The 57,671-nt window shown below is 35.9% G+C and carries 47 protein-coding genes (2 of these 47 only partly in view); 31 read left to right on the top strand and 16 right to left on the bottom strand.

Annotated elements, in window-relative coordinates:
• The 8 genes from C1638_RS11845 to C1638_RS11810 form a co-directional block, all read left to right on the top strand.
• Positions 1-19, top strand: the end of a protein-coding gene (locus C1638_RS11845; RefSeq protein WP_109621195.1) for a leucine-rich repeat domain-containing protein. The gene continues 605 nt to the left of window position 1, outside the view; the window shows 19 of its 624 coding nt (coding positions 606-624); the start codon falls outside the window, past its left edge; it ends in the stop codon at positions 17-19.
• Between the two features lie 9 nt (positions 20-28).
• Complete coding sequence (locus tag C1638_RS11840; protein ID WP_109621193.1) at positions 29-1,753, top strand: autotransporter outer membrane beta-barrel domain-containing protein; 1,725 nt, start codon at positions 29-31, stop codon at positions 1,751-1,753.
• 46 nt (positions 1,754-1,799) lie between these two features.
• Positions 1,800-5,591 carry a hypothetical protein gene (locus tag C1638_RS11835; RefSeq protein WP_109621191.1) on the top strand — a complete coding sequence of 1,264 codons (3,792 nt, stop codon included), beginning with the start codon at positions 1,800-1,802 and terminating at the stop codon, positions 5,589-5,591.
• A gap of 19 nt (positions 5,592-5,610) precedes the next feature.
• Positions 5,611-6,045: a zincin-like metallopeptidase toxin domain-containing protein gene (locus C1638_RS11830; protein WP_109621189.1), complete on the top strand. Its 435-nt coding sequence runs from the start codon at positions 5,611-5,613 to the stop codon at positions 6,043-6,045.
• On the top strand, positions 6,045-6,335 hold the full coding sequence (locus C1638_RS11825) for a PepSY domain-containing protein (RefSeq protein ID WP_109621187.1): 291 nt from the start codon (positions 6,045-6,047) through the stop codon (positions 6,333-6,335). Before C1638_RS11830 ends, C1638_RS11825 begins: the two co-directional genes overlap by 1 nt.
• A gap of 186 nt (positions 6,336-6,521) precedes the next feature.
• Positions 6,522-7,442, top strand: coding sequence for a helix-turn-helix transcriptional regulator (locus C1638_RS11820; RefSeq protein WP_109621185.1), 921 nt, complete (start codon positions 6,522-6,524; stop codon positions 7,440-7,442).
• Positions 7,443-7,575: 133 nt separating this feature from the next.
• The gene (locus C1638_RS11815; RefSeq protein ID WP_228428135.1) at positions 7,576-8,124 is read left to right on the top strand and encodes a hypothetical protein; all 549 of its coding nucleotides are present in this window, start codon (positions 7,576-7,578) and stop codon (positions 8,122-8,124) included.
• A gap of 51 nt (positions 8,125-8,175) precedes the next feature.
• Positions 8,176-8,607 (top strand): nucleoside deaminase, encoded by a 432-nt coding sequence (locus tag C1638_RS11810; protein ID WP_109621183.1) that lies wholly within the window; start codon positions 8,176-8,178, stop codon positions 8,605-8,607.
• 88 nt (positions 8,608-8,695) lie between these two features.
• Here the strand turns inward: C1638_RS11810 and C1638_RS11805 are convergent, their stop codons facing one another.
• The 4 genes from C1638_RS11805 to C1638_RS11790 form a co-directional block, all read right to left on the bottom strand.
• Positions 8,696-9,232: a GNAT family N-acetyltransferase gene (locus C1638_RS11805; protein WP_109621181.1), complete on the bottom strand. Its 537-nt coding sequence runs from the start codon at positions 9,230-9,232 to the stop codon at positions 8,696-8,698.
• 41 nt (positions 9,233-9,273) lie between these two features.
• A complete protein-coding gene (locus C1638_RS11800; RefSeq protein WP_109621180.1) occupies positions 9,274-10,032 on the bottom strand; it encodes a type III pantothenate kinase in 759 nt (252 codons plus the stop codon).
• 102 nt (positions 10,033-10,134) lie between these two features.
• Complete coding sequence (locus C1638_RS11795; protein WP_109621178.1) at positions 10,135-11,973, bottom strand: M1 family metallopeptidase; 1,839 nt, start codon at positions 11,971-11,973, stop codon at positions 10,135-10,137.
• Between the two features lie 213 nt (positions 11,974-12,186).
• Complete coding sequence (locus tag C1638_RS11790) at positions 12,187-13,878, bottom strand: DUF6909 family protein (RefSeq protein WP_109621176.1); 1,692 nt, start codon at positions 13,876-13,878, stop codon at positions 12,187-12,189.
• A gap of 878 nt (positions 13,879-14,756) precedes the next feature.
• Here C1638_RS11790 and C1638_RS11780 point away from each other — a divergent pair.
• On the top strand, positions 14,757-16,952 hold the full coding sequence (locus tag C1638_RS11780) for a glutamine synthetase III family protein (protein ID WP_109621172.1): 2,196 nt from the start codon (positions 14,757-14,759) through the stop codon (positions 16,950-16,952).
• A gap of 337 nt (positions 16,953-17,289) precedes the next feature.
• Positions 17,290-18,000: a C40 family peptidase gene (locus C1638_RS11775; protein WP_109621170.1), complete on the top strand. Its 711-nt coding sequence runs from the start codon at positions 17,290-17,292 to the stop codon at positions 17,998-18,000.
• Between the two features lie 146 nt (positions 18,001-18,146).
• On the opposite strand, the gene C1638_RS11770 is transcribed toward C1638_RS11775, so the two are convergent.
• The 6 genes from C1638_RS11770 to C1638_RS11745 form a co-directional block, all read right to left on the bottom strand.
• Positions 18,147-18,722 carry a pentapeptide repeat-containing protein gene (locus C1638_RS11770; RefSeq protein WP_109621168.1) on the bottom strand — a complete coding sequence of 192 codons (576 nt, stop codon included), beginning with the start codon at positions 18,720-18,722 and terminating at the stop codon, positions 18,147-18,149.
• A 110-nt stretch (positions 18,723-18,832) separates the two neighbouring features.
• Positions 18,833-20,062: a rod shape-determining protein RodA gene (rodA, locus tag C1638_RS11765; RefSeq protein WP_109621167.1), complete on the bottom strand. Its 1,230-nt coding sequence runs from the start codon at positions 20,060-20,062 to the stop codon at positions 18,833-18,835.
• The gene (locus C1638_RS11760; protein WP_109621165.1) at positions 20,062-22,104 is read right to left on the bottom strand and encodes a peptidoglycan D,D-transpeptidase FtsI family protein; all 2,043 of its coding nucleotides are present in this window, start codon (positions 22,102-22,104) and stop codon (positions 20,062-20,064) included. Before C1638_RS11760 ends, rodA begins: the two co-directional genes overlap by 1 nt.
• Complete coding sequence (locus tag C1638_RS11755; RefSeq protein WP_065395698.1) at positions 22,101-22,607, bottom strand: rod shape-determining protein MreD; 507 nt, start codon at positions 22,605-22,607, stop codon at positions 22,101-22,103. The genes C1638_RS11760 and C1638_RS11755 overlap by 4 nt, the downstream gene beginning before the upstream one ends.
• A complete protein-coding gene (gene mreC, locus C1638_RS11750; protein ID WP_109621163.1) occupies positions 22,600-23,454 on the bottom strand; it encodes a rod shape-determining protein MreC in 855 nt (284 codons plus the stop codon). Before mreC ends, C1638_RS11755 begins: the two co-directional genes overlap by 8 nt.
• A 28-nt stretch (positions 23,455-23,482) precedes the next feature.
• Entirely contained in the window at positions 23,483-24,508 is a 1,026-nt protein-coding gene (locus C1638_RS11745; protein ID WP_045491741.1) for a rod shape-determining protein, read from the bottom strand.
• Positions 24,509-24,951: 443 nt separating this feature from the next.
• On the opposite strand from C1638_RS11745, the gene hemA reads away from it, so the two are divergent.
• Genes hemA through hemE form a run of 4 tightly spaced genes read left to right on the top strand, consistent with a single transcriptional unit; the run spans position 24,952 to position 28,934 of the window.
• On the top strand, positions 24,952-26,226 hold the full coding sequence (hemA, locus tag C1638_RS11740) for a glutamyl-tRNA reductase (protein WP_109621161.1): 1,275 nt from the start codon (positions 24,952-24,954) through the stop codon (positions 26,224-26,226).
• Positions 26,213-27,121: a hydroxymethylbilane synthase gene (hemC, locus tag C1638_RS11735; RefSeq protein WP_109621159.1), complete on the top strand. Its 909-nt coding sequence runs from the start codon at positions 26,213-26,215 to the stop codon at positions 27,119-27,121. Before hemA ends, hemC begins: the two co-directional genes overlap by 14 nt.
• Before the next feature lie 52 nt (positions 27,122-27,173).
• The gene (locus C1638_RS11730; protein WP_109621157.1) at positions 27,174-27,857 is read left to right on the top strand and encodes a uroporphyrinogen-III synthase; all 684 of its coding nucleotides are present in this window, start codon (positions 27,174-27,176) and stop codon (positions 27,855-27,857) included.
• Between the two features lie 45 nt (positions 27,858-27,902).
• The gene (hemE, locus tag C1638_RS11725; protein ID WP_109621154.1) at positions 27,903-28,934 is read left to right on the top strand and encodes a uroporphyrinogen decarboxylase; all 1,032 of its coding nucleotides are present in this window, start codon (positions 27,903-27,905) and stop codon (positions 28,932-28,934) included.
• A gap of 94 nt (positions 28,935-29,028) precedes the next feature.
• On the opposite strand, the gene C1638_RS11720 is transcribed toward hemE, so the two are convergent.
• The 5 genes from C1638_RS11720 to C1638_RS11700 all read right to left on the bottom strand — a co-directional run bounded on the left by C1638_RS11720 (position 29,029) and on the right by C1638_RS11700 (position 34,957).
• A complete protein-coding gene (locus C1638_RS11720) occupies positions 29,029-30,249 on the bottom strand; it encodes an aminotransferase class V-fold PLP-dependent enzyme (protein WP_109621152.1) in 1,221 nt (406 codons plus the stop codon).
• A 259-nt stretch (positions 30,250-30,508) separates the two neighbouring features.
• Entirely contained in the window at positions 30,509-31,162 is a 654-nt protein-coding gene (locus C1638_RS11715; RefSeq protein WP_109621150.1) for a 50S ribosomal protein L25/general stress protein Ctc, read from the bottom strand.
• A gap of 56 nt (positions 31,163-31,218) precedes the next feature.
• Positions 31,219-32,157 (bottom strand): ribose-phosphate pyrophosphokinase, encoded by a 939-nt coding sequence (locus C1638_RS11710; RefSeq protein ID WP_076353029.1) that lies wholly within the window; start codon positions 32,155-32,157, stop codon positions 31,219-31,221.
• An 85-nt stretch (positions 32,158-32,242) separates the two neighbouring features.
• Positions 32,243-33,706, bottom strand: coding sequence for an SGNH/GDSL hydrolase family protein (locus tag C1638_RS11705; RefSeq protein ID WP_109621148.1), 1,464 nt, complete (start codon positions 33,704-33,706; stop codon positions 32,243-32,245).
• A 12-nt stretch (positions 33,707-33,718) separates the two neighbouring features.
• Positions 33,719-34,957: an OmpP1/FadL family transporter gene (locus C1638_RS11700; protein WP_109621146.1), complete on the bottom strand. Its 1,239-nt coding sequence runs from the start codon at positions 34,955-34,957 to the stop codon at positions 33,719-33,721.
• A 491-nt stretch (positions 34,958-35,448) separates the two neighbouring features.
• Between C1638_RS11700 and C1638_RS11695 the strand changes: the two genes are divergently transcribed.
• The 5 genes from C1638_RS11695 to C1638_RS11675 all read left to right on the top strand — a co-directional run bounded on the left by C1638_RS11695 (position 35,449) and on the right by C1638_RS11675 (position 42,663).
• Positions 35,449-36,855: a PSP1 domain-containing protein gene (locus tag C1638_RS11695; RefSeq protein ID WP_109621145.1), complete on the top strand. Its 1,407-nt coding sequence runs from the start codon at positions 35,449-35,451 to the stop codon at positions 36,853-36,855.
• On the top strand, positions 36,848-37,312 hold the full coding sequence (locus C1638_RS11690; protein WP_109621143.1) for a gliding motility lipoprotein GldH: 465 nt from the start codon (positions 36,848-36,850) through the stop codon (positions 37,310-37,312). The genes C1638_RS11695 and C1638_RS11690 overlap by 8 nt, the downstream gene beginning before the upstream one ends.
• Positions 37,313-37,318: 6 nt before the next feature.
• Positions 37,319-39,697 (top strand): transglycosylase domain-containing protein, encoded by a 2,379-nt coding sequence (locus tag C1638_RS11685; RefSeq protein WP_109621141.1) that lies wholly within the window; start codon positions 37,319-37,321, stop codon positions 39,695-39,697.
• 75 nt (positions 39,698-39,772) lie between these two features.
• A complete protein-coding gene (locus C1638_RS11680; RefSeq protein ID WP_109621139.1) occupies positions 39,773-41,314 on the top strand; it encodes a protein adenylyltransferase SelO in 1,542 nt (513 codons plus the stop codon).
• A gap of 71 nt (positions 41,315-41,385) precedes the next feature.
• The gene (locus tag C1638_RS11675; RefSeq protein ID WP_228428133.1) at positions 41,386-42,663 is read left to right on the top strand and encodes a DUF6080 domain-containing protein; all 1,278 of its coding nucleotides are present in this window, start codon (positions 41,386-41,388) and stop codon (positions 42,661-42,663) included.
• A gap of 48 nt (positions 42,664-42,711) precedes the next feature.
• Here C1638_RS11675 and C1638_RS11670 read toward each other — a convergent pair whose 3' ends face one another.
• The gene (locus C1638_RS11670) at positions 42,712-43,269 is read right to left on the bottom strand and encodes an SPOR domain-containing protein (RefSeq protein ID WP_109621137.1); all 558 of its coding nucleotides are present in this window, start codon (positions 43,267-43,269) and stop codon (positions 42,712-42,714) included.
• Positions 43,270-43,450: 181 nt separating this feature from the next.
• Here C1638_RS11670 and C1638_RS11665 point away from each other — a divergent pair, with 181 nt between their 5' ends.
• From C1638_RS11665 to C1638_RS11610, 12 genes are all read left to right on the top strand, one after another.
• Positions 43,451-44,809 (top strand): c-type cytochrome, encoded by a 1,359-nt coding sequence (locus tag C1638_RS11665; RefSeq protein WP_109621135.1) that lies wholly within the window; start codon positions 43,451-43,453, stop codon positions 44,807-44,809.
• A gap of 23 nt (positions 44,810-44,832) precedes the next feature.
• On the top strand, positions 44,833-47,898 hold the full coding sequence (locus C1638_RS11660) for a TAT-variant-translocated molybdopterin oxidoreductase (RefSeq protein WP_109621133.1): 3,066 nt from the start codon (positions 44,833-44,835) through the stop codon (positions 47,896-47,898).
• A gap of 25 nt (positions 47,899-47,923) precedes the next feature.
• Positions 47,924-49,321, top strand: a complete 1,398-nt coding sequence (nrfD, locus tag C1638_RS11655) for an NrfD/PsrC family molybdoenzyme membrane anchor subunit (RefSeq protein WP_109621132.1) — start codon at positions 47,924-47,926, stop codon at positions 49,319-49,321.
• Entirely contained in the window at positions 49,308-49,829 is a 522-nt protein-coding gene (locus tag C1638_RS11650; protein WP_047376185.1) for a DUF3341 domain-containing protein, read from the top strand. The genes nrfD and C1638_RS11650 overlap by 14 nt, the downstream gene beginning before the upstream one ends.
• 1 nt (position 49,830) lies before the next feature.
• The gene (locus C1638_RS11645; protein WP_076353018.1) at positions 49,831-50,517 is read left to right on the top strand and encodes a c-type cytochrome; all 687 of its coding nucleotides are present in this window, start codon (positions 49,831-49,833) and stop codon (positions 50,515-50,517) included.
• Positions 50,518-50,525: 8 nt separating this feature from the next.
• Positions 50,526-51,857, top strand: a complete 1,332-nt coding sequence (locus C1638_RS11640; protein ID WP_109621130.1) for a quinol:cytochrome C oxidoreductase — start codon at positions 50,526-50,528, stop codon at positions 51,855-51,857.
• 152 nt (positions 51,858-52,009) lie between these two features.
• Complete coding sequence (locus tag C1638_RS11635; RefSeq protein ID WP_109621128.1) at positions 52,010-53,026, top strand: hypothetical protein; 1,017 nt, start codon at positions 52,010-52,012, stop codon at positions 53,024-53,026.
• Positions 53,027-53,076: 50 nt separating this feature from the next.
• Complete coding sequence (locus C1638_RS11630; RefSeq protein ID WP_109621126.1) at positions 53,077-54,282, top strand: hypothetical protein; 1,206 nt, start codon at positions 53,077-53,079, stop codon at positions 54,280-54,282.
• Complete coding sequence (locus C1638_RS11625) at positions 54,283-54,819, top strand: adenine phosphoribosyltransferase (RefSeq protein WP_109621124.1); 537 nt, start codon at positions 54,283-54,285, stop codon at positions 54,817-54,819.
• Positions 54,820-55,012: 193 nt separating this feature from the next.
• Positions 55,013-55,720 carry a YfgM family protein gene (locus C1638_RS11620; protein WP_109621121.1) on the top strand — a complete coding sequence of 236 codons (708 nt, stop codon included), beginning with the start codon at positions 55,013-55,015 and terminating at the stop codon, positions 55,718-55,720.
• Positions 55,721-55,723: 3 nt separating this feature from the next.
• Entirely contained in the window at positions 55,724-56,242 is a 519-nt protein-coding gene (ribH, locus tag C1638_RS11615; protein ID WP_034734563.1) for a 6,7-dimethyl-8-ribityllumazine synthase, read from the top strand.
• A gap of 211 nt (positions 56,243-56,453) precedes the next feature.
• A protein-coding gene (locus C1638_RS11610; RefSeq protein ID WP_109621118.1) for an LTA synthase family protein crosses the window boundary here: on the top strand, positions 56,454-57,671 show its 5' portion. It continues 861 nt past the right edge of the window; 1,218 of the gene's 2,079 nt are visible here — the first part of the coding sequence; it begins with the start codon at positions 56,454-56,456; its stop codon lies off the right edge, out of view.

Below are 57,671 nucleotides of genomic sequence, written 5' to 3'. Positions count from 1 at the left end.
AACCATCACATACAGATAAATATCAAAAATGAAAACAAAACAAGAATTAAAACTTTATTTCGAAAATGGAGACATTCCCAAACAGGAAGAATTTTGGGATTGGCAGGACTCGTACTGGCATAAAGAAGAAAAAATTCCATTAGACAAATTAGCATATGATTTTTCTCAAAAAGCAGACCTTGTAGGCGGACTAGTTCCCGCTTCACAACTTCCAAGCTATGTAGATGATGTCTTAGAATTTGATACCTTTTCTAATCTTCCTAAATCAGGGGAATCCGGAAAGATTTATGTCATCAAAGACAACAATAAACTTTACCGATGGACAGGAGCAAGATATATTGACATTACCCAGGGTGAACTTGGAACCTTGCAATCCGTAACTGATAGAGGAAACGAAACTACCAACTTAATTAAAGTACAGGGGATAGGATATGGTGGATCTGCCCAATTGAGTAACATTGTGATTGGTCAAGAATCAAATGATTTGAGCAACCAAGCAAATTATATAGTATCAGTTGGTAAAGGTTCTAATCCTCTTGGTAATGATCATGTTGTAGTTGGTCACAACTCTGCGTCTACAGATAATGGCACTCAAGGAAATACTGTCATTGGTAACTTCAGCATGGGAATTGGTCTTAATTCCAATGAAAATACAATTGTAGGATACTCATGTTTTAGCAATGGTAGTGGTGCACAAGGAAATACTATATTGGGAGCTTATGCTGGCAATGTAGGAGGAGATAGAAAGTTTCAAAATATTATTATCGGAACTAGTGCCGGGAACTACCTTGGGACAGACTCTAAAAACAACGTAATTATTGGAAGCAACTCTAATTTCAATAATGTTCAATTACAAGATAGCTTATATATTCACAATATTAACAGAGGAAATTCTGTAACATTATCTGATGCTTTAATCTCAGGAAACTTCGTAGATCGATATGTAAATCTGAATGGTAAATTATCAATTACACCCAATCAGATTCCAACAGCAGATGCAGGTTATACTAAAAATATCGTTGCAAGACCTGATGGAACATTCGGATGGGAAGACAAAGCCACTTCCGAGTCAGTTCCATTAGCCGGAACAATGTCTAATAAGCCGGTAACGGGAGATATTGTCATCAAGGACATGACTAACAATAGCTTTACCAGACTTTCTAAAGGTGCCGTTTTCTGTTCAGATAAAAATCAAAATGGAACTCTTATGGGCCATTCTACATTTACATTCCTTGAACAATTTGATGGTCCTGTAGCTGAAATTACAAAAAAGGGAATTACTACAATTGAGCCTACTTATGTGATTAGTTGTGGTGGAGCTGATGTAAGAGGACTTTCAGGAGCATCTGACTATACTCCCAACATAAAAGATCTTGATTATATCCAGAAGAAATACGCAGATAAACAACACTCCTACACAAGAGAGGAGGTCAGAACCGGCGGATTATGGATTGACAATAAACCCATCTATAGAAAAACTGTTTTTTTCTCTCAAATCCCAGATAACGGTATTATTCAGATAGATAACATCTTCGAAGGTATGGAAGTTATTGTTTCCAATCAGATGTTTACAGAGTGGTATGATATGAAAGCAGGTTTTGCAGGTAATCAATTAAGAGGTAAGGCTTTTATCTCATTGCAAAAAGAGTTTGTACAATTTCAGCTTACAGATAATCCTAATTATGATTATTCTGCAATTGACAACTTCACTCTAACCCTTGAATACACTAAAAAAGGAGACTTACCTGTGTAATAATGTTCTTTATTGAACCAAATACTACAATAACAAAATATAAAAAATGGCAACAAACGATACAACAAATAATGCATCACAAACACTTTTCAGATTTGTAAGCTTAAGAAACCCACAATTAACAGAAACAAAAACAGTCAACTTAGGATTTATCCACAAAGCTTCTGAATTGGCTAGTGCTTTTGACGCTGCTGTTAATCCAAAAGACACAGCCTTAAAAAAGTTTAAAGCTTTGGAAGACGCAGCTAAATCATTCAATACTGCAGGTTATCAAAGCGAAAAGGAAATTGAAACAGGCCCTCTTTCGGAAATTCTTAAAATCGGACGAAAAATTGCTAAAAAGGAAACAATCTCTGTTTCTGATGAAATTATAGCCAAAAGCCTTTATAATAGCAGCTCTATTCAGAGTAAAATGGGACAGGTATGGGATAATTTAATTTATCAGACTGTTACTCAAAATAATTTTTATGTTAAAGAAGCTTTAGTACATATTTTAAAGGCAATTCACTTCGGATATGTTTGTGACTTACCCATTACACCAGAGCTCATTAAAATTAATGGTGATAATTTAAAAGCCAAAGCCTTAGCGGCTAAAGTCGTCTTACCAATGAAATTTTTTGGAGACGGATATGAGGGTGAAAATATACCCCAAAATCCTACCGGGAATGCATTTCAGGTAAATGTTTCTAAAATTGGGGATGGAGTAATTAATGGGACTGATATTCCTTTATCTATTCAACATCAGCTGAAAGCCGAAGGGGATAAAATTTCAGAATTAACACAACTTAATTTTGAAGAGCAGGGCCTTACAAAGCTAAAATCTGACTTGGAAAAGATCCAGACTCTTTATGTAAAATCTAAGAATAAGACTTACGATACTGCATATGCAGCCTACAAAGAACAATACAAAAAAGAAACTGATGCCTACAATGCACAGCTCAAGGAAATCAAAAGTCAGATTAAAGAAGGAATGACGAAAGAGCAAATTGATGCATTGTATCAAGCACTTCTTCCATTGGAAATTCCTCCTTTTGAGTTTATCTACAAAGATCAGCTTAATTTTGAAGACTTTAAATCAAAACTTTCATTAGAATCTTTAAAGTTATTTATTAATATTTTCGCAGAACTTGAAAGTGGAGAACTTCCTGCAGATGGATTTGATTTCTCAAGTATTACCGTATTATCAGACAGAAAATTAAAATTAGGAGACGCTGTTGTTGAAATGATTGATTTCTATGACACCTATACTGAAGTGTTTGAAAAATTGAACGAAGAGCTAACTGAAAACACACAGCAATTATTCCAAAAATCGCCTCTTCAGGAACAAAAGTATCTCAATCTTGGAAATGTTCTAGTGCCTGTCAGTAATTCAAGAAGTAATCTTTCTCAAATTATTTCCAAAACCTATTATTTAAAAGCTAGCTATGATGCGATTGCTGCAAGAACTCCTGCATCACTTACTTTCTATTATCAGGCGGAAAGTAATTCTTGGGGATTAGGCTCAGCACAAGTGACCGCTATTACAGATTTAGGAACCTTTGAAGAAACTTATTCAAATATTGGAATTGTAGACAACAAGGTTACTTTCCCTCCTATTCTGGTTGATCAATTTGGAAAATTGATTAAATCATTAGATATTCAAATTTTCTTCAATAATGGAAAGCGGGCCACTGTAAAATATACAGACCTTCAGGTTGACCAACCTTATACAGGGATTTTATATTCCGAAGAATCCATAACAAAAGACTCTAAAAACTCTGAAGACGGAAATCAAACCCCTAAACCGGGAACATTTTCTCCTAAACATTTTGGGGTGAAAAGGTTAGGTATTGCAGATTATCTTAAAGTTGTACAAAGTACCCATGCGTATGTTCCAGGTGAAGTTACCCACATTGAAAATGTCATGGCAAAAGAGTTTAAACAAAAATCTACACGACGATTAAGAAGAAGTGAGGTTCAAACTACTCTCTCAAAATCTACCGAAAGAGAAACTCTAAGTGATACAACAAGCACTACAAGAAACGACATGCAATCTGAAGTTGCAAAGGAACTGGACAAGCAGCAAAGCATTGAAGCCCATACAAGATTCACGGCAGAAGGAGGAAGATGGACACTTGAAGTAGGTGGTAGCTATGCAAACAATACCGCACAGCACGACAGTACAAGACAAGCTGTAACAAAATCTCAGGAAATCACTGAAAAAGCTACAGAAAGGATTCTTACTAAAGTAGCAGAAGAAAGGATTGAAAAGATCATTGAAGAATTTGAAGAAAACAATGCTCACGGCTTTGATAACAGAAATGGAAATAAGCATGTAGTTGGCGTTTACAGATGGGTTGATAAAAAGATGAAAAATCAGATTTATAACTATGGAAAACGTACCATGTTTGAGTTTATGGTCCCTGAGCCGGCACAGCTTCACCGTTTGGCAATGGCAGCTACAGTTACAGAAAGCCTCACAGCTCCTATTGATCCAAGAATTGCACCTTCACCAAGAACAATGGCAGATTCAAAATCAGCAACGGTAGGTCAATTGCAAGAATGGGCAAGTTATTACAATGTAAAATTAACCGAACTGATTGAAAGTACAAAGAAGTTTACCACCGGAGTTAATTGGAACAAGTTAGATGGAAATAACCAATATCAACATATCACAATTGATATTCCGGTTAATTATCAGGCAAGCCATGTCAAAATGTGGTATGGATTTGAAAAAGATGTAAAAGGAATTGCAAGAATTTTTTCAAGTGATTTTGCGGGCGGAATGCCCCAGCTAATCGAAACGTATTCAAATAATGATGATCGTATTGCAGAATATACTCCTCAAAATGTTAAAGGGGCTTATGATTTTGTATATCAAGGTCACAATATAGACTCTATTAATTTCAATTTTGAAGTTACCTGCAAACTTTCTGATGAATACATGGACGTATGGAAACAGGAAAATTTTGATGCTATCATTAAAGCTTATCAATCTGCTTATGATGCCTTTTTAGAAAAGCAAAAAGAATTAGAAAAGAAAACCAAAGAAGAGCAAGAGAAGAATAAGGAAAATCTTAATTCTAATAACTTCTACCGTAGTATGGAATCTGTTATTTTGAAGCACAATTGTATTGCTTATCTGCTACAAGACTATGGAGCTTTAGGTAAAAACCTTACAAATAGTGCAAAAACAATGCAGGATTTCAGCATTATTTTGGATGATAATCTTGATCAATATACTGCTTTAGCCAAATTTATGGAACAGGCTTTTGAATGGAGTATTATGGATTATACTTTCTATCCTTATTATTGGGCAAACCGTGAAGAATGGCAAAAAATGTACTTATCAAACAGTACAGATCCATTATTCAGAAACTTTCTACAGGCAGGTATGGCAAGAGTAATTGTAACCGTAAATCCTGGATTTGAAGATGCTGTACAATTCTTTATGTCGACAGGAAGAATCTGGAACGGCGGTGAAGTTCCTGTAATCGGAGATCCATTATATCTGAGTATTGTGGATGAAATGCGTGAGCCTGTAGGTTTGAAACAAGGAAAAGCCTGGATCACAACTCTACCAACTTCATTAAACATTCTACAGGAAGATTCTGCTGGATTAAAAACACTTACAGCACTCCCTTTTACGAAAGAAAATCCTGAAGAATTTGAAGTTCCTTCAGATGTTGTTACAGAAACTGAATTCTCAATTATTGATGCTCAGCTCAACTCGGGAGATGATAAGTTTGTTGACAAGATTCAACTGAACAACGGATTCCTTGAACTAACTACAGATGATAATCCTAAAGAAGTTATTGCTTCACTTCCTTTATCTGATTTAAAGAAAGCACTTCAATAAATTCTGTGAATCACAATTCATGAGGCAGAGTTTTTTACTCTGCCTTTTTTATTCATCAAGAAATGTTGTTATATTGAAACCCAATGAAGCTGCCATGTTTATTACAGATGGGATAAGTATGAAATTTGTTATAAGGGAGAATGCCACAACATATGAAGTTTTACATGAATTAATGCACTTTAGAGACTGTATGAAAATTGGAAAAGAAGCCTTTTATAAAAAAGCTTTAGTAGAAAGAGAAAAATATGTATATGAGAAGATTATCGAATATAAACAATATGTAAATAGGAGAGAATTAAAGCACGCTGAGGATTATATTAACTTTCATCTCAAGGAAGCAAGAGTAACTGATAAAGTTGGTAATCCAATCGTAGAAGTCTTACCTTTCAATCTAAATGATATTCCTAAAAAAAGGCAAAGAGTAAATATAAATAAAATTATAAATCTAAAATAATGATAACAAAAGAAAAAGCATTAGAAATTGTCAAACAATACTTACAAGATCGAAAAAGAGAATATGTATCCATTGCAGAAATTGACAAAATATACATGGAAAATAAAGTTATCGGATATGGAAAATATGAGGATACTAAACGGAATGTTTTTGTTGTCAGTTATAAGATTGAAGGATACCCGGAACCCATTCCTCAATTTGTTATTGTAGATGCTGAAAAAGGAGAAGTCCTTTTTACTTCAACAAAACATGGCTATGCTGAGGAATGGGAAGATGATGATGAATTATAAAATACTTCAAATTGTAGAAGATACAATGATATTAATTTTCAATATTTCTTCTTCGAAAAAATAAAACACGACAAGTTTTGTCGCATTAAGAGCATATATTTGTTTTACAAAACTTTACCATGAAACATATGTGTTTCATACCCTATTAATAACTGTAAGTAACACTGTAAACATAAATATATCCGAATGAAAAAAGATTTTTATCTGACAAGATATGCCTTAATCATTAAAAGACTAGAAAGCTCTCCAGCTACTTATTCGCAGCTGGAGGACTATCTTTTAAACTCCTTTGAATTCCAGGATGCGGGGATCAAGAGCTACTCTATTCGAACCTTGCAGAGGGATATTCGTGAAATTTCGGATCTTTTTAACCTTTCTATTCACAACAAAAAAAAGGGGGACAACCGTTATTATATTGAGAGCCGCCCTATCATGGAAGTGGATGAATACAATCAAAAGCTATTGGAATCTTTTCAGGTAAGCAATGCCCTGAATCTTCATCCCAACTTTTCCGACTTTATTTTCTTTGAAAGTAGAAAACCAACCGGTGTAGAGCATTTTTATGATCTGTTCTTTGCTATTCGTAATAAAAGAGTAGTATCTTTTGAACACTACAATTACAAAAACAAACTAATGACTTCCAGAAAGGTACATCCGCTGGCTTTAAAAGAATCTAAAGACAGATGGTACCTCATCGCCATTGATACCAAGGATAAAACTTTAAAATCATTTGGACTGGATAGAATCAATTATCTGGATGTAGCAAAGAACCAATTCAGAGAAAAATACAAATATAATTTCAAGGAGCATTTTAAAAATGCTTTCGGAGTGATGAATCTGGCAGAACAAAAGCCTCAGAATATTGTATTAAAATGCAGCCGCCATCAGGGAGAATATATCAGAAGTTTTCCGCTTCACCAATCACAAAAAGAAACCAAAGAAACTCCGGAAGAAATCTATTTTGAATTCTTTCTCCACCCTACCTATGACTTTATGCAAGAAATTCTTTCTTATGGAAAGGAGGTAACGGTGCTGGAACCTAAATGTTTAGTTGATGACATTCGCAACCACCTTCAGGAATCATTAAACCGATATCTTGAGAGCTAACAGATCATAAATAATTCTCATATTTTTTGATTATATTTACATAAATATACCCTTATTGAGAACTTTATTCATTTGCATTTGCTGTATTATTTCTTCATTTTGCTTATCACAGCAGAAAGAAGAATTTCGGCTTGTGAAAAACTACTACAACCAGCACAGAGGCATGCTGAATAAGGAGTTCAAGAAAAAATTTGACGCAGAAAGCAATACTTTTAAAAAGGAAGCAATCAAAGGAGACTTTCTTTTTTTCATGAAAAAAATGGACAGTATTGAGAATACCGCTTTAATCGGGGCTTTGCTAAAGGTAAGAAATATAGAAGATCTTCAGACACTGAAAACAATAGGTGGAATCTCTCAAAATCTTACTGATAAACCAGCCAATGTAGAAAAGATTGCTGATTATCCAGGAGGGATGAATATTTTGAGGCAAGAAGTAGCCAACCTACTTTACGTTGATGGTGTTAATTCTGATGCTAAAACCGTAAAAACAGATGTTGTTTTTATTGTGGAAAAAGACGGAAGTGTCAGCAATGTTCACGCCCAAGGCGATAATTTCACGTTCAACAGACAGGCTGAAATTGCATTGTATTCTATTACTGAAAAATTTTCTCCTGCCCTTTTTAAAGGTGATCCGGAAAGATTTCGTTTCAGAATTCCTTTAACCTTAACTATTTCAGATTAATGAAGACGTATTCTTCTTTGTTTTTATTTTTTATTTTAAATTTCGATTACAATGTTTACTGACGAATATTACATGAAAATGGCTTTACAGGAAGCAGAAACGGCTTTGGAGAAAGATGAGGTTCCTATAGGATGTGTCGTAGTTTCCAATAACCGGATTATTGCAAGAGCTCACAATCTTACAGAAACATTAAATGATGTTACCGCTCACGCTGAAATGCAGGCAATAACCTCAGCCGCAAACTTCTTAGGAGGCAAATACTTAAAAGACTGTACCCTGTATGTAACAATGGAACCTTGTGTAATGTGCTCTGGTGCACTCTCCTGGTCACAGATCTCAAAAGTAGTTATTGGTGCCAGAGATGAACAGAGGGGCTTTATCAATAAACATCTTTCTCTACATCCCAAAACAGAAATTATTACAGGCATCATGGAAAACGAATGTTCATCCATTGTTAAGTCCTTTTTCAAAAGTAAAAGATAATTTTACTTTAATAAAAATACAAGCTATATGAAGCAAAAAAACAGCCTTAAAGGCTATTTTTATATTTTTAAGAGGTAATGAGAATCCTTTATTTTTTGAAAATAGAATACATCGCAATATCAAAATATTCACCATCTTTTTTCATATGTTGTTTCAAAAGAGCTTCTTTCTCCATTCCTATCTTTTCCATAATCTTGCCGGATGCCGGATTATGAAGAAAGTGAGTAGCAAATATTTTATTGAAATTCAGTTCCTTAAAACCAAAATTTACAATAGCTCTCGCAGCCTCGGTGACATATCCTTTATTCCAATAAGGAATTCCTATCCAATATCCCAACTCAGCTTTATCATCATCTCTGTCATGCAGTCCGATGGCTCCAATAAGCAGCTTTTCCTTGTTACGGATCCCAAAGGTATAACCGCTATTATTTTCAAGGGCATCCTTAGACATCTTTAACCAAAGCTTAGCATCATTTTCTGTATAGGGGTAAGGGATATTAGAAGTAAGATCTGAATAAATTCTATGCTGAAGAAGCTCTACAATAAAAGGGACATCTGCCTCTTCCAACTGTGAGAGAATAAGCCTTTCGGTTTCTATTATTGGAAATGTATTTAATTCTTTCATTTTACTCAAGATTAAAACTAAGGTTGGGCCTTAATATAAATTTACAGGTCTTTTCCTAGAAAATAAAGTCCTTTTAAGGTATGCAGTCTATCCATCACATGGATCTTATTCGTTAAAGGCTTATAAACATGAGAAACGCCTCCTGTTGCTACCACGAAACAGTCATCATTCACCTCTTCATTAATACGATCAATAAAACCCTCTACCATTCCCAAAAATCCATACACCATTCCACTTTGCATACAAGTTACGGTATCCAGTCCTAAAACAGTTTTTGGTTTTTTAAGTTCTATATCAGGAAGCTGGGCTGTTTGATTAATCAGAGAGTTTAAGGAAGTTACAATTCCCGGAGCGATAATCACTCCAAGTGTTTCTCCTGTTTCCGTTACACAGCTTGCGGTAAGAGCCGTTCCGAAGTCGATAACAATTTTTTTTCTGTCTGGGTACAAATTGTGAGCGGCGACAAGATTGGCATAAATATCCGTTCCCATCTGCTTTGATTTTGCTTGTACTCCTGATGGAGTTGCCCTGTCAACAATTACCGGAGTTACTCCATGAATCTTTTTAATCCCTGAACTCATCACTTTGGTAAGCTGAGGAACTACCGATCCTATGATCACTTTATTTATTTCTTTTGGATCAATTTTATAGGTCTGATAAAGCATCAGCATTTGTACATACAGCTCATCAGCTGTCCTGTAAGGTTTCGTATTGATCACCCAGGAAATATCACAATTATCACCATTAAAAAGGCCGAATCTGATATTGCTGTTCCCTACATTTATTACAATTGAATTCATTTATATTTTAACAGGCTATGATTTGAAAAAATTTGAGCTTCAAATTTATAAAAAATAAAAGGAGTATTTGCAAATACTCCTTTTATCTATATGTTTATCTTTTTATTTTACTTCTACAAAATTATCCGCCATGTTTACATCTGCAATTCTTTGGCTGAAATCAATTCCCAACACAGATAATTGAGATTTTGCATAAGGAATAGTAATGGTATATTCTTTCTGTGTCCAAGGCCAATATGGCATTGTTTTAAAATCACCATAAATGTCTTTCTCTTTCCATGTATGCGTCATGTTTAATGGAATCTGGTAAGTAACAATCTTTTTATCCGTTGTCATTACACTGAAATCAATTGGCATTGGAACCTGACCATTGTTAACAAGGGTAATTGTAGTAGATTTTTCATCATACTTTACATCCTTAATTCCATAATCAATTGTTTTGGTAGTATTGATCCAGTAATTGTGAAACCACTTCAGATCCATACCGGAAACCTTTTGGGCAATATGAAGAAAATCTCTATCTGAAGGATGCTTCATACTCCATTGATCATAATATTGCTTTAGGGTTTCTGCAAGGTTTTGCTCCCCCATAATGTATCCTAACTGTACCAGATACAATTCTCCTTTCACATAGGTAGAATAAGTATAAGCCGTTCCGTTGTCATGGTGGTCTCCTAACCAAACTGCAGGTTCTTCAATTCCTTTTTTAATGAAGTTTCTGTAGGCTTCTATGGTTTTAGCAAAAGGATTTGGAAGTTCTTCAGGAAATAGCTGGTGCATTGTATACCCCTCTGCGTAGCTTGTAAAGCCCTCATCCATCCATGGACGTACAGATTCATTGGTTGCAAGCATCTGCTGATACCATGAGTGCGCTCCTTCATGAGCCATAAGACCCATTAAATCTTTAATATTTTTAGCCTCTCCAAGAATCATCGTACACATTCCATACTCCATTCCACCATCACCTCCTTGAATAAACGCATAGGTAGGATATACATATTTTCCGAAATGAGAATTCATGATCTGGAAATACTTTGTGATATAAGAAGGCGCCTCACTCCACGCTTTAGTCTTATCATTTTTTTGATATACTAAATATACTTTCGGTCCCTCCGGAACGTTAAAGCTTTCTACAGAATAATCCCTGTCTGCACTCCATGCAAAGTCAAGAATGTTCTTTGCGGTCCATTTCCAGGTAACTTTTTTATCTTTCTCAGCCTTTATTTTTGCATTAGCCTCATATCCTTTTACATCAGCTGGGTTTTCAAGAATTCCTCCTGCTCCTACTACATAATCTTTATTGATCTTAATATTGACATCAAAATCTGAAAACGGTGCATGGAATTCTCTTCCCATATAATCAAAGGTTGCCCAGCCATCATAATCATATTCAGCAATTTTTGGGTACCATTGCGTCATGGTCATATCTACACCTTCTCTGTTATTTCTTCCGCTTCTTCTAATCTGCTCAGGAATTACAGCATCCCAATCCATTGTAAAAGTTGTTGTAGAATTTGGCTTGATAGGCTCTGCCAGATACACTTTCATGATGGTTTCCTGAACTTCAAACTTCAGATCCTTGCCATTTTGCTTGATCCAGTGAATATTTTGAGCGCCCTCCTGATCTTTTGGAATAGAAGACAATCTTGAGATCCCGTCCTTTTGCAATCTTGAGTCACCATTTTTCCCTTGGGAAGCCACCCTTTGATCCATCATCGAATTACGCTTAAAAGCATTCCAATATAAGTGGAAATAAACCACATTCAGCTCATCCGGAGAATTGTTGGTGTATTCTAAGGTTTGTTTTCCCTGATAGGTAAATTTTTCAGCGTTAACATCAATATCCATCTTGTATTTCGCAGCCTGCTGATAATAAGCTCCTTGCTGAGCATGAAATTGTGAAATGATAAACGCAAAAATGATTGCAGCCGATTTTCTCATTTAAAATTTTATTTTTTCTAAAGGTAGTTATTTTAAATAAAAACCTCAAACAGGAGTTATCCGGAGGTTTTATTCTGTTGAATATGGTTTTAGATTGATTTTTATTTCAATTGTTAAAAGAAATTTTTGAACATCAATAGAGTGAATTTCTTAAACACAAAAAACCTCAGATGCAGATACACCTGAGGCTGATTTTGTAATTTAAAACTACAATTATTTTTTAGCAGAAGCTTCTTTTTTTGCACTTCTAAGGATTTTTTCAAGGATTCTCAATGTGATCAGGTATGTTGGTTTCACTCCTGTAAGACCTAAACCTCCTGAAGATAATGTACTTCCTGTTTCCAGAGGATTATCCGAAGCATAGTAAGCATAGCAAACGAACAGATCCGGTGAAATGTGGTGTCTGATCTTGGATGCTACCTGAATAGCTTTCTGGTAATGCGCTCCTTCCATTTCAAGACCAATGGCTTTCCATGAAGTATTCATAAAGTAAGAAAGAATATCCTTATTCTGAAGGGATGTTCCTAAAACAGTGATCATCGGACCTTCAAAAGCCTTTAGTTCATCGTCATTGAAATCATCAAGCTTTAATGCATTCTCAAAAGGATAGTTGTCAGCAGTTCCTTCAAAAATATGAGAAGTCGGGATCATAATATCTCCTTTTGCACCGGTAAGAATTCCTGCTTTCCCCATAATAGAAACAGATTTCACATGCATCATGTGTATTTCTCCTTTATGTTCAAAAGGCTTCAATAGCTCATCCATTACCTCGAAAGCCTGCTCTCCGAATGCATAGTCGAATACCATCACCACATCATCTCCAGAGAACTTGCAGTCAGCAAATGGAGTGTTCTTCAGATTTGTCTTACTAAGATCAATGATTTGAACATCAATATTACTTCCGCTTTTATCAGCAATATGAATCATCCCCTCGTCCATGGCATATTTTAACACCTTGTCACGAAGTTCTTTCTTATTTGAAATTTCTTCATACAGCTTATAGTCTACCTCATTATTATGCTTCTTTTTAAGAGCTTCATTTGCATACAACATATTTTTTACTGAGTGCATATTGGCAGAAATAATATGTAACGGACGCATGTGAAGATTATTTTCAAATAAAACCTCTTTCACTTTGTTCGCCCATTTTTCACCAAAATAGTGATGTCCTACTCTTTCCTTTAATATAGCACTGAAATGAATTTCTCTTTCTCTTGCCCCTTTCGCATCTTCAAGACTTACCTTTCCTAGGTTGTAAATGATCTTAAATAAACGGTCAGGATTATCATCATCTCCAAAAGTATTGTAAGCTCTTAGTGTTTCATCAAAGGATCTTCCTATTAAAGAAGAAAGATGAATAAGTGCCACTTCTTTCTCTTTTCTGCTGAATTTTTTCTCTCCTTTCACCACCTCTTCAATAATTTTAAAGGCACGGATCGGCTTCCAGTTTTCATCCTGAATGAAAGCTAGATTACGGATTTTGTCCGCTTCTATAAATAAGAATGTAAGGTGGGTAAGAATGTCATAAATTTCGGAACGGCCCAAAAGAACCTCAATATTCATCTGGTGTTCGTCTATCCTATAGCAGTTTCTTCTTCTTTTCTTTGGAACAATAGGTTCGAAACTTCCTTTATCAAACCCCTCATCTGATGTAAGATGAATAAAAGCACATTCCTCAATCCCCTCAGGAAGCCTGTCTAAAACATACATCAACCCGTCCAGTTCCAATTTGTTTGGAATATTCATGGTACCATAAATTTCCGGATTGATCGTCTTCAACAAACTTCTGATACTTTCTCCTGAAACCCCTCCTGGCTTGAAAAATCCTCTATAAAATAAATGTCTCATAGAGATGTATAACCTTTCAATAGCCTCTGTAGTTTCTCTTGCTCTAGAATTTGTCATAAAATAAATTTCACACAAATATACAAAATCTCCGCTCAACTTATTTTAACTATCTTTTAATTAAGTTGTTTAAAACCCATAAATAGACAGTATTATTTTAAGATATAATGATCTTCTTCTTTATTTTAATATGAAATGAATATTACGGTTTTAATCTTATATTTATACAAGCATAAAGTTTTATGGCTGAGGTTAAAAAATAAATTCAATTCAGACAGCAATATGACAATATCAAAAGCATTTACCCTGATGAAAGGCAGATTAAATAATATTTCCCTTTTTTGGAAAGTATGGATATGTCATATCTTAATTTATTTTTTACTGCTGATTATATTTCTAATCATAAAAGAGGGCAAGGCTGATGATGGTATTTTTCATAACAACATCCTCTTATTGCTATTGAGGAGCACTATAATAGGATTATTTGGGATATTGGACGGAATCGGGGGATTAGTTATTATATCAATGATAACAATGTATCTGATCAATCTGTACTTTCAGAAGTTCTACATTAGTTATATTTTATCATTAGCTCTCACTTATCCTATTTTTATGCAGTTTTGTAATGAGGGGTATGGCTCAAATGCTATAACTATAATATGTCTAGTAATAACAATTATAATTAATATGGTTATTTTTAGAAAACATATCATAACTACATAGAAAACCTCCAACACTGTATTTCCTCCACTGTTCAATGCTATTTTCTATTTTAACTTTTCGTAACAATAAGTCTAAATCTCAAACCACCCCTCTCAAAAAAGTAAAACCATTGTTTAAATTTTAGTTAAAATTCAAAATACCCCTAAAAAAAACAGGGGTAAAATATTTTCGATTCATTTTTTTTGTAAATTTGCCCTGTAAAAAATCACCCAAATATGTCAACCTTAAGATTCAAAGCATTAGAAACCCTACCATTTAAGGATTTCAGAAAAGATAACTCTGTTGAAATCCCTGCAAAATTATCGGAACTATTCTGTAAAAATGTTTTCTCGGAAGAAACGATGAGAGAATATTTAACAAAAGAAGCGTTCGGTTCTATCATGGATGCCATTAAAAAAGGCACTAAGATCCAAAGACATATCGCAGACCAGGTAGCTGTGGCGATGAAAGACTGGGCTATGAGCAAAGGAGTAACTCACTACACTCACTGGTTTCAGCCTTTGACAGGGACAACTGCAGAAAAGCACGATTCTTTCTTTACACCTATTGAAGGAGGTAGAGCTATTGAAAGATTCAGTGGAAACATGCTAATCCAACAGGAGCCAGATGCATCATCTTTCCCTAACGGAGGAATCAGAAATACATTCGAAGCAAGAGGTTATACAGCTTGGGACCCTACATCCCCTGCTTTCATCATGGGAACTACATTATGTATTCCTTCCATCTTCATTTCTTATACTGGTGAAACTTTGGACTACAAGGCACCTTTATTAAGAGCTTTGAATGCTGTAGATGAAGCTGCAACCAGCGTAATGCAGTATTTTGATAAAAACGTAACAAAGGTAACCCCTACCCTAGGTTGGGAACAAGAATATTTTCTTGTTGATTCAGCATTATACCAATCACGTCCGGATCTTGTTTTAACAGGTAAAACATTATTAGGGCATTCTCCTGCAAAAGGACAGCAGCTAGACGACCACTACTTCGGATCTATCCCTACAAGAGTAATGAACTTTATGAAGGAGTTGGAAATCGAATGTATGAAATTGGGTATCCCTGCAACAACAAGACATAACGAGGTAGCACCTAACCAATTTGAGCTTGCCCCAATGTTTGAAGAAGTAAACGTTGCTGTAGACCACAACTCTTTATTGATGGACATCATGGCAAGAGTAGCTCACAAACACCACTTCCACATCCTATTCCACGAAAAGCCATTCGCAGGAGTAAACGGAAGCGGAAAGCACAATAACTGGTCTTTAGCTACAGATACAGGAGAAAACCTTTTAAGCCCAGGAAAGAATCCAAAGAAAAACTTACAGTTCTTAACATTCTTCGTGAATACAATTAAAGCTGTTCACGAATATGCTGACCTTTTAAGAGCAAGTATTGCTTCCGCGAGTAACGATCACAGACTAGGTGCCAACGAAGCTCCACCTGCAATTATCTCCGTATTCATCGGAACCCAGTTGTTCAGCGTTTTGGAAGAACTTGAAAAAGTAACTAACGGGAAATTATCTCCGGAAGAAAAAACAGAATTAAAACTAAATGTAGTTGGAAAAATCCCTGAAATCCTATTGGATAACACGGATAGAAACAGAACTTCTCCTTTTGCATTTACAGGAAATAAATTTGAAATCAGAGCGGTAGGATCTTCTGCAAACTGTGCAGAGTCTATGACCGTAATGAATACCATCGCCGCAAAACAATTAAATGATTTCAAAAAAGAAGTTGACGCTTTAATTGAAACCGGCCTTAAGAAAGATGAAGCGATCTTTAATATATTAAGAGAATACATCAAGCAGTGTAAAAACATCATGTTTGAAGGTGATGGATACTCTGATGACTGGGCAAAAGAAGCTGAGAAAAGAGGATTGAATAACCTTAAAACAACCCCTGAAGCTCTTAAACAGGAAATGGATAAGAAATTCTTAGATCTATATGAAGAGATGGGAATTTTCAACCACAGAGAAGTTGAAGCAAGAAACGAAATTAAATTAGAGAAATACTCTACTGTTATTGATATTGAGGCGAGAGTATTAAGTGATATCGCAAGAAACCACATCATTCCTTCTGCTTTAAATTATCAGAACAGATTAATTGAAAACGTAAAAGGTCTTAAAGAGATCTTCGGAGATAAAGAATTTAAACCATTGGCAAAAGAGCAAATGAGTTTAATCACAAGCATTTCTGAAAATGTTTCTAAAATCAAACTTGGCGTTGAAGATCTTCTTAAAGCTAGAGAAACAACAAAAAGCATATCAGACAGCCAAAAACAGGCAGAAAGCTATTGTAACAATGTAAAACCTTTATTCGACGGAATCAGAGAAGCTTCTGATGCACTTGAGATGATGGTAGACGATGAGCTTTGGCCGTTGACAAAATACAGAGAAATGTTGTTCACAAAATAACACCTGTAAAGTTCCATATTAGTTTAAATTCCTCGGTTTTCCGGGGAATTTTTTTGTTTTGTTAACAACCTGAAAAATTGGAGTTTTAAATCTCAAATGCCGATTTATAGAAGAAAATCGATATCGTTTGTTAAAGAATCTTAATAAAAAAAACCGCAAACTCACCAAAAATAGGCTGTTGCGGTTTATTTTTCTTTAACATAAGCAAATAATATGTTAAATAGTGTTAAAATAAGATCCTGACAATTATCATATCAGGGGTCTTTTGCTCGGAATCTCTACTTTTGTATTGCTTTTGGAAATAAATATTCCTTTTAACACGGTTAATCAAATATATATGAAGAAAAGAGTTTTGTCTTATTTAGTTGCTATAGTTACTACAGTATCATTGCAATCGTGTGCTACTAATTATGTAGTTTCAAAACCAGCAACTTACGCTAAAGAATACAAAACAGATGCCAAACTAGCTTCTATTGATAACAAAAAAATGGAGCTGGATAAGCAAAAACTTATCAATTCTTTTCTTGCAGAAAAGGCCGCATCTATAGCTAGCGCTAAAAAAGCCATTAAGAATTCTGAGATTGCAAAAGCAGTCAGATATAATAAAACCATTGACGGTATCCTTACTGAAGCTGAAACGTACCTTGGAACTCCTTACAGATATGGAGGAACTACAAGAAGAGGTATAGATTGTTCAGCTTTTGTTCTTTCTGTATTCGGAGCTGCAGCAGGTCTTAGCTTACCAAGAGTAGCAGCATCTCAGGCTCAGGAGGGAGAAAGAATTGAAAAGGAAAGCCTACAGAAAGGAGACTTAATTTTCTTTTCTCATGGAAGAAGAATTTCTCACGTAGGTATTGTAGAAAGTGTTACTGAAGAAGGGGAAGTAAAATTCATCCACGCAGCAACATCAAAGGGAGTAATGATCTCTTCACTGAATGACTCTTATTGGGGACCTAAATACAGATTCGCAAAAAGAGTAATCAACGAAGAAGGAGAAGCTTATAATAACCTAGCGTCTACTGCTCCAGCTACACCAGCAAATTTTTAATTTTATAAATAATTGATTTAAATAATGAAGCCATCAGATCCTGATGGCTTTTTTATGCAGTCTATCTAAATATCGGAGTAAATAAGCCCAAATTTTTTAAAGTATATCACTTCTAAAATCTAAGCTCTGACATCAGATTCTTTACTTTAGCTATTCCTATCTATTTCTATATCGAGCTTATATAATAGACCATACACTTCAGAGAGTGAAAATTTGGCCTTTTTAAGCCTGTTTATAGCCGGATCTATTGAATAGTTGAACGATGTCCTCAAATCTGCTTTTTCAAGGTTTGTGTTATCGAAAACAGCACCAGACAAATCGCAGTTACTAATGATTGCATTTGATACATCACATTCAGTGAAATCAACTTCAATCAATCTGGAGTTTTTGAAAATGGTTTTCTTAATTGAAGTTTGATAAAATATGGAATTGTTCAGGGAGCACCCATCAAATGTAAATGACATTCCAAATTCATTGCAATTACTGAACTCAAGCCCAAACATTTTACATTCTTTAAAAATCACACCCCGAAAGGCTGTGCCTACAAGTTTTGCCATACTAAGATTGCATTCTATAAACTCACAGTCGGTAAAACTAAATCCTGATAGATTAATGTATTCAAAACTACAATTTCTAAAAGCACAATTTTCGTATTCTCCTTTTTCTAATTGAGAACAGTCTACATTTTCAAAGTTTTGATCTAAAACATAGGCTTCTTTCATAAAAATATAATGATTTATGGGTATAACTTCACTGTCTGCACATTGAGCAGATTTAAAATAAGAATAGATCTTTCCTCTTTACAGCTTTATTATTTGCTTAAAGAGAATATCTATACTAAGCTATTTTTGTCTGAATAATTAAGTTTAAAGAAAATAAAGGTCATCATTGAGAATGCCAATAAGGAACTACCTCCATAACTGAAATACGGAAGAGGAATCCCTACTGTTGGGAAAAGCCCCATAACCATCCCTAAATTGATTGAAAAGTGCATCAGCAGGATCGAAGCAAAGCAATATCCAAATACACGATTAAAGGTGGACTTCTGTTTTTCTGCCAGATAATAGATTCGGCCAATATAGACCATGTAGCACAAAACAAGAATAGCACTTCCCATGAATCCCCATTCCTCTCCTACTGTACAGAATATATAATCGGTTTCCTGCTCAGGAACAAACTTCCCTTGGGTAACAGATCCTTCACGATATCCTTTTCCCCAAATCCCACCGGAACCAATTGCTGTCTTGGAATATAATAAGTTGTATCCTGAAGTATCTCTAAATGCTTTTTCTCCTTTATAAAGAACCTCAATTCTTTCTCTCTGGTGCTTAGGAAGTTTCTCCAAGATAAAAGGTGAACCAAATGCTAAACCACAAAGCAAAAGAATAGATCCCGTAATTCCTGAAATAGAAATCACATCCCATGACATTCTATGGTAGTTCATGGCAATCAAAACCCCGGCTATTACCAAAATGGCTACAGCCACATAAACCGGAGGAATCGCCAATGATATAAGGAAGACCCCAGCAAAGATAAAGCCTACACCAAACAACATTCCGCTAAGTCCTTCTCTGTATAAGGCAATGAAAAACGCTATGAATACAAGCATAGACCCAACATCAGGAATAGCCAATACAACTACTGCCGGAATACCAATAACCGCCAAAGCTGTTAATAAGGACTTCCTGTTTTTCAGATTAAAATCAGGTCCGGAAACATAATTGGCAAGCATCAAAGCCGTTCCTATTTTTGCAAATTCCACAGGCTGCATAGTAAAACTTCCAAACTTATACCAGTTTTTCTGTCCCAATATTTCCTTTCCAAAAGGAAAAAGACCTATCAATAAGAGGACACCACCAATGTAAATAATCCCTGACATATTCTCGAAGAACTTACTTCTTCCTAAAAATATGATAAGGCCTACAAATACAGATATACAGAAAAAAGCCAACTGCTTTTCACCTAGTTTCTGGTCAACACTGTAAATATTTGCAATAGCAAAAATGCAAAGCAGGAAATACAGTCCAAGGCCCAGTTTATCTATTCCTTCAGTCCATTTCATTACTTAGCAGGTTTTTTAGCAGCGTTATTATTTTTAGTTTCTTCTTCTATCTTCTTCTGAAGCTTGGCTTTTTGTTGCTTAATCAAATCCAGGCTATCCTTTATTCTTTTTTGTTTAATTGAATCAGGTTTAGGATCTTTATAAAGTCCTTTACGCTTCAAATCTGCAATCCATTGTCTTTTATATTCTGGCATGAAACTCGAAGTAATCATTTTTTTATACAGATTTTCTCTTTTCAAATCACCAGTAATATATTTTTCAGCAATCACTGTACAAGCTGGACCTGCCCATGTAGCTCCAAATCCGGCATGCTCCATTACTGCAACCACAACAATTTTTGGTTTATCAGCCGGAGCAATCAACACAAAGATAGAATTATCCTTTCCTTGTGGAACCTGTGCAGTACCTGTCTTGGCTAATTGTGTAAAGTCATTAGATTTTAACCCTCTTGCTGTTCCTCTCAAAACTACGGCTTCCATACCTTTTAAAACAGGTTCAAAATGTTTTGGATCAACCAAAGTTTTATGCTTAACCTTAAATCTTGGATCAGGATTTGCTTTTCCGTCAATTCCTTTTACGATATGAGGGGTATAATACCAACCTTTGTTAGCAATAGCAGCTACATAATTCGCAAGTTGAATAGGAGTTACCAAAACGTCTCCCTGCCCCATTCCATTATAAATAGCTCCGGTTGACATCTCATCCCAGTTTTTAAAATCAGTTCTCTGGGAACCACTTGCTTTCATGATCGCTTTAAACCTTTTCTCATAAAAATCTCCTGAAGGTATTCTTCCTTTTGCACCCACAGCAAAATCATTATTTAAAAACTCTCCAACTCCAAAACTGCTCATGATTTCTTTCCATTCATCAACACCTTTTGAAGGATTTCCTGGATATTTTTTGATTATTGCAATAAACGCATAGGTGAAAAAACAGTTACTGGATACCTGAATTGAAGGAATTAGTGGCTCAGCTCCCCCATGACCTTTAATTCTTTTGCCTTTATAGAAAAATCCACCACCACAAGGGAAAATAGTTTTTTCATCCATTACTCCCATCTGCATTGCAGCTAGAGCTGTCAACAATTTGAAAGTTGACCCAGGAGGATATCCAGCTTGTAAAGAACGGTCAAAAGTAGGTTTATTCTCGTAAAGCGTATCTTTTGACAGAGCATATAAATTTTTTGATTTATAAGGTCCGGTGAAAAGGTTCGGATCAATATCCGGTCCCGTAGCCGCTACTAATACTTCCCCGTTATTAGGGTCTAAAGCAACAATTGCACCGTGCTTATTTACCAGCATTTCTTCAGCCGTTCTCTGAAGGTCATAATCAATCGTTAAGGTAATGTCTTTACCTGTAATCACATCTTTATCTAAAGATCCGTTTTTATAAGAACCAATATTTCGGAGCCTGATATCTTTTTGGATGTATTTCACACCTTTTACTCCTCTAAGTTCTTTTTCGTAGGATTTTTCAACCCCCGTTTTTCCGATAAAATCTCCTGGTAAATAGTATATGGAATCTTTTTTAATATCTTTTTCGTTCACCTCACTTGTATACCCCAAAAGATTTCCGGAGGTGGAGACTTCATATTGACGCTGAGGTCTTGAAACAATATTAAAAGCAGGGTACTTAAAAATAATTTCCTGAACTCTTGCTATATCTTCTCTGCTAAGGTCCTTAATGAAAGTCATTGGAGTCAGCTTAGAATAATATTTTTCCTTTTTAATAAATTCAATTTTTTTGATAAAATCAGCTTTACTGATCTTCATTAAGCTACAAAAGCCTAATGTATCAAAATCCGGTTTCATTAAAGCCTGAGTAAAAGAAATTTCATAGGCAGGCTGATTCCCTACCATTATTTTACCGTTTCTGTCAAAAATGACTCCTCGTTGCGGAATAACATATTCAGTTTTAATAGAGGTATTGGCTGCATTCAATGCATAACGGTCTGTAAACAACTGCAAATAAGCAAGCCTCGCCACAAAAATAAGAGCGATTACAACAAGGATGGAAAAAATTTTTAAATAACGTGTGTTCAAACTTTTTGTTTGATTTTAAATATTAATGCGTAGATGACGATAAAGATAAATGAAATAACACTTGTTACCAACACATTAAATAATATTTCAAAAAATCTGCTAAACTTAAAGAACTCAATATACTGTACTAGAAGCTGATGCAGAAAAATACTTGAAAATAAAAACAGCAAAAACTGCGCCCATTGAAGGGACTGAAAAGAAAAAAAGTCTGTGGAAGTATCCGTGGAAGTCCTGAATATCAATGTTCTAAAATAAGCAATCAACGTTGTTGCAAAAGCATTGATCCCCCATGAATAAAGGAAACCATCAATAGCCAGCCCCATTAAAAAACTTAATGCCAGGAACTGAAATTTGTTTCTAAAGAAAGGATAGAACATGACAAATACAGGATACAATACCGGAGTATATTTCCCGAAAAGAGTAATCCTGTTCAATACAAATACCTGTAAAGCAACAAGAAAAATCATGATCAATATGTCGGTAAATAAAGTCCTGCTAATCATTTTCTTTCTTTATTACAGCTTGCATAGTATCTTGAATCTTTTGCACATCGGCTTTTTTAAGATTCTTTACTACATACACTTTATTCAACGCTCCCATTTTTTCACTCAGTTCAACTGAGATATCCCAGAATCCCGTTTTATTATCCACAGAATAACCGGCAATAGTACCAATAGTAACCCCTTTCGGGAAGATTGCTGACTTTCCGTCTGTAACAACGGTGTCTCCTATTTTTAATGCAACATATTTTGGAATATCTGCAAGATGCATCACCCTGGAATTATCTCCGTTCCATGTTAAAGTACCGAAGTATCCTGAATTTTTGAGTGCTGCATTAATTCTGATCTTATTGACACTCAATACAGATTGAACCAATGCATAACTATCTGTAGAATTAATCACAATCCCGGCAATTCCTCTAGGTCCCATTATTCCCATTTGAGGAAAGACACCATCTCTTTTACCACGATTGATTGTAAAGTAATTATTTCTTCTGTTGATACTGTTAAAAACAATTTCTCCATCAACAAAAGTATAAATCTGCCCACCACCAATGGTATCATGAACTTTTCTGAAGACAGGATTTTTTGCTCCGTCTTTTCCGTAAAGTTCGGTCATAAGGGCTTTATTCTGAACTACAAGATCTTCATTGATCTGTTTTAACTTCAGATAAGAAACTCCTTCATCAATATATCCGGAAACCCATGAATTAAAAGCAGCCGTTTGGCCCGCTATCCAGGATTTCTGCATGGCATTTCTAGTGAATATCAAAACCAGAGCAATAATTTGCAGGAATATAAAGAAGACAAAAAGTGTGTTCTTCGAAAATAGTCTCAGCAAAAATCCCATTCAGATATAAAGTCGTAAAAAGTTAAAATTATTTAATTAAGAAGTTGAATTTATCCATATTCTTAAGAGCAATACCTGTTCCACGAACTACAGCTCTCAACGGATCTTCAGCTACAAATACAGGAAGACCTGTCTTCTTGTGAATTCTGTCCGCAAGGCCTCTTAGCAACGCTCCTCCTCCAGCAAGATAAATTCCCGTTTTATAGATATCAGCTGCCAATTCCGGTGGAGTAAGAGAAAGAGTTTCCATTACAGCATCTTCAATTCTTATGATAGACTTGTCTAATGCACGTGCAATTTCTTTGTATCCTACCATAATTTCTTTAGGCTTACCTGTAATAAGGTCTCTACCTTGTACTGGGATATCTTCGATGTCTACATCAAGATCTTCCACTGCAGAACCTACTTCAATTTTGATTCTTTCAGCAGTTCTTTCCCCAATATAAAGGTTATGGTGAGTTCTTAAGTAATAAGCAATATCATTTGTAAATACATCTCCTGCAATTTTTACAGATTTATCACATACGATACCTCCTAAAGCTACTACAGCAATTTCCGTAGTACCTCCACCTATATCGATGATCATGTTACCTTCAGGTTTTTGTACATCAATCCCGACTCCTATAGCAGCTGCCATTGGTTCATAGATCAATCTCACTTCTTTTGCATTTACTTTCTGAGCAGAATCTCTTACCGCTCTTTTTTCAACTTCAGTGATACCGGAAGGAATACAGATTACAATTCTTAATGCAGGCTGTATAAATTTACCCTTAATTCCAGGAATTTTTTTGATAAATTCTTTAATCATGTGTTCAGAAGCGTGGAAATCTGCAATAACCCCATCTTTCAATGGACGAATTGTCTTAATATCCTCGTGAGTTTTACCTTGCATATGCTTAGCCTGTTCACCTACAGCAATGGGTTTACCCGTAGAACGTTCAATTGCGACAATTGACGGTTGATCTATAACAATTTTATTATTATGGATGATAAGGGTATTAGCTGTTCCTAGGTCTATCGCAATTTCTTGCGTAAACATATCAAATAAACTCATATTTTTCTTCTGATTTTAAGATTACAAAGATATAAATTTAACACTACTAAAGAAATTTCCCACCAACATTATTTGGTTAAAATTTTATTAAAATTTATAATTCTTTATTAACTTTCTGTCTAGATAATTACAGAGTTTGAGTTAAACTAAAATTAATGAGGGAAATTGAAAGCTAAAAAGGTTAAATGCTAAACTATTAAAATATCAAAAAGGATGCCTGAAAAATAAGCAAACAAAGGAATCAAAATTCTGTGTAAGGTTGGAAATCTGAGATTAACATGATAAAAAAGCCTATAACCGTGAAAAACTGCACATCCTATTTGCTTTTTACCATTCTATCCTATTGCCTTTTTTCTCTAAACCTCTTATAGTTTTTTACGATAATTATCATATACACTATCAGGGGCTAATTAATTAAAAAAATCGTAAATTTGCGACTGCTTATGTTACAGTATTCCAACATCCATCGAACATCGAATTTTGCCGTGCTTTCCATCAGCTATGAAAAGGCCGATGTAGAAACGAGAGGAAAGTTTGCATTCTTTGATGAAAACATCAAGAACTTCGTTTCCCGGGTCCATCAGGAAGATCTTGGGGATGCATTTGTGGTCTCCACATGTAACAGGACTGAAATTTACACTACTTCTCCCAATTATCTTTTAGTGGCAGAAGAATATTGCAAAACCATCGGAGTTAACATCACGGATTTTCTTCAGTTTGCTAATATTCTCACTAAAGAAGAGGCATTAATACACCTTTTCAGAGTAGCTGCTGGTCTTGAAAGCCAGATTATCGGAGATTTTGAAATTATCGGTCAGATAAAAAAAGCATACAGCCGTTTCAAAAAAGAGAGACAAAATTCTAATCCGTACCTGGAGAGAGCAATTAATGCAGCTATTCAGATTTCGAAAAGAATTAAAAATGAAACCGGCATTTCTAATGGTGCTGCTTCTGTTTCCTATGCAGCAGTACATTATATTTTAAATAGCCAAAAGAGAATTGCTGAAAAGAACATTCTTCTTTTAGGAGTAGGTGAAATTGGACAAAATACCGTTGAGAATCTGGTAAAACATGTCTTCCAACCTAAAATTAAAATAGCAAACAGAACTCAGGAGAAAGCTGAAAAGATTTCCCAGAAATATAATATTCCTCATGTTGATTATTCTGATTTTGACAAGGAATTAAAAAATACTGATATCCTCATCGTGGCAACCGGGGCCAAACACCCGATTATCAACCAATCTCATTTCCCTAATGGAAAGGAGACATTAGTTATTGACCTTTCCATTCCGCATAACGTTGAAAAAAATGTAACGGAAAATGAAAATGTAACCTTAATTGATGTTGATGAACTTTCAAAACAAATCCAAGAAACGATCCAACAGCGGGAAAAAGAAATTCCAAAAGCTGAAAAGATCATCAAGGAATTGATGAAAGACTTCATTGAGTGGGAAAAAAAGAGAAAACTGGCACCTAATATTCATCATTTCAAGGCTGTTTTAAAGAACATGGAACGCAATGAGATGCATAATTTCTATAAGAAGAATAAATATATAGACATTACGGATATGGAGCTTTCGGATAAAATGATCCAGAAGATCACCAACCGTTTTGCAAAATATATCATCGACAATCCTTTAAAAGCCGAAGAAATTAGTAAATTAATGCACGAAATATTAGTTGAACAACCAAACAACGAATTCCATGAAAAGCATTAGAATCGGAACAAGAAATTCCGCACTTGCACTTTGGCAGGCAAGAGAGGTTGCGAGGCACCTTCAGAACAATAATTTTTTAACGGAGATTGTTCCTATCGTTTCTTCTGGCGATAAGAACCTTAATCAGCCACTGTATTCACTGGGAATCACCGGTGTTTTCACAAGAGATCTTGATGTTGCATTACTCAACGACGAAATAGACATTGCCGTTCATTCTTTAAAAGACGTCCCTACTCAGTTACCTCAGAACATTGAGATGATTGCTTATCTGGAAAGAGATTTTCCTCAGGACATCCTAATCAGAAAGGAGTCTGCAAGAAATAAAGAGTTTCATGAGCTGAAACTGGCAACCAGCAGCTTGAGAAGAAGAGCATTCTGGTTAAGACATTACCCTACCACGGAGTTCTCAGACATTCGTGGAAATATTCAAACCCGTCTTCAAAAGCTTGAAGATGGAAATTTTGATGCTACCATTCTATCTTTGGCAGGAATCAAAAGGATGAAAATGGAAATTGATTACGAAATGCTTCCGATAATGATCCCAGCTCCATCGCAGGGTGTGATTGCTGTTGCAGGACATTCCGACAAGCCGGAGATCAATGAAATTCTAAGACAAATCAACCATGAGCCTACTCAAATCTGTGTAGAAATGGAAAGAAATTTTCTAAGTACATTAGAAGGAGGTTGTACAGCACCTATTGGGGCATTTGCAGAAATCATCGGGGATCAGATCCGTTTTACGGCAGCATTATGTTCTCTGGATGGTAAAAATTGCATCGCCATTGATGAGAATTTTGAATACAATTCATCAGAGAACTTTGGTGAAAAATTTGCAAAAGTTGTCCTGGAAAACGGTGGAAAAGAATTAATGGCAGAAATTAAAAGCCAGATCTAAAGATTATTTTAAACTTCCTTTAGCGTCCCATTCATCTTTACTTAGCAGAAATATGAAAATCTTATTTACCAAAAATATAGACCAATTGATTATATCCAAAGAATTAGGAGGGGATATTTCGGTTGATTGTGTTGAGGTAATCAAGACCAAACCTATTATAATTAGTCCTTTTGATCTTAAAAACTATTCCCTGATTTTTACCAGTGTGAATGGTGTGGCTGCGTTTTTCAAAAATCGCTTTAAGCCCAATGAAGATTTTACGGCAAAAAATTACAATAAGATTTACTGCGTTGGTGAAAAAACCAAGAGGGCTTTAAGGAAAAATGGATTTGGAACGTTCAAAGTATTGAAAAATGCTGAAATGTTATCCAGATTTATTATCGGGAACTGCCAGCATGAACAGTTTCTTCATTTCTGTGGCAATCTTGCCATTAATGTTTTAGACAACGATCTTCCTCTACAAAATATTAAGTATAAAAAAATTACGATCTACAACACGGAGGAAACCAATCCGTTAATACCTGAAAAATATCATGCTGCAGTATTTTTTAGTCCAAGCGGAGTTCGTAGTTTTGCAAAGCAAAATTCCCTAAAGGATATGAAACTGTTTTCGATTGGAGAAACTACATCCGGGGAATTGAGGAATTACACTCAAGAAAGAATTTTTACTTCCGAAGAAAATACACTGACCTCAATTTTTGAGTTGATCAGGAACGAAATGGGAGAGAAATTTTAAAATATTTGTTACCGAATTGGAAGGTAATATTAGTTTAAATAGATTATGATAAAAAACGACCTATATTTAAAAGCACTTCGCGGAGAAACCGTTGAAAGACCTCCTGTCTGGATGATGAGGCAGGCTGGAAGATATCTGCCGGAATTCATTGCCTTAAGAGATAAGTATGATTTCTTTACAAGATGTCAGACCCCTGAACTTGCTGCTGAGATTACTATGCAGCCTATCCGCAGATTTCCTTTGGATGCTGCGATTCTGTTTTCAGATATTTTGGTAGTTCCACAGGCAATGGGGATTGATTTCAAAATGAAAGAATCTGTTGGACCGTGGTTGGATACTCCAATCAGAACAATGGAACAGGTTCAAAATATTGAAACTCCGGATGTGAATGACACTTTAGGATACGTTTTTGATGCTATTGAACTCACTCTTCTTAAATTAGACAATGACATTCCATTGATCGGTTTCGCAGGTTCTCCTTGGACGATTCTGTGCTATTGTGTAGAAGGAAAAGGAAGCAAGGCTTTTGATATTGCAAAGTCATTCTGTTTCCAGCAGCCTGAAGCAGCTCATTTACTACTTCAAAAGATTACAGATACTACTATTGCTTATTTAAAGAGAAAAGTAGAAAAAGGAGTTTCTGCCGTACAGATATTTGATTCTTGGGGAGGAATGCTTTCTCCAACTGATTATCAGGAGTTCTCTTGGCAGTACATCAATCAGATCGTTGAAGCACTAAGCCCTCTTACTCATGTTGTAGTATTTGGAAAAGGATGTTGGTTTGCATTGGAAGAGATGACAATGTCTAAGGTTTCTGCTCTTGGTGTTGACTGGACTATTAAGCCAGAACTTGCCAGAACTTTGACTAACCACACCATGACTTTACAAGGTAACTTTGATCCTGCGAGATTACATTCAACACCTGAAACCATCAAAAAAATGGTAAATGAAATGATTAATCGTTTCGGAAAGGACAGGTATATTGCAAACCTTGGACACGGAATCCTACCAAATGTTCCTGTTGAAAATGCTGAAGCATTCATCAGAGCAGTTGTTGATTGGAAGCCCAATCTTTAAAAACAAAATTAACTTTCACCTTGAAAGTTTAAGATCATAATAAAGCCCTATCATTACTGACAGGGCTTTTTATATTTTATTTATTTGTTAATTACTAGCTCAGCATTCGTTGTGCTTTTTTAACTCCCTCAACTAAAATATCAATTTCTTCAAAGGTATTATATACTGCAAAACTCGCTCTTACCGTTCCTGCAATATTAAAAAAGTCCATGATTGGCTGTGTACAGTGGTGCCCTGTTCTTACAGCAATACCCATTTTATCCAAAATCATTCCCACATCAGACGAAATCCCAACTCCCTCAAGATTAAAGGATACAACTCCTGTTCTATGAGCCTTTTCACCATAGATTTTAATACCCTCTAATTCTAATAGCTGTCTTTGAGCATATTCCAGCAAAGCATTTTCATGATTCTGGATATTCTGACGTCCAATTCTTTCCATAAAATCAACTGCTGCTCCTAAAGCGATATTTCCGCCTACATTAGGAGTTCCCGCTTCATACTTAAATGGAAGGCCCGCATAGGTTGTTCCATCAAAAGAACATGTTGCAATCATCTCTCCTCCTCCGTGGAATGGCGGTAAAGCTTCTAATATTTCACGTTTTCCGTATAAAATACCCGTTCCCATTGGAGCATACATTTTATGTCCTGAAAAAACAAAGAAATCACAATCCAGCTTCTGAACATCAATATTGAAATGCGGAGCAGACTGAGCACCATCAATAACAATATAAGCATCTGTATTCTTTCTCGTTCTTGCAATAATTTCTTCAATAGGGTTTACAATTCCTAATGCATTGGAAACCTGATTTACAGAAACAACCTTTGTTTTCTCACTTAAGAATTGATCAAGATAATCCAACTGCAGAATTCCATTTTCATCAATAGGAATTACACGAAGTTTTGCTCCTGTTCTTTCACAAAGCATTTGCCAAGGAACAATATTGGAGTGATGTTCCAGATATGAAATAATGATCTCATCGTCTTTTTGTAATTTTTGTGTTAAAATATAAGCGATGAGGTTCAACCCTTCTGTTGTTCCTTTTGTAAAGATTACTTCAAAATCATGTTCAGCATTGATGAATTTCTGAATCTTTCTTCTGGAAAGCTCCATTTCTTCTGTTGCCAATTGGCTTAACGTATGAATTCCTCTGTGAACATTAGCATTAAGTTCTGTATAATATGCGTGACAGAATTCTAAAACCGAATTTGGCTTTTGAGATGTAGCTGCATTGTCTAGATAAACCAACGGCTTACCATTCACTTCTCTGTCCAATATAGAAAACTGGCTTCTTATTTCCTGAATGTCAAACATTTATTTATTTTTTAAATTAAAACGTTCTTATTTAGAACTCTTCAAATTTACGGCTTTTTTTCTTAAAGGAGGTATCAGGATGGGTACTGATACTTGTCAGCTCATAGAAATACTCGATGATTGGAGACAAAGAAAATAGATAAAGCTGTAAAGCGATAGCCTAAATTTGATTATATCGCTTATCTTTTTTCTCTTTTACACAACAAAAAAAAACCTGCCAATAAATTGACAGGTTTTATATTGTTTCAATAAGTAAGTCTTATTCTGCAGATTTTTCTTCTGTTGTTGGAACATCAGGAGATTGAGTAGCAACTTCTTCAGCTTCTTCTTCATCTTCTTCATCCATTGCAGCAGCACCACCTTTCATTGCATTTCTAGACATCTTAACAGCAACTACTACTGCATTGTCTGGGTGAACGAAAGTATATCCTGTTGTTTTGATACCACCGATGTAAAGTTTGTTACCGATTCTTAATGGAGTAACATCTACAACGATCTCATCTGGCAAGTTAGCAGGAATAGCTTTTACTTTTAGTTTTCTGAAAGACTGACGTAAAACACCACCAGCTACAACACCTTTAGAACGTCCAGTGATTCTTACAGGAACTTCCATAACAACTGGCTTATCGTCAGATAATTGATAGAAGTCTGCGTGAAGAATTTTGTCCGTAATTGGGTGGAACTGAATATCTTGAAGAACTGCTGGAATTGTTTGACCATCAACTTCAATAGATACCGTGTGTGCTTCAGGAGTGTATACTAACCCTTTGAAAGCTCTCTCTTCAGCAGAGAAGTTCAATGGTGCACCACCTCCATAAACAACACAAGGAACTAATTCAGCATCACGTAAAGCTTTTGTAGACTTTTTGCCCACGCTTTCTCTTTTTGTACCTTGAATTGTAATAGATTTCATTTATAAAAAATTTAAAAAATTGTTCTAATTTTGTTTTGTAATTCGCTAAAAATCAATTAAATAACAAACTTGCTGCTAATTGATCTATGCTCATGAACCATTGTCATAACATCGGCAAATAACGGGGCGCAAGATAGCACTTTTATTTTAGATGACAAATTATTTTTAACAGGAATTGAGTCAGTTACAATAACTTCCAAAAGTTTTGAGTTCTCAATATTCTCGTAAGCTTTTCCTGAAAGTACTCCGTGAGTAGCCATTGCTCTCACTGTTTTTGCTCCTTTCTCCATCAAGATATCTGCCGCCTTGCAAAGCGTTCCTGCAGTATCAATCATGTCATCAATAAGGATTACATTTTTACCTGTTACATCCCCGATAAGGAACATCTCTTCTACAACGTTTGCCTTTTTTCTTTCCTTATAAGCAATTACTACTTCTGCACCTAGGTGACCTGCATAGTTTTTTGCTCTTTTTGCACCCCCCATATCCGGAGAAGCAATAGTAAGGTTGTCAAGATTTAAGGATTTGATATAATCAACAAAAATCGAAGAAGCATAAAGATGATCTACCGGAATTTCAAAAAATCCTTGAATCTGATCTGCGTGCAGATCCATTGTCATCACTCTTGTTGCTCCCGCTGCTGTAAGAAGGTTAGCAACTAACTTAGCACCGATCGGCGCTCTTGGTTTGTCTTTTCTGTCCTGTCTGGCAAGCCCGAAGTAAGGGATTACAACGGTAATGCTCTTTGCAGAAGCTCTTTTTGCTGCATCAATCATTAGAAGAAGTTCTAAAAGATTGTCTGCAGGCGGGAACGTAGATCCAATTAGGAAAACTCTGCCCCCTCTTACAGATTCGTCCAAAACAGGCTCAAATTCCCCGTCGCTGAACTCCTGAAAGTTGATTTTCCCTAATTCTTTCCCATAACTCTGGGCAATTTTCTCTGCCAAGTCCCTGCTGGTTCTTGTACAAAATAGATAACTTAACTGATCGGCCATTTTTACTTTTTAAAAGATTCTGCAAATTTAAAAAAAAACCACAAGAATTACTCCTGTGGTTTCTAAGTTTTTATTTTATCAATTATTAAGGGAATTTAACTCCTGAATATTTGTTCGGATCTACCTGTGGTAATGTTGACTTATATTTACCATTAATTGTTTTGATAAATTCGTTGGCTACAATAGCATATCCTCTACCTGTAAGGTGAACTCCATCAAGAGAGAAAGCTCCTCCTGTAACGAAAGTTGCAGTATATTTCACACCATCCCAAACAATTCCTGATTTAGAATTCAACTCCATCATTTTAGCATCCATATCTACAAAAGCAAGACCTTTGTCTGCTGCAGCCTTTTTAATAGCAGCATTATAACCTGCAGTAGCAGTAAGCACTTTTGCAGTCTCAGCTTCAGTAAGTACAAGTTTATCTTCTAATGGTACTGAAGTACCCCCTCCAGCCTGTGGAGTAAGAACTTTACTTGCTGGTAAAAGAATTAAATCTCTAGTTGTAGTTTGTCTGTATTTTGGAAGTCCAGGAACTGCTACCAGGTCTTTGTCTACAATTACAGCTCCATTAACTGCTGCACCTGCAGTGAATTTAATTAATCTTTTCTGATATTCTGCATCGTTGATAGCTCCCAGAGTCTTAGCCTGAAGTAATCCTGCATTATATTGTGCATATCCTGAATTCAGCTGAGTTACTTGAGCATCCGTCAAACCTGTAAGAGGCATAGCAGGAACTCTTGTAAAGTAAGGAACATTAGTAACTGTTGGAATGTTAGCAATAACTCCTTTTCTTGTGGTTCCAGCCGGGAATAATTTATCTACTAAATAAGCATAGGTATTACTAAATCCTACTCCTACAGCACCTTCTACCGGTGTAATCGGAACATTTGGATCAGCACCTCCTGAAGTTGCATATAATAAAACATCATTGTTTCCTATCCATAAAGAGACAAAAGTAGGATTCTGCTTCAATGCATCTTCTACTACTGAAGTTGTTGTTGATGATGCGAATCTTACGAAATATGGATTAGCTGTAGCAGGCGTAGTTCCCAAACCAGCAGGATTTCCATATCCCGGAGCGATTAAATGAGCCACTCTTGCACCCGGAACTCCCATATTCTGGTAAGGACCTCCTGCAGACACATTATCTAATGCAGCACCAGGAGCTGTTGGACCTGGAGTTAAAGCACCACTCACAACACTTAGCACGTATTTACCTGCAAAATCTCCCGTCACTGGGTTAAACAAGTTGGTAAAACCTCCGGTATCATTAGGCATCATAGGTTGTTTAAAAACTCCTCCACCAGCGAACTGCATTTGTCCCGCAATCATACTTGGATAAGACTCATTCTGTCCACTACTATAAAGCGCACCGTCTCTATAACCAGCAGTCAATGAGTTTCCTAAAGAAATATATTTAGTAAAGTCTGCATCACCTTTTGTTACCTGGATATCTTTCACATCCGTATCGAAATCTGTATTACAGCTTGTTACTGTAAAAAGAAGTGCAGAAACTGCAATTGTCGATATTATAATTTTTTTCATAGTCTTCTAAAATTAAAATGGATTATAAGAGAAACCTAGACCAAAGTAGAAAGCTGTTGCTTTTGACTGTCCGTTAAGCCCTATGTTAACATTGTTTACCTTTCTGTACTGAGGCATTGCATATCCTCCAGCAACATCGATTCCGAACTGCTTCAGTTTGAAACCTACCCCTCCTGTAATCACATATGTATCATACGAAGGTGTTTCTGGAATAAAGTTATCTGTAGTATAAGGCGCTTCATCATAATAAGCTCCCAAACGTCCGTAAATCATATTTGTGAACGCATATTGAGTTCCCAATCTGAATGTTTTGGAATTTTTGAAGTTCTTAGGATTTGTAAGAATAGTTGCATCCGATGGATTATTCCCAATAGGAGCATTGTCGAAATCTAAAGTAAGCTTACTGTATCTTTCCCATCCATGATAGTTAAAGTCTGCAGAAACCAACCATTTCGGCGTCAGTTTATAAGTTAAACCGATTGTATATTCTTCCACCAATGGAAGAACTGCAGAGAAGCCATCCTGTCCTGCTCCATTAAGTTTCAACTGTGTATAAACAGACTGTGATGGGAACTGGAACGTAGCTGTTCCTTTTTTAGCTTTCATATCTATTGCTGAACGATAAGCAATACTCACGTCTAATTTCGGATCGGGTCTGAAATAGAACCCAAATCCATATCCGTGTCCGCTTGCGTTTTCATCATTAATATTAACCTTACCATCAAATTGCGTTACCGCTTTGTCCCAATCTACTTTTCCTCTTGCATAGATATAGCTGGCACCAAAAGATACCCAAGGAGCAAGTTTCACAGAGACCATTGGCTGGAAATAGAAACTTTTCAGTTCCATTTTCTGTACCAATTCTTTACCTTCCCAGTTTTCAGGCCATTTGATTGTACTTCCAAAGGGAGTTGTTACACTAAGACCTACGGTAAGTTTCTCTATTGGTCTATAAGTAATCGCCGCGTAGAAAGGAGTCCCTATAGGGTTATCTGTCTCTGCACTTTGTAAAGTATTGAAGTTTTGAAAAGTAACTTTGTTACTTGCACCAAACCCTCCTGCCACAACACTCAGTTTAGAAGGGATAAATGACATACCCGCTGGGTTAAAAAATGTCACACTCGCATCTTCGGCATGAGCACTAGTATGCGCCATTGCCAATTGTTTTACCCCTTGCAAAGAAACTCTAAAGCCTCCTGCGTAAGATAGAACGCCCGCCAATAAAGCAGTTGATACTAATATTTTTTTCATAGACTATTATTATATAATTCAAATATAAAATTATTTTGAATACAACTGTTAACATTTCCCAATATTTTAAACAATACATCAAAAGAAAACTATGTTTAAAATAACATTCTAGACATAACAAGCCACAAAGCTATAGTTTATAAGAGTTTAATAAAAGTATAAAGATGAATATATAAAAGTGTTTAATATTAAACGTTTGTTTAACAAAAGAAAAATTAAAGACCAGATAAAACAAGGACAGAAAAATGAAACACAACTCTTGGGAATGGAAATTTTAACCGTTCATTTATTAATAAAAGTTATTTAATTTTCAAAACCATTAAAAAAACTGCTACTTACCTGAACTCCCTATACCTTTGTTCTCTCAGCTCTCAGCTTCCTTTCCTTGTTAAAATACAGAAATGTTTTATCCGAATTCAGGTTATTTAAGTATTTTAGAATTACATAAAGATAAAAAAACATAAATTTGCAAGATTATAAATAATAGTAATATGAGTTGTGGATGCAAAACATCCGGCGATTCTGCACATTCTTGCGGCCCTAAAAAAACCGCAACTGGTTGTGAAAGTGTAAATACCTGCGGGAATAGTTATAAATTAAGTGTTTTTGACTGGCTTTCTAACATCAACAATCCTACATCAAATAGGTGTGATTTTGTGGAAGTTAGGTTTAAAAATGACAGGAAATCGTTTTATAAAAATGTAAATAATATTCCTTTACATATAGGTAGCGTAGTTACAGTAGAATCTAGTCCGGGACACGATGTAGGCGTAGTAAGCCTTACGGGAGAATTAGTAAAAATTCAGATGAAAAAGAAAAAGTTTTCTGAAGAATTGGCACTTAAAATATACAGACAGGCCAACCAAAAGGATCTTGAGGTGTGGCAGGAAGCAAGAAAAAAAGAAGAAGGTGTAAAGCTTGAGGCAAGAAAAATAGCTCAAAGACTTGGCCTTGAAATGAAAGTAACTGATGTAGAATATCAGGGTGATTCATCAAAAATCACATTTTATTATACTGCAGACAACAGAATAGATTTCAGACAGCTAATTAAAGATTATGCTGGATCTTTCAGAACCAAAATTGATATGAAGCAGATCGGCTTCAGACAGGAAGCTGCAAAAGTAGGTGGAATTGGTTCTTGCGGACGTGAACTTTGCTGTTCAACATGGCTTACAGACTTCAGATCTGTAAACACCAATGTAGCCAGATACCAACAGCTAAGCATTAACCCTCAGAAACTTGCGGGGCAATGTGGTAAGCTAAAATGCTGTTTGAACTATGAACTTGACAGCTATTTAGACGCATTAAGCAACTTCCCGTCTTCTTCAACAATCTTGGATACGGAAAAAGGAAGAGCTTTCTGTATTAAAATAGATGTTTTCAAAAAGAAAATGTGGTTTGCTTATGTGGATCATTCTATTGCATGGTATGATTTTGACATCGATCTTGTTAAAAAGCTGATTTCCAAAAATAAAAGAGGTGAAAAAACCCTTCCTTTAGAAGATTTGAAACAGCCTGAAACATCAGTTCAAACTATTGATTTGATTCAGGAAAACAGCGTAGACCGTTTCGAAAAGAAAAACAGAAACAATAGAAACAATAGGAATAATCCGAATAAGCCAAACAACAATCAAGGACAAGGACAACAAGGACAGAAGAAAAGCAGACCTGAGAGACAAGAAAGGCCTGAAAGAACTGACAAACCTGAAAGAACCGAAAATCCTAATGCAAATTCCGGAAACCAACCCAGACAACAAAGACCGCAGCCTCAACAAAAGGCTCCAGTGGAAAAGATAAAAACTGAGGTTGATCCTAATGCTGAGCAAAACCCGCAAAGCAATCCAAACAAGAAAAAATTTAAAAAGAAATATCCTCCAAAAAAAGATAAAGATGCGTAAAATTTTAGGATTATTTTCCCTTATCCTTTTCTTTAGCTGTAACTCTTCTTCGGGAGAAGATACTATCATGAACTCCGTTGACAACAAATGGAATAAGAAAAGTGAGCAAAAATTTAATCTTGAAATTTCAGATCCGCAGAATCCTAAAAATATTATATTTGTCGTAAGAAATAACAACAATTACCCTTACAGTAATATAAGGTTTATTGTGAATTTCACCAATCTACAGAACAAGAAAAAGGAAACAGATACCTTAAATTATGTTCTTGCAAAACCAAACGGAGAATGGCTTGGTACAGGCTTTGGTGACACAAAGGAAACATTGTTTCAGTATAAATTAAATTACAAGTTTCCAGGAAAGGGAAAATATCAAATTGGCCTTACACAGGCAATGAGAAATGACAACCTTCAGGGAATTGAGGACATTGGGATAAAAATAGAAACGGCTAAACCGTAACCATAAATGGAAGAAAACAATAAAAATGCAGGAAATAGAGGAAAAACTTTTCCTCTGCCTCCTAAAAAAAAGAAAGATACCTCTTGGAAAAAATGGGTCTCATTTATTTGGATTGGACTCATTGCGGTAGTTTTAGGAATTTCAGGACTTTTCTTTGCTGTTTCCCAAGGTTTCCTTGGAGAGATGCCAGATGTAAAAGAGCTTGAAAACCCAGACATCTTTGTCGCTTCTGAAATTATTTCCTCAGATGGGGTAACCCTAGGTAAGTTTGAAAAAGAAAAAACTCAACCTATTGTTTATAAGGATCTTCCTCCTTATCTTATCTATGCATTACAAGCCAAAGAGGATGAGCGTTTCAAAGAACACTCAGGAATTGACCTGTACTCTATTGCCAGAGCCGTTGCTTACGGAGGAGGTCGTGGAGGAGGTTCCACCATCACTCAACAGCTAGCTAAGCTTCTTTTCACAGGAAATGCTTCTCAAAATAAGTTTGAAAGAGCTTTCCAAAAATTAAAGGAGTGGGTGGTAGCAGTAAGTCTTGAAAAGAGATACACCAAGGAAGAGATTATTACACTTTACTTTAACAAATTTGACTTCCTTTTCAATGCTAATGGTGTTGAAATGGCTTCAAGAGTATATTTCAATAAGAAAACTTCAGAGCTTACATTGCCTGAGGCTGCTACTTTTGTAGCAATGCTTGAAAACCCAAGGAAAAACAATCCTTACAGATATCCTGAAAAAGCAAAGGAAAGAAGAAATGTTGTATTGGATCAAATGCAGAAAACAGGATACATTAATGAAGAAACCTACCAAAAGGCGATCAACACTCCTGTAGAAGTAGATTTCCACCCTATTAAAAGTATTACAGACGGATATTCTGCCTATTATAAGTTCTATCTGAGAAAAGAGATTGATAAATATCTTGAAAGTCACGAAAAAGAAACAGGAAAGAAACTAAATCTTTATAAAGACGGATTAAAAATCTATGTTACCCTTGATTCTAAAATGCAAAAGTATGCAGAAGAGGCTATCAAAGAACACTTAACTGATCTTCAGAAAAGATTTGATGCAGAGCAAAGAGGAAGAAAGAACAGACCTTTCTACTACCTTAATGATAAACAAATTAAGGATGTGATGCTTCAGGCTATGAAAAGAACCGGAAGATATAAGCTGTTAAAAGCAGATGGAATGCCTGAGGATTCAATCATGATGGAGTTCAAAAAACCAATCAAAACTTCAAGATTTACATGGAGCGGCGAGGAAGAAGTAGAAATGTCACCTTGGGATTCTATCAGATATCACAAGCAAATAGCACAAGCCGGGCTAATGTCTATGGTTCCAGGAACCGGAGAGATCAAAGCGTGGGTAGGTGGTATTGATTGGCAACACTTCCAGTATGACCACATCAAGCAAGGTAAGAGACAGGTAGGATCCACGTTCAAACCTTTCGTATATGCAACTGCTATTATGAAACTTGGAATGACTCCTTGTTCAACTGTTTCTAACGGAACTTATGATCATAACGGATGGCATGTACCTGGAAGAGGAGGAATGCTTACTTTAAAAGATGGTTTAGCACACTCTCAAAACCCGATTGCAGCAAGACTTATCGAAATGACAGGAGTAGACGCAGTTATTCAAACAGCCAGAGATCTGGGAGTTACAGAAGACATTCCTAGAAACAATACTATTGCCCTAGGTTCATCAGATATTACCATCTATGAGATGCTAGGTGCCTACAGTACTTTTGCAAACTATGGTAACCACAATAAGCCGGAAATGATCTGGAGAATTGAAGACGCCAATGGTAGAGTAATCAAGGAAGTAAATGTAGAACCTAAAGAAGTAATGAATCCATTATATGCATACACAATGATCGAATTGATGAAAGGTGTTGCACAATATGGTACTGCATCAGGAGAACTTGGAAGAAGAGGAATCTCAAAAGCAGTTGAAATTGCAGCTAAAACAGGTACCACACAGAACAACTCCGATGGTTGGTTTATGGGAATTACACCAAAATTAGCAACCGGAGCTTGGGTTGGATGGGAAGACAGAGCAACCCACTTCTTTGGAACAGGAGAAGGTCAGGGTGCAAAAATGGCATTACCAATCTGGGCCATCTTCATGAAGAAAGTATGGGCGGATAAGAGTTTAGGTGTTACCCCTGATGATAAATTCATCAAGCCATCAGACTGGAAAGACGGATGCTCTAACCTTAAAGGACTAAGTGGAGGATACGGAGATGACGGAAGTCTTCAGACTATTGACGAGATCAAGAATCCGAGACCAGCAGATCCCACTCCTAAGAAACCTACAGAAAAGAAAGAAGAAAATATAAATGAGAATCTCCACTCTAACGATGAGGTAGATTTTAATAAATAAATTCTCTTTTAGAAATACATAAGACCTTTCAATAATTTGGAAGGTCTTTTCTTTTATAATTAATACCTTTGGAGTATGAATATCGAACGTATCAGACAGCCTTTTATCAAGAAATTCCCAGGAGATTTCTCTAACAACACCATGCAGAGAAACACTCCTAAGGTTCTGTTTTCAACCATTCACCCAGCCGGATTTGATCAACCTCAATTGATTGCTTTTAATAATATACTTTCAGAAGAAATAGGATTAGGAAACTTTGAAGAGAAAGACCTGAATTTTCTGGTTGGAAATAACCTCCCTGAAAATGTTCAAACCTATGCCACAGCCTATGCAGGACATCAGTTTGGAAACTGGGCCGGACAACTTGGAGACGGAAGAGCCATTCTTGCAGGTGAAATTATTAATGATAGCGGAAAAAAAACAGAAATCCAATGGAAAGGAGCTGGTGCCACACCCTACTCAAGACATGCAGACGGAAGAGCAGTGTTGAGATCTTCTGTACGAGAATACCTGATGAGTGAAGCAATGCATCATTTGGGAGCTCCTACAACAAGGGCATTAAGTTTAGCATTCACCGGAGAAGATGTTGTTCGTGATATGATGTATAATGGAAATCCACAACTGGAAAAAGGAGCCGTTGTCATAAGAACTGCCGAAAGTTTCCTCCGTTTTGGTCATTTTGAGCTAATGTCTGCTCAGCAGGAATACAAAACACTGCAAGATCTTTTAGATTTTACTATCGAAAATTATTTTCCTGAGATCAAATCTTCTGACAATCAAAAATATAAAGAGTTTTTTGAAAATATCTGTACCCGTACAGCAAATCTTATGGTTGAATGGTTCCGTGTTGGATTTGTACATGGTGTGATGAATACAGACAATATGTCGATTTTAGGACTAACCATCGATTATGGGCCTTATTCCATGATGGATGAATATGATCTGAATTTCACTCCAAATACGACCGATTTACCTGGAAGAAGGTATGCTTTTGGAAAACAAGGACAGATTTCACAATGGAACCTTTGGCAACTTGCCAATGCATTGCACCCATTAATAAAGGATGAAAAGTTTTTAGAAGATACCTTAAACAAATATGGCACCTATTTCTGGGAGGCCCATGACACAATGCTTTGCAGAAAGTTCGGGTTTGATGAACTTAAAAAAGAGGATGAAGAGTTTTTCACCAATTGGCAAGGATTAATGCAGGAACTTGAGCTTGATTACACCTTATTTTTTAATCAACTGGAAAAAATAACAGCAGGTACAGATCTAAAAGAACACTTTAACAAGGTTTCCTACACCTTTTTGAATGAAGAAAAGCTTGGAAAACTTAGAAATTTTATTAAAAATTATGAGTCCAGATTAAAATTCAACTCAATTTCAAGAGAAGATTCTTTAAAAATGATGGAAAAATCTAATCCAAAATTCACACTTAGGAATTATTTGCTCTATGAATGCATTGAAGAAATTAACCACGGTAAAACAGAAATGCTGCAAAAACTTACCAAGGCCCTTGAAAATCCTTATGAGGAAATATTCCCTGAGTTTTCCGCCAAAAGACCATCCGGTTATGATGATACAACAGGATGCTCTACTCTTTCCTGTAGTTCTTAGTCAAAAAACAATATTTATAAAACCACCAGCTTTGGTGGTTTTTTATTTTACTTTTGCAAAAAATATGACCCGTGTCTATTATCAAAACAAAATTTATCCATTTTCTAAGGCTGGTTTTTCCATCCTCATATACTGAACTCGCAGTTTTTCTATTCTTTATTACCTGCTATGGAATTCTGGGCTCATATATTGCAATCCACTACAGAATCATTTTCGACAGTAGAATTCCGTGGGATGCCTACTTCAGTTTTGACAATAAATCCATACTGATGACAGGGGGCAGTTTTGAAAGACATCCCCTATCCTATTATTTCTTCAACTGGATTAGGGAATTTGCACTATTTGTTTCAGGCGGAAAAATGGACATGACTTTCAGGCTTACCCTTGCCTGGCTCAGCAATATCATCATTACCTTGAATGTGGTTCAGATTTTTAAATATCTGAAAAACATCATCAGTTTACCGCTAGTGCTTAGTCTTTTGATCACATTGTTCTTTGGAGTATTTTCTACAAATATCATTTTATCATTTACACCGGAAAACTTCACCTATACCCTATTTTTACTTTCCCTTTATAATTATTACGCAGCTATAAAACTTAAAAAAGAAGAAAAAACACCGGCAGCAGCACTATCATTGTCCGCAATTACCATAGGTGGACTTACTATTACTAACATTGTAAAGGTTTTTATTCCTGTTTTTTTTGAAAAAAATCTTTTCAGGGATTGGAAAAAATTAGGAAATGCTATTGTAAGAGGAACAATTGCTATGGCTATTTACATTTTGCTTTATCTAAACAGGATTGATTTTAAGTACCAAAACATTTTTTCAAAGACTAATCAACAGTATGAAAAGTTCTCCAATGTGGAATCTATGCCCACTTGGGATATGATCATGTCTTTCTTTTTCGGAGGAAATATTTTGTTCCCAAGCTTTACAATTTCAGACAAACATAACATGAAAGGCTTTGATTTTAAAGCGCTGTATATGGATCTTTATTCATCTCCATTTTCTTATGTTTTTATCGCTGTATTATTAGTACTGATAAGTTGGAGTTATCTTAAGAATTTCAAAAATAAATGGGTACAAATAATTGGTCTTTCATTTCTCTTCGACATCCTCATACACTGTATAATGAGGTTTGGTCTTCACACCTCATACATCTACGGCGGACACTTTGTTTACGCCTACCCACTGCTTATTGGCTGGTTATTTTATGCTTACAAATCATCACCTAAAACGACCGCATTTTTAACCCTTACAATTAGCATATTATTCACTTATCTTATCATCAATAATTGGTTCAGAATGTCAGAATTTTTTTGGTTTTTGGAAACCTATTACAAATAAAAAAAGCTGAGAAAATTCTCAGCTTTTTTATGTTTACATTTTAAAGTTCTATTTAGCTTCTGAACAGAAAATTCTATACTGTACAGCAACGGCAGATTTGAAGTATTCTCTAATTTTTGAAAGATCACCGGCAGCACTTTGTTTTGTAAAGTAACTTCCAGCTAAAATCTTATAGTTAGGCCTTAAAGAAGCATCCGTTTCCACTTTCAGGTTAGGAAATCTCTTTCTAAAATAAGACTTAACCTCATTAGCCTCTTCATTACTTTTCACCGTCGTAATCTGAATTTTATAACCTAAAATTCGAGGATTTTTCTTACAAATCTCAGCATTCGTCAATTCCCTATTCGGTACATAGATCTTTGGAGGTTTCGTATTTATGCTTGTAGAAATATTACCATCATTATTGTTATAATCCTTAGTCGGATTATTGACGGCAACTTTTGAACATTTGCCTTCAATTCCTTCCAAGGCAGCATTTATTTTGGAATCCATGGTGATGACAAGCTCCGTTCCCGAAAGCGTATCTTTTTTAACAACCTGCTGTGCTTCAATACTATAAAAACCAAATAATGATAATATCGAAAATATTTTAATCAAATTTCTCATTTAAACTTGTTTGCGCAAATTTATACAAATTAAAAAACTATACCAAACCAGTTATTTAGAATCAATACAAATTAAACGTAAATGATATTTTCCCCTTTCTATATGCCGTTAAATTTCTGTTAAAAATATTATTTTTGCGGAATTGATATGTTCAATAATTTACTAACATAAGATAATTTAAATGATTAGTTGGAGAAAGCATTATAAAAAAACGTTGATCGCAATAGGCTTATTGCTATCAACCAGTGCTTCATTTTACGGGCAAGACGGCGATCCTAAAAACGGAGAGAAACTTTTCAAAGCGAATTGTACTGCATGTCACGCACTGGACAAACAAGTTATAGGACCTCCATTAAAAGGGGTTGTAGAACGAGTAAAGACAGAGGGTGGTGTAGACAAAGATTGGCTTCACAAGTGGATCAAAGACAACAAAGCTCTTAGAGCTTCGGGGGATAAATACGCCAATGAGATTTTTGAAAAGTTTAACAAGACTGAAATGCAGGTCTTTCCAAATCTTACAGATAAGGATATAGACGACATTTTAGCTTTCACAACTAATCCACCAGCTCCGGAAGAGAAAAAGACGGAAGCAACTCCTGCACCTGGCGCTGAGGCGGCAGCACCTGCAGACAAAAGCACAACAAACATTGTAATCATTTCCCTTTTAGCCATCGCTGGTTTATTAGTTTGGATTTTGGTGAAACTAAGACAATTAGTGAAGCTAGGTCAATCTGATGAGCTATCCGGGCTTAACGAAACGAGAGTTCGTTCGTTCAAGGAAATGTATGAGAAGTTCCACTATGTAGGAAAAGGATTAATAGCTATTCTTGCTATTCTTGCTGCTTACGGAGTATGGAACTGGTTAATGTGGATCGGGGTTTACAAAGGATACAAACCTGAGCAGCCTATCTACTTCTCTCACAAAATCCACGCTGGAGAACAAAAAATTGACTGTCAATTATGTCACTCTAGTGCTAAATACGGAAAAGTATCTGAGATTCCTTCTATGAACGTTTGTATGAACTGTCACAGAACAATTTCTGAATACAACGCAGATCACTACATGGAGCCAGGAAAAGACAAGGCATTCTATGATGGAGAAATCCAGAAGATCTACGCGGCAACAGGTTGGGATCCTGCTAAACAGCAGTATACAGGAAAAACACAACCGGTTGAATGGACAAGAATCCACAACATGCCAGACTTCGTTTACTTCAACCACTCTCAACACGTAGTAGCAGGTGAGCAAGCGATTATCAATTCTTTCAACAAAAAGAATCCTAACAACAAAATTGATGTTGTATGTAAGGCTTGTCACGGAAAAATTGATACAATGAATGTTGTTCAAATGGCTAATGACTTTACAATGGGATGGTGTATCGAATGTCACAGAACGACAGAAATCGATATGAACAACGGTTATAATAAAGAGTACTTCAAGAATCTACACGACAAGTTGAAAAAACAATATCCACAAGATGGAGGTAAGATCACTGTAGATGCGATTGGAGGTCTTGAGTGTGGTAAATGTCATTATTAATAACTAAAAAATTAGAAGTATAAATGGCTTCAAACAAAATACAATTCAGAAGTATTCATGAACTTAAAGATCCAGCTTTAAATGGTAAGCTGGCTCTTAAAGAGTTCCAGGAAGAAATTCCGGTAGAAGATTTCCTTGGAGATGCTGAACAGAATGGTTCTAGTACTTCAAGAAGAGATTTCTTAAAATTACTAGGATTCTCTACAGCAGCAGTAACTCTTGCTGCCTGTGAAGCTCCGGTAATTAAAACGATTCCTTACGTAGTAAAACCACACGATATTATTCCAGGGGTTCCAAATTATTACGCTTCAACATATTTTGATGGTTTCGATTTCGCTAGCGTTTTAGTAAAAACTCGTGAAGGAAGACCAATCAAAATTGATCCAAACCCAGTTGCTGGTGATTTAGGTAAAACTAACGCAAGAGCTCAGGCAAGTGTACTTTCTCTTTATGATAATGATAAAGTAAAACAGCCTAAACTAGATGGTAAAGACGAAACTTTCGATAAAGTAGACAGCTTCGTTCTTAAAGGTTTAGAAGAAGCTAAAGCGTCAGGTAAAAAGATTGTGGTTTTATCACACTCTTTTGCTTCACCAACTTTCAAAAAATTATTTGCTGAATTTAAAGCTAAATATCCTACAGCAGAATTAGTAACTTATGATGCTTTCCCTTACTCCGCAGCTTTAGATGCAGCTCAGGAAGTATTCGGACAAAGAGCATTACCAATCTATGACCTTAAAGGTTCTGAATTGGTAGTTTCTTTCCAAGCTGATTTCTTAGGAGATTATAATGCTTCAAGTTTAGAAACATCTTTTGCAGAAGCTAGAAAGCCAGGAGCAAACATGTTGAGACACATCCAAGTGGAATCTAACATGTCATTAACTGGTGCTAACTCTGACTCAAGATATAGATTAAAGCCAAGTGCTGTAAACAAAACTTTAGTTGAAGTTTACAATGCAATTGTAGGTGGTGGTACTTCTGATAAGATTGCTACTGAAATTGCTAACGAATTGAAAGCAAAAGGCAGCAAAGCTGTTGTTTTAGCTGACGGTTCTAAAGGAGCACAGGTTTTAGCACACTTAATCAACCAAAAATTAGGATCAGTTGCTTTCACAGGTAAAGCAAACTTCTTAAAAGAATTTGATAAAGCAAGATACCAGGAATTCTTAGGATGGGTAAATGGAGGTCAGGTTGGTGTATTAATCACTAACAATGTAGACCCTATCTACTCTCATCCGAAAGGAGAAGATTTCAAAAAATCTTTATCAAAAGTTCCTTACGTAATTGCTGTAGCTGATAAGAAAAATGAAATGTACAAGGCAGCGAAAGCTGTAATTCCGGTTGCTAACTGGCTAGAGTCTTGGGGAGATATCGAACCACAGACTGGTGTATATTCATTAATGCAGCCTACGATCCAGAAAATCTACAAATCAAGACAGATTGAAGAATCTCTATTGGTTTGGAAGAATGGTAAAAATAATGCTGCTAATAACTACTACGATTATTTAAAAGCTAATTCAGCTTCTATCTTAGGTGGTACTTCTTTCAACAAAGCATTATATAATGGTATCAATGCTTCTACTAACTCAACAACTTTATCTTATGCAGGTGGAAACGCTGCACAGGCTGTTGCTGAACTAGGAAACTTCAAAGCTTCTGAATTAGAATTGGTATTATATACTAAGACTTCAATGGGAGACGGAACTCAGGCAAACAACCCTTGGTTGCAGGAATTACCAGATCCATTGACAAGAATGTCTTGGGATAACTACTTGACAATTTCTCCTAAAGATGCAGAGAAATTTGCGATTGAGAATGATCTTAATGCAAGAATGCAGTTAGATGGTTCTATCGTAAACCTTACTGTGAACGGAGTAACAATAAAAGATGTCCCTGTATTTATTCAACCTGGTCAGGCAGAAGGATCTGTAGGTCTTGCACTTGGTTATGGTAAGAAAAACTCAGGAGCTACAGCTGATACAGGTGTAAATGCTTATCCTTTATTCGATGGTTCTAACCTTGTTCTTTCAGGGGTAAAAATCGAGAAAACAGGAGAAGATCATGAATTTGCAGGTATCCAGCTTCAGAATACTCTAATGGGACGTTACGAAATTGCTAAAGAAGTTCCTTTAGCTGAATTTATCAACGTACCTTTCGATGATGAACATAAAGGATGGAACAAGCCTTTGGAATATCATACAATCAGTGGAGCACTTCCAGCGAGAAAAATCGACCTTTGGGATGCTTTTGATGATACAGACGGACCTCACTTCAACTTATCTATTGACTTGAACTCTTGTACAGGTTGTGGAGCATGTGTAATTGCTTGTCAAGCTGAAAACAACGTTCCTGTAGTAGGTAAAGAAGAGGTAAGAATGTCTAGAGATATGTACTGGTTAAGAATTGACCGTTACTATTCTTCAAGACAGAAAGTAGAAGTATACGAAGGATTGAAAGAAGGAATGGCTGTACCAGAATTGTACGGAACAGCATTTGGAGACGGAGGTGCGTTAAACCACCCTGCAGATAATCCGGATGTAATCTTCCAACCAGTAATGTGTCAGCACTGTAACCACGCTCCTTGTGAAACTGTATGTCCGGTAGCGGCTACTTCACACGGTAAGCAAGGTCAAAACCATATGGCTTACAACAGATGTATCGGTACTAGATATTGTGCAAACAACTGTCCATACAAAGTAAGACGTTTCAACTGGTTTACTTATAACCTAAATGACAAGTTCGACTTCAACATGAACAACGATTTAGGAAGAATGGTACTTAACCCAGACGTAGTTGTAAGAACTAGAGGGGTAATGGAGAAATGTTCAATGTGTATCCAAGAAACTCAGGCTACTATTTTAGCAGCTAAGAGAGACAACAGAAAAGTAACAGATGCTGAGTTCAAGAACTCTTGTGCTTGTGCAGCTGCTTGTTCTACTGGAGCAATGACTTTCGGAGACATGAATGATAAAGAGTCTGAAGTTAGAAAGCAATATGCATCTAACAGAAGATATTATTTACTAGAGGAGATCGGAACAAAACCAAACGTGTTCTATCACACTAAAGTAAGAAACAGAGTAGAAAAATAAAGTTTAAATAATAAATAGGTAAAAAATGTCAGGACATTACGAAGCTCCGATAAGGGAACCTCTAATTATTGGTCACAAAACTTATCACGATATCACAGAAGATATTGCACGACCTATCGAAGAAAGAGCAGGTAAATTATGGTGGATCTCATTATATGCAGCCTTAGTTCTATTCATCTACGGATTTGGCTGTATCGCTTATACTATCGGGACAGGTATTGGAGCATGGGGGCTTAACAGAACTATTAACTGGGGTTGGGATATTACCAACTTCGTATGGTGGGTAGGTATCGGTCACGCCGGGACCCTAATCTCCGCAGTATTATTATTATTTAGACAGAGATGGAGAATGTCTGTAAACAGATCTGCAGAGGCGATGACGATCTTTGCGGTTGTACAGGCAGCAATCTTCCCTGTAATCCACATGGGTAGAGTTTGGGTTGGATATTGGGTATTCCCTTTACCAAACCAGTTCGGTTCTCTTTGGGGGAACTTTAACTCTCCTCTACTTTGGGACGTATTTGCGATCTCTACGTATTTCTCAGTATCAACTGTATTCTGGTTCATGGGACTAATCCCTGACTTTGCAATGATCAGAGATAGAGCTAAGACTCCTTGGACGAAGAAAATCTATACATTCCTAGCATTCGGATGGGGTGGTAAAGCAAAACACTGGCAGAGATTCGAAGAACTTTCTTTGGTTCTTGCAGGTTTAGCAACTCCACTTGTATTCTCGGTACACACAACGGTATCTTTTGACTTCGCAACTTCAGTTATTAAAGGATGGCACTCTACAATCTACCCTCCTTACTTCGTAGCTGGTGCGATCTTCTCAGGATTCGCAATGGTACAAACACTATTGTTGATTGCTAGAAAAGTTTGTCACTTAGAAGAATACATCACAATGTATCATATCGAAATTATGAACATCGTAATCGTTCTTACAGGTGGTATGGTAACTGTAGCTTATGCTACTGAATATTTCATCGGATGGTACTCCGGATCAAGATTTGAAGACTTTACTTACCTTTCTCCAGGTGCTGCAGTAGGACCTTACTGGTGGGCATTCTGGTCATTGATCATCTGTAACCTTGTGATTCCTGCTTCTTTCTGGTTCAAAAAAGCTAGAACGAACATTATCTGGACATTCATTGTTGCATTGATCATTAACATCGGTATGTGGTTTGAGCGTTTTGATATCATCGTTATCAACCTTTCTAGAGACTATTTACCAGGATCATGGACAATGTTTAAGCCAACGATCATTGATGTGGGTGTATACTTAGGAACTATCGGATTCTTCTCTGTATTATTCTTATTATATGCAAGAACATTCCCTGTAATTGCACAGGCTGAATTAAAATCGATTTTGAAAATCTCAGGTGAAACTTATAAAGCAAAAGAAGGAGATGAGCACCACTAAAATTGTATACGGACTTTATGCTGACGACGACGATTTAATGAACGGCGTTAAGGCATTCAACGATAAAGGAATCGCAATAAACGAGGTTTACACTCCGTTTCCGGTTCACGGACTAGACAAAGCTTTAGGGTTAAAGAAAACTAGAATTTCTGATGCCGCATTCTTATATGCTCTTTATGGTGTTACTATTGGTGCTACTGTAACTTGGTATGTAATGAATCATGACTGGCCGCAGAATATTGGTGGTAAACCAGCTTTTGACTGGGCACACAATATGCCTGCATTCGTAGTTCCAATGTTTGAATTAATGGTATTCTGTGCAGCTCACATGATGTCTTTAACTTTCTTAGTTAGAAACAAAATGTATCCAGGAGCTCCGGCTCAGAATCCTGATCCAAGAACTACTGATGATAAATTCATGATGGAATTCGTAACTGAAGATGTAGAATCTGTAAAGCAGTTGCTAATTGAAACTGGAGTTGAAGAAATAACTGTTAAAGACGCTTAAAATGAAAAAGAACGTATTAAGAATTACAGCAGTTTTAGGTTTAACAACAGTTTTACTTAACTCTTGCGGACCAAAGGAGAACACTCCTTTGGTATATTTCCCGGATATGTATTTTCCGGTAGCTTATGATCCATTGATGAAAGCTCAGGACGCTTATTCAGATCATGAAAACGAAATTCCTGCTTTTGTTAAAAATAATGGTGCAACAGGTCTTACTCCAGTAGAAGGATCTGTTCCTCAAAATAAAGATGGAGTTTTTGAAGAAAGCTTATTACCAAAGAATGTTGACGAGTACAATGCAGGGTATGAAGCTTCTAAAAAACTGACAGCTTCTCCTCTTAACCCGGCTAACGCAGCTAAGGATCTTGAAAGAGGAAAAGTATTGTTTGACCACACTTGTGCTGCATGTCACGGAACAGGAGGTGATGGACAAGGACCAATTGTACAAACTGGAGCATTCTCGGGAGTACCTAACTATGCTGACAGAGAGCTTACAGTAGGGTCTGTTCATTATGTATTAACAAACGGTAGAAATGCAATGGGATCTTATGCGGGACAATTGAACGCAGGAGATAGATGGAGAGTGGCTATGTATGTGATGAGTGCTTTCAAAAAAGGAGCAGCAGCACCGGCAGCAGCTACAGCGGCGGCACCAGCAACTGAAACGACTACCGAAACTAAAAAATAAGAAAAGAAATGTATAGTTTTTCACCAAAATTAAAATCAACTTCTATCATACTTCTTGTTGTAGGTTTAGTTCTGTTTGGTATTGGTTTCTTTATGAACAAAGGACTTTCTACTGAGCAAATAGAACACATGATGGAAGCTGTTCATGCTTCTGGACATGATGCTCCTACACACTCAAGTGAAATGGTTGGACCGCAGGACCATGCTGCTCACCTAGAGCACGCTACTTTGCAGATCCACAACCAGCCTTTAGCATCGCTACACTTTGTAGCTGTGTTCTTCTTTGGATTAAGTTGTGCTGTATTGTTTTTTTACTGTATTCAGCATGCTGCCCACGCTGGTTGGCCAATTATTATTACAAGAGTAATGGAAGCTATTGCTTCTTATATTCCTTATGGGGGTGCTATTCTGGTTATTATGATGATCTTAAATATCACTCACAATGGCCACCTATTCCACTGGATGGATCCGGAATTAACGAATCCTGAATCTGCACACTTTGACGTAATTTTATTCGAAAAGAAAAGATTCTTAAACATACCTTTCTATGCTATCAGAACGATCATTTATGTAGTAGGTGCTTCTTTCTTCGCATGGAAACTTAAAGCTCAGTCTAAAAAAGTAGACGATACTAAATCTAAAGTTGAGTATCAAATGCTTTACAGATGGGCAGTAGGATATATTGCATTCTTCGGATTTGCTTCTGCTGCTTGGGCTTGGGACTGGTTGATGTCTATTGACCCTCACTGGTATTCTACAATGTATATCTGGTATTCAATGGTTAGCTGCCTTTCAAGTGGTATTGCTGTAATCATTTTATTAAGTGTTTATCTTAAGAAAAACGGTTATTTACCACAGTTCAATGACAACCACTTACACGATTTAGGAGTATTCCTTTTCGCTACAAGTATGCTTTGGACATATACATGGTTTGCTCAGTTCATGCTTTATTGGTATGCAAACGTTCCGGAAGAGGTTAACTACTTCTTTGGAAGATTCCAACACTATGGTACTACATTCTTACCAATGCTGATTGTAAACTTCTTATTACCACTATTGGTATTAGTAAGTAGCAGCATCAAGAGAAACTACAAGGTAGTAACAGTAATGGCTGTAGTAGTTATTTTAGGACACATCTTAGATTACTTCAACATGGTAATGCCTGGAACGGTAGGACCATACTGGAAAACTCCTGAAGTATTTATATTAATCCTAGGAGCTCTTCTATTCGTAGTTGGATTGTTTATGTTTACTGTACTTTCTGCTTTATCTAAATTGAAGCTGATCCCTACAGGAAACCCTTACTTACACGAATCTGAAATTTATGAGTATCCTTTCTAAGGACTTGTAACAAAATAATATGATAAAAGACTGATTGTTAAACAATCAGTCTTTTTTTATGGAATAAAGTGGAAGTGCAGCATATTCAAAACATTTAATTTACATCTTTCCTTATCTATAAATAAACAAGGCTAACATCAACCAATACTACTATGAAAAGAGTTTATCTGTTTTATCTTATGTTCTGCTTCGTCTCCATTTTTACCAATGCACAGACTATCACTTTCATTTCCGAAAAAAATAATAAGCCCCTTCCTAAGGTTTCTGTTTTTGGGAAAGATGGAAACATACTCGCTTATTCTGATATTGATGGAAAAATTGATAAACAATCATTAATTCCTTCGCAGGAAAAATTTCAACTGGTTTATAATAGCTTTCCTGTTGCTACCCTATCCTATTCAGACTTTAACCAGCCCATTATCAAAATTAATGATCAAGTAAAAGAAATTGAAACCATCGTTATCAAGAATAATAAACCTGCAAAATACATTTTGATAAAAGGAAATTTTAACTCCTATGTCAATGTCAACAATAAATTGAATGGCTATGCCGATGGAATTGTCACTTATATTTTTGATAATAAAACAAAAAAATTAAAAAGCACAAACGTTGAACAATACAGAATTTATAGGTTGATAGATCCAAAGCAGGAAAAAAAACAAACAGCAAGCTGGGATTACGGAAACTCTCTGGATCTTCCAAAAATGAAAAAAGTAGGAAACCTTGAAGAATATAAAAAGAAAGATATCAAAATCAAAGAACTTAAAGGAACTTACAAAGATGAAATAGAGATAACCGGAGAATACCTACAGCAAAAAGAATTTGCCTTATTTGGTTTTAGGTTTTTTGATTTCAAAGGAATTCAGAATATTGCATTTGAAAAAGATTCACCAAAAACACTTAAAGACCTTTTGGAATTTAATGAAATACATTTCATAAAGCTAAAACATAAAACAGAGGAAAACTATAATCAAATTATTTCTTATGAAAACTTTTACACCAAAGAAATCAGTTTTAGCAATGAAAATAATATTGAAAAAGTAAAATTCAATACAGAATCCAGTAACTATAAAACACCCTATTGGCAAGAACCGTCATTTCCGAATATGCAGACCATATTTAGTAGCTTTTTCAAGGGTGATTTGCAGGAAAAACAAAACAAAAAATAAAATCTACTATTAATAAAGGTTTTACTAAATTTGCAACAAACCAAATAAAAATGAAAAAGTTTTCTTTTCTACTTGTTTTCAGTCTGTTGCTTTTTACAGCATGTAAGAAAGATCATGTAGATGCTACGAATACTAAAACACTGCAGTCAAGTATCAATGATATGACTTCCAGCCTACCTACCATTAAGCAGATTAAGTTTAATGAGGCTCTTTATATCCTTAAAACATTCGGCGTAGAAGCAGATGGAGATGTAAATGAGTTAAAAGCTCTTGGAAAACTGATCAACGGGAAGAAAGTTCCAGACATCATGACCCTAGCTGACGAAGTTGCACAGAAAAATGGAATTGAATGGGTAAGTACAGATCCACCATCTCTTGGAGAAATGAACATCTTCGGAGATGATAAAGCTAAGGAAAGTGATCCTAATGATGTAAAAGCAGGAGCACTAAGCATTATTACAAGACCAACCGGAGATGACGGAAGCGGTGCACCTACAGCAATCCAAATTGTACCTAGACTTGTAGATGCTGCAGGAAACCCTGTATCATTCACTGGTGCTGGTTTGGAAGCAACATTAGAGGTATTCAGCAATGGAGTAAGACTTTCTACTGCCAAAAACCTGATGCAGGATAATAACTTTAAGGGATTCAACCTTAAGTTCTCTTCTATTCCGGCTTCAAAAGTTGTAGATAATAAAATTGATATCACTGTTTCAGTCAAAACTACTGCAAAGACATTCAAAATGTCTAAGATTGGATTGGATGTAAATGCTGCAGCCTTGAGAGTTCCTGCAGTTCCTAAAACTGACACAGCAGCCGTATCACAGCAGCCAAGCGCAGTAGTGGATCCAAATAATCCTTCTGCTACAGTTCCTACAACAACAGAACCAGGTACTACAACGGCTCCCGCAGCTCCAGCAACTCCAAAACAGCCAGCTGCAGATCCTAAAAATACAGTAAGCAAATTCTTGAACAGCGTAAGCTCTCAAAATCTAAAAGCTGCCTACGAAACATCCAGTAACCCAAGTTGGGGAAGTTATGAGTCTTTCTCTAATCCAAACTCTGGTTTTGGGGCTGTAAAAAATGTAAGCGTAAAAAATATCACTACAAGCGCGTCCAACCCTAATGGTGCCAGTGTAAATGCTACCTATGACGTTACCGATAAGAATGGAAAAACAACATCCTTAAAAGTAACTTTCGGACTTAAAAATGTAAACGGAGACTGGAAAATTTCCAGCTATAAAATAAACCCATAAATGGCTTCAGCAGAACTGATCAAAAAACTAGAAGAAACAATTGAAAATATCCCAGACTTTCCGATTCCCGGAATACAATTCAAGGATATTTCGCCCATCTTTTTAGATCCAAAACTTTACGAAGACGTTATTGCAGACCTTGTCGCTTTCAGTAAAGGTAAAGTAGATGCAGTTTGCGGAATAGAAAGTCGTGGTTACCTATTCGGAATTGCTATTGCAGTCGCTTTGGAGGTTCCTTTTATCTTAATTAGAAAAGCAGGAAAGCTCCCTCCACCTATCATTTCCGAAAAATATGATTTGGAATATGGAAGCGCTGAGATAGAAACCCGTGAAGGTCAAATCAAAAAAGGACAAAGAATCCTTATTCACGATGATCTTTTAGCAACTGGGGGAACAACAGAAGCCGCTGCTAAATTAGTAGAAAAACAAGGAGCAATCGTTTCTCAATTCAGTTTTCTGATTGGCCTGACAGGCTTGAATGGAGATGAAAAACTAAAGAAATTTGGTGCAGACATTTACCATATCCTGGAATATTAAGATTTAAAAAATATACGCTTCGGCTCTGCTTAGCATGACAATCGTTACAAAACAAATCGTTTTAGAAATGTCAGCCTGAGCAGAGCCGAAGCTTTTTTAAGGTAATTTCACAACATTTATATAATAATACCAACAAAGTATTTTGTAAATCTCTCAGAAACAATTAAATTTGCATTTCAATTTTTAAAAACTTATGGCAAAATTGGGAAAGAGTGCTCAAAACGAGCAAGAAGGTAAAGAAACGGTTGAGTTCTTTAAAGACCTTGACAGAGAAGCTTTAAACACTGAAAGATTTGTTGAAAAATACTCAAAGCCACTAGGCATTGTATTTGGAGCTTTGATTTTAGGAGTTTTAGGATTCTTCGCCTACAAACAATTTGTAGTTGCTCCTAAAAACGCTGAAGCTGTGAAAAGTTTCCTTGCTGCTCAGAAAAACCTTACAGACGGTAAAGAAAAAGAGGCTTTAGGAGGGAAATCTGCTGCAAACCCAGGTTTTGTAGGTACATATAACGAATATTCAGGAACAAGCATTGGTCAGCTTTCATCTTACAATGCCGGCCTATTGAAGTTCAAAGAAGGAAAATTCCAGGAAGCTTATGATCTTTTAGATAAATTCTCTTCTGACAACAAAACCTTAGTAGCAATGAAATATGGTGCTATGGCAGACGCGAAGTCAGGATTGAACAAAAATGATGAAGCTTTATCATTATTAGACAAAGCATCTACAGCATCTGATGATCCGTATACGACTTACTTCTTCACAAGAAAAGCAGGTATTGTAGCATTAGGATTAAAGAAAAATGCAGAAGCTAAAAAATACTTCTCTGTAATTGACGAGAAATATCAGGACTACGACAACGGAATGTCTGATTCTTATATTGAAATGACTAAATATTATTAAAAAATGGCAACAGTTAATCTTTCCGATTACAAGCCACTTCATATAACTAATGCCGAAGATTTTTCTATCGGCATTGTTTTTTCTGAGTGGAATGATTTTGTAACGTACAATCTTCGTGATGCAGCTTTGGAAATCCTTGAGAAAGAAGGGGTAAAACCTGAAAATATTAAACTTTTCCCTGTTCCCGGAGCTTTTGAATTAAACTATGCAAGCATGCAGCTTTGCAAAGAAAGAAAATATGACGCTGTAATCTCTATCGGATGTGTAATCCGTGGAGAAACCCCTCACTTTGACTATGTATGCTCTGCAGTAGCACAAGGAATTAAGGATTGTAACATTATGACAGACACTCCTACTATTTTCTGTGTACTTACAGATGATACAAAAGAGCAATCTATCGCAAGAAGCGGTGGTGATCTTGGAAACAAAGGTGTTGAAGCAGCAGTAACAGCATTAAGAATGATTGATTTCAAAAAGAAATTATCTGATAAAAAAGGAAATATTGGTTTTGGACACTCTTAACCTTTGCACACCTTAACAATACACAAGGACTATTTTTTAATAGTCCTTTTTTGTTGGACTATTTAACAACGGCCATTCATCTCAATTGACGACCTCATTCTGATTAAAAAAACTTATAAATCTTATTAATAAAAGGTATGTTTTGATTTTTTTATATTAAAAGTTCTACACAAAAACTATCTTTGTGAAAACTAATATAGACAGTCAATACATGTTTTTAAAAAAAGTAAAACCGTTCCTATATTTAGGAGTTTTTTATCTTATTATTTCATTGATAATAAGAACCGTATTCTTTTTTCATCCTATTACTACCGCTAGTTTTGGATTTTTCGAAATTGTCAAAGTGCTTTTAGTAGGTCTGGTGAATGATATTTTTGTATTCATTCTGGCCAGTGCAATTCTTGCGCTCTACTTCTTGTTTCTTTCCAATTCAAAATATAAAAAGCCTTATGGGTATGCAATATTTGGGGCATTAGTCTTATTCTTTTTATATATCTGGCTTGTTCCGAACAATATCTTCAAGCAATATGGAGGTTCTGTAACAGAAGTAGCATTAGCCTTTGTTGGAATAAAAACATTTTTATTCGGATTAATGCTTTTCCTGCCTACTCAGAGAATTAAAATACGTAATATTTTATATTTCACTACGTTACTTTTATACGTTCTGCTAATCATTTTCAATGGAGTAAGTGAATACTTTTTCTACAATGAATTTGGAGTTCGTTACAACTTCATTGCAGTAGATTATCTGATCTACACCAACGAGGTTATTGGAAATATCATGGAAAGCTATCCTGTAGTTCCATTATTCTCTGCTATACTTATTGTAACTCTTACCATTACCTGGTTTATTTATAAAAAAACAAAGGATGAATTGTTAGAGCTACCCAACTTTAAGCAAAAAATGATTCTACTGGGTTCGTTTATTGTACTTTGTGGAGTAAGCTTATTGGCTCTTCCATCACTAATGCAGATCAAATCTGACAATGTTTTTGCCGATGAAATTGAAGCCAACGGACTTCCTAAGTTCTACTGGGCTTTTACTCATAATGAACTGGATTATTTCCAGTTTTATTCACAACTTAATCAGCAACAGGCTGAAAAGAATCTTCTAAGCCAATATCCACAGCAGACATTATCTAGGAATATTGTAGCTGAACAGCCTGAAGCAAAGAAAAATGTTGTTCTGATTTCTATCGAAAGCCTTTCTGCTGATTTTATGGAGCATTACGGAAATACTCAGAAGATCACTCCTTTTCTGGACAGTCTTGCTGAAAAATCATTAATGTTTACCAATCTTTATGCAACAGGAAATAGAACCGTGCGCGGACTAGAAGCCTTAACGCTTTGTATTCCTCCTACAGCGGGAGAAAGCATCATTAAAAGAAATGATAATAAAAATAAATTCACAACAGGAAATGTATTCAAA

This window comes from Chryseobacterium oncorhynchi (assembly GCF_002899895.1).
GTDB classification, from domain to species: domain Bacteria; phylum Bacteroidota; class Bacteroidia; order Flavobacteriales; family Weeksellaceae; genus Chryseobacterium; species Chryseobacterium oncorhynchi.
The sequence above is the reverse complement of the archived record's forward strand: the minus strand, read 5'-3'. Positions and strand labels throughout refer to the sequence as shown.

What these genes read in the sequence shown, in the direction of transcription:
- C1638_RS11840 (WP_109621193.1), top strand. Translation starts at nt 29, where the DNA reads ATGAAAACAAAACAAGAATTAAAACTTTATTTCGAAAATGGAGACATT.
- C1638_RS11835 (WP_109621191.1), top strand. Translation starts at nt 1,800, where the DNA reads ATGGCAACAAACGATACAACAAATAATGCATCACAAACACTTTTCAGA.
- C1638_RS11830 (WP_109621189.1), top strand. Translation starts at nt 5,611, where the DNA reads ATGAGGCAGAGTTTTTTACTCTGCCTTTTTTATTCATCAAGAAATGTT.
- C1638_RS11825 (WP_109621187.1), top strand. Translation starts at nt 6,045, where the DNA reads ATGATAACAAAAGAAAAAGCATTAGAAATTGTCAAACAATACTTACAA.
- C1638_RS11820 (WP_109621185.1), top strand. Translation starts at nt 6,522, where the DNA reads ATGAAAAAAGATTTTTATCTGACAAGATATGCCTTAATCATTAAAAGA.
- C1638_RS11810 (WP_109621183.1), top strand. Translation starts at nt 8,176, where the DNA reads ATGTTTACTGACGAATATTACATGAAAATGGCTTTACAGGAAGCAGAA.
- C1638_RS11805 (WP_109621181.1), bottom strand. Translation starts at nt 9,232, where the DNA reads ATGAAAGAATTAAATACATTTCCAATAATAGAAACCGAAAGGCTTATT.
- C1638_RS11800 (WP_109621180.1), bottom strand. Translation starts at nt 10,032, where the DNA reads ATGAATTCAATTGTAATAAATGTAGGGAACAGCAATATCAGATTCGGC.
- C1638_RS11795 (WP_109621178.1), bottom strand. Translation starts at nt 11,973, where the DNA reads ATGAGAAAATCGGCTGCAATCATTTTTGCGTTTATCATTTCACAATTT.
- C1638_RS11790 (WP_109621176.1), bottom strand. Translation starts at nt 13,878, where the DNA reads ATGACAAATTCTAGAGCAAGAGAAACTACAGAGGCTATTGAAAGGTTA.
- C1638_RS11780 (WP_109621172.1), top strand. Translation starts at nt 14,757, where the DNA reads ATGTCAACCTTAAGATTCAAAGCATTAGAAACCCTACCATTTAAGGAT.
- C1638_RS11775 (WP_109621170.1), top strand. Translation starts at nt 17,290, where the DNA reads ATGAAGAAAAGAGTTTTGTCTTATTTAGTTGCTATAGTTACTACAGTA.
- C1638_RS11770 (WP_109621168.1), bottom strand. Translation starts at nt 18,722, where the DNA reads ATGAAAGAAGCCTATGTTTTAGATCAAAACTTTGAAAATGTAGACTGT.
- rodA (WP_109621167.1), bottom strand. Translation starts at nt 20,062, where the DNA reads ATGAAATGGACTGAAGGAATAGATAAACTGGGCCTTGGACTGTATTTC.
- C1638_RS11755 (WP_065395698.1), bottom strand. Translation starts at nt 22,607, where the DNA reads ATGATTAGCAGGACTTTATTTACCGACATATTGATCATGATTTTTCTT.
- mreC (WP_109621163.1), bottom strand. Translation starts at nt 23,454, where the DNA reads ATGGGATTTTTGCTGAGACTATTTTCGAAGAACACACTTTTTGTCTTC.
- C1638_RS11745 (WP_045491741.1), bottom strand. Translation starts at nt 24,508, where the DNA reads ATGAGTTTATTTGATATGTTTACGCAAGAAATTGCGATAGACCTAGGA.
- hemA (WP_109621161.1), top strand. Translation starts at nt 24,952, where the DNA reads ATGTTACAGTATTCCAACATCCATCGAACATCGAATTTTGCCGTGCTT.
- hemC (WP_109621159.1), top strand. Translation starts at nt 26,213, where the DNA reads ATGAAAAGCATTAGAATCGGAACAAGAAATTCCGCACTTGCACTTTGG.
- C1638_RS11730 (WP_109621157.1), top strand. Translation starts at nt 27,174, where the DNA reads ATGAAAATCTTATTTACCAAAAATATAGACCAATTGATTATATCCAAA.
- hemE (WP_109621154.1), top strand. Translation starts at nt 27,903, where the DNA reads ATGATAAAAAACGACCTATATTTAAAAGCACTTCGCGGAGAAACCGTT.
- C1638_RS11720 (WP_109621152.1), bottom strand. Translation starts at nt 30,249, where the DNA reads ATGTTTGACATTCAGGAAATAAGAAGCCAGTTTTCTATATTGGACAGA.
- C1638_RS11715 (WP_109621150.1), bottom strand. Translation starts at nt 31,162, where the DNA reads ATGAAATCTATTACAATTCAAGGTACAAAAAGAGAAAGCGTGGGCAAA.
- C1638_RS11710 (WP_076353029.1), bottom strand. Translation starts at nt 32,157, where the DNA reads ATGGCCGATCAGTTAAGTTATCTATTTTGTACAAGAACCAGCAGGGAC.
- C1638_RS11705 (WP_109621148.1), bottom strand. Translation starts at nt 33,706, where the DNA reads ATGAAAAAAATTATAATATCGACAATTGCAGTTTCTGCACTTCTTTTT.
- C1638_RS11700 (WP_109621146.1), bottom strand. Translation starts at nt 34,957, where the DNA reads ATGAAAAAAATATTAGTATCAACTGCTTTATTGGCGGGCGTTCTATCT.
- C1638_RS11695 (WP_109621145.1), top strand. Translation starts at nt 35,449, where the DNA reads ATGAGTTGTGGATGCAAAACATCCGGCGATTCTGCACATTCTTGCGGC.
- C1638_RS11690 (WP_109621143.1), top strand. Translation starts at nt 36,848, where the DNA reads ATGCGTAAAATTTTAGGATTATTTTCCCTTATCCTTTTCTTTAGCTGT.
- C1638_RS11685 (WP_109621141.1), top strand. Translation starts at nt 37,319, where the DNA reads ATGGAAGAAAACAATAAAAATGCAGGAAATAGAGGAAAAACTTTTCCT.
- C1638_RS11680 (WP_109621139.1), top strand. Translation starts at nt 39,773, where the DNA reads ATGAATATCGAACGTATCAGACAGCCTTTTATCAAGAAATTCCCAGGA.
- C1638_RS11670 (WP_109621137.1), bottom strand. Translation starts at nt 43,269, where the DNA reads ATGAGAAATTTGATTAAAATATTTTCGATATTATCATTATTTGGTTTT.
- C1638_RS11665 (WP_109621135.1), top strand. Translation starts at nt 43,451, where the DNA reads ATGATTAGTTGGAGAAAGCATTATAAAAAAACGTTGATCGCAATAGGC.
- C1638_RS11660 (WP_109621133.1), top strand. Translation starts at nt 44,833, where the DNA reads ATGGCTTCAAACAAAATACAATTCAGAAGTATTCATGAACTTAAAGAT.
- nrfD (WP_109621132.1), top strand. Translation starts at nt 47,924, where the DNA reads ATGTCAGGACATTACGAAGCTCCGATAAGGGAACCTCTAATTATTGGT.
- C1638_RS11650 (WP_047376185.1), top strand. Translation starts at nt 49,308, where the DNA reads ATGAGCACCACTAAAATTGTATACGGACTTTATGCTGACGACGACGAT.
- C1638_RS11645 (WP_076353018.1), top strand. Translation starts at nt 49,831, where the DNA reads ATGAAAAAGAACGTATTAAGAATTACAGCAGTTTTAGGTTTAACAACA.
- C1638_RS11640 (WP_109621130.1), top strand. Translation starts at nt 50,526, where the DNA reads ATGTATAGTTTTTCACCAAAATTAAAATCAACTTCTATCATACTTCTT.
- C1638_RS11635 (WP_109621128.1), top strand. Translation starts at nt 52,010, where the DNA reads ATGAAAAGAGTTTATCTGTTTTATCTTATGTTCTGCTTCGTCTCCATT.
- C1638_RS11630 (WP_109621126.1), top strand. Translation starts at nt 53,077, where the DNA reads ATGAAAAAGTTTTCTTTTCTACTTGTTTTCAGTCTGTTGCTTTTTACA.
- C1638_RS11625 (WP_109621124.1), top strand. Translation starts at nt 54,283, where the DNA reads ATGGCTTCAGCAGAACTGATCAAAAAACTAGAAGAAACAATTGAAAAT.
- C1638_RS11620 (WP_109621121.1), top strand. Translation starts at nt 55,013, where the DNA reads ATGGCAAAATTGGGAAAGAGTGCTCAAAACGAGCAAGAAGGTAAAGAA.
- ribH (WP_034734563.1), top strand. Translation starts at nt 55,724, where the DNA reads ATGGCAACAGTTAATCTTTCCGATTACAAGCCACTTCATATAACTAAT.